The sequence below is a fragment of the Brevundimonas vesicularis genome (assembly GCF_027886425.1).
GTDB lineage: Bacteria > Pseudomonadota > Alphaproteobacteria > Caulobacterales > Caulobacteraceae > Brevundimonas > Brevundimonas vesicularis_C.
Genome location: NZ_CP115671.1, coordinates 2,219,007 through 2,276,677 on the forward strand (window position 1 = coordinate 2,219,007; position 57,671 = coordinate 2,276,677).

The 57,671-nt window shown below is 65.6% G+C and carries 51 protein-coding genes and 2 tRNA genes (2 of these 53 cut by a window edge); 25 read left to right on the forward strand and 28 right to left on the reverse strand.

What is annotated here, in order from left to right; genetic code table 11:
* The 3 genes from PFY01_RS11490 to PFY01_RS11500 form a co-directional block, all read left to right on the forward strand.
* Positions 1–667, forward strand: the 3' portion of a protein-coding gene (locus PFY01_RS11490; RefSeq protein WP_271041366.1) for an NUDIX hydrolase. It extends 266 nt beyond the left edge of the window; only the last 667 of its 933 coding nucleotides appear in the window; the start codon falls outside the window, past its left edge; the stop codon is at positions 665–667.
* Between the two features lie 87 nt (positions 668–754).
* Positions 755–844: transfer RNA gene (locus tag PFY01_RS11495), tRNA-Ser, on the forward strand.
* A gap of 168 nt (positions 845–1,012) precedes the next feature.
* Positions 1,013–2,575: a carboxylesterase/lipase family protein gene (locus PFY01_RS11500; protein ID WP_271041367.1), complete on the forward strand. Its 1,563-nt coding sequence runs from the start codon at positions 1,013–1,015 to the stop codon at positions 2,573–2,575.
* On the opposite strand, the gene PFY01_RS11505 is transcribed toward PFY01_RS11500, so the two are convergent.
* The 3 genes from PFY01_RS11505 to PFY01_RS11515 form a co-directional block, all read right to left on the reverse strand.
* Complete coding sequence (locus tag PFY01_RS11505; protein ID WP_271041368.1) at positions 2,572–3,522, reverse strand: alpha/beta hydrolase; 951 nt, start codon at positions 3,520–3,522, stop codon at positions 2,572–2,574. The two genes, PFY01_RS11500 and PFY01_RS11505, sit on opposite strands and share 4 nt — an antisense overlap.
* A 132-nt stretch (positions 3,523–3,654) precedes the next feature.
* Complete coding sequence (locus PFY01_RS11510; RefSeq protein ID WP_271041369.1) at positions 3,655–4,941, reverse strand: MFS transporter; 1,287 nt, start codon at positions 4,939–4,941, stop codon at positions 3,655–3,657.
* An 88-nt stretch (positions 4,942–5,029) separates the two neighbouring features.
* Positions 5,030–5,866 carry a 2-keto-4-pentenoate hydratase gene (locus PFY01_RS11515; protein WP_271041370.1) on the reverse strand — a complete coding sequence of 279 codons (837 nt, stop codon included), beginning with the start codon at positions 5,864–5,866 and terminating at the stop codon, positions 5,030–5,032.
* Between the two features lie 135 nt (positions 5,867–6,001).
* Here PFY01_RS11515 and PFY01_RS11520 point away from each other — a divergent pair, with 135 nt between their 5' ends.
* Positions 6,002–7,051, forward strand: a complete 1,050-nt coding sequence (locus tag PFY01_RS11520; RefSeq protein WP_199059310.1) for a LacI family DNA-binding transcriptional regulator — start codon at positions 6,002–6,004, stop codon at positions 7,049–7,051.
* A gap of 36 nt (positions 7,052–7,087) precedes the next feature.
* Here PFY01_RS11520 and PFY01_RS11525 read toward each other — a convergent pair whose 3' ends face one another.
* On the reverse strand, positions 7,088–7,750 hold the full coding sequence (locus PFY01_RS11525; RefSeq protein ID WP_271041371.1) for an RpiB/LacA/LacB family sugar-phosphate isomerase: 663 nt from the start codon (positions 7,748–7,750) through the stop codon (positions 7,088–7,090).
* A 172-nt stretch (positions 7,751–7,922) separates the two neighbouring features.
* Between PFY01_RS11525 and kduI the strand changes: the two genes are divergently transcribed.
* From kduI to PFY01_RS11545, 4 genes are all read left to right on the forward strand, one after another.
* Positions 7,923–8,768, forward strand: a complete 846-nt coding sequence (gene kduI, locus PFY01_RS11530; protein ID WP_271043056.1) for a 5-dehydro-4-deoxy-D-glucuronate isomerase — start codon at positions 7,923–7,925, stop codon at positions 8,766–8,768.
* Positions 8,769–8,790: 22 nt separating this feature from the next.
* Positions 8,791–9,549, forward strand: a complete 759-nt coding sequence (gene kduD, locus PFY01_RS11535) for a 2-dehydro-3-deoxy-D-gluconate 5-dehydrogenase KduD (protein WP_271041372.1) — start codon at positions 8,791–8,793, stop codon at positions 9,547–9,549.
* A 21-nt stretch (positions 9,550–9,570) separates the two neighbouring features.
* Positions 9,571–10,614 carry a sugar kinase gene (locus tag PFY01_RS11540; RefSeq protein ID WP_271041373.1) on the forward strand — a complete coding sequence of 348 codons (1,044 nt, stop codon included), beginning with the start codon at positions 9,571–9,573 and terminating at the stop codon, positions 10,612–10,614.
* Positions 10,615–10,773: 159 nt separating this feature from the next.
* Positions 10,774–12,417, forward strand: a complete 1,644-nt coding sequence (locus tag PFY01_RS11545) for a pectate lyase (protein ID WP_271041374.1) — start codon at positions 10,774–10,776, stop codon at positions 12,415–12,417.
* Between the two features lie 60 nt (positions 12,418–12,477).
* On the opposite strand, the gene lldD is transcribed toward PFY01_RS11545, so the two are convergent.
* From lldD to PFY01_RS11560, 3 genes are read right to left on the reverse strand one after another with little or no spacing between them, the layout of a single operon-like run.
* Positions 12,478–13,611, reverse strand: a complete 1,134-nt coding sequence (lldD, locus tag PFY01_RS11550) for an FMN-dependent L-lactate dehydrogenase LldD (RefSeq protein ID WP_271041375.1) — start codon at positions 13,609–13,611, stop codon at positions 12,478–12,480.
* Positions 13,612–13,620: 9 nt separating this feature from the next.
* Positions 13,621–14,382 (reverse strand): SDR family NAD(P)-dependent oxidoreductase, encoded by a 762-nt coding sequence (locus PFY01_RS11555; RefSeq protein ID WP_271041376.1) that lies wholly within the window; start codon positions 14,380–14,382, stop codon positions 13,621–13,623.
* Between the two features lie 24 nt (positions 14,383–14,406).
* On the reverse strand, positions 14,407–15,213 hold the full coding sequence (locus tag PFY01_RS11560) for an IclR family transcriptional regulator (RefSeq protein WP_091747421.1): 807 nt from the start codon (positions 15,211–15,213) through the stop codon (positions 14,407–14,409).
* A gap of 140 nt (positions 15,214–15,353) precedes the next feature.
* On the opposite strand from PFY01_RS11560, the gene rhmD reads away from it, so the two are divergent.
* The 8 genes from rhmD (at position 15,354) to PFY01_RS11600 (ending at position 27,130) form a co-directional block, all read left to right on the forward strand.
* Positions 15,354–16,559, forward strand: coding sequence for an L-rhamnonate dehydratase (rhmD, locus tag PFY01_RS11565; protein ID WP_271041377.1), 1,206 nt, complete (start codon positions 15,354–15,356; stop codon positions 16,557–16,559).
* Between the two features lie 21 nt (positions 16,560–16,580).
* Positions 16,581–17,429: a fumarylacetoacetate hydrolase family protein gene (locus PFY01_RS11570; protein ID WP_271041378.1), complete on the forward strand. Its 849-nt coding sequence runs from the start codon at positions 16,581–16,583 to the stop codon at positions 17,427–17,429.
* Complete coding sequence (locus PFY01_RS11575; protein ID WP_271041379.1) at positions 17,426–18,175, forward strand: SDR family NAD(P)-dependent oxidoreductase; 750 nt, start codon at positions 17,426–17,428, stop codon at positions 18,173–18,175. Before PFY01_RS11570 ends, PFY01_RS11575 begins: the two co-directional genes overlap by 4 nt.
* Before the next feature lie 9 nt (positions 18,176–18,184).
* The gene (locus tag PFY01_RS11580; protein ID WP_271041380.1) at positions 18,185–19,087 is read left to right on the forward strand and encodes an amidohydrolase family protein; all 903 of its coding nucleotides are present in this window, start codon (positions 18,185–18,187) and stop codon (positions 19,085–19,087) included.
* Between the two features lie 66 nt (positions 19,088–19,153).
* The gene (locus PFY01_RS11585) at positions 19,154–20,410 is read left to right on the forward strand and encodes an MFS transporter (RefSeq protein ID WP_271041381.1); all 1,257 of its coding nucleotides are present in this window, start codon (positions 19,154–19,156) and stop codon (positions 20,408–20,410) included.
* Entirely contained in the window at positions 20,410–22,689 is a 2,280-nt protein-coding gene (locus PFY01_RS11590; protein WP_271041382.1) for a hypothetical protein, read from the forward strand. The genes PFY01_RS11585 and PFY01_RS11590 overlap by 1 nt, the downstream gene beginning before the upstream one ends.
* A 26-nt stretch (positions 22,690–22,715) precedes the next feature.
* On the forward strand, positions 22,716–24,167 hold the full coding sequence (locus PFY01_RS11595) for an oligogalacturonate lyase family protein (protein WP_271041383.1): 1,452 nt from the start codon (positions 22,716–22,718) through the stop codon (positions 24,165–24,167).
* Between the two features lie 206 nt (positions 24,168–24,373).
* Positions 24,374–27,130, forward strand: coding sequence for a TonB-dependent receptor (locus PFY01_RS11600; RefSeq protein WP_271041384.1), 2,757 nt, complete (start codon positions 24,374–24,376; stop codon positions 27,128–27,130).
* A gap of 119 nt (positions 27,131–27,249) precedes the next feature.
* Here the strand turns inward: PFY01_RS11600 and PFY01_RS11605 are convergent, their stop codons facing one another.
* The 3 genes from PFY01_RS11605 to uxaC are packed head-to-tail and all read right to left on the reverse strand — an operon-like array spanning position 27,250 to position 31,634.
* Complete coding sequence (locus tag PFY01_RS11605) at positions 27,250–28,749, reverse strand: UxaA family hydrolase (protein WP_271041385.1); 1,500 nt, start codon at positions 28,747–28,749, stop codon at positions 27,250–27,252.
* A 3-nt stretch (positions 28,750–28,752) separates the two neighbouring features.
* Entirely contained in the window at positions 28,753–30,222 is a 1,470-nt protein-coding gene (locus tag PFY01_RS11610; RefSeq protein WP_271041386.1) for a mannitol dehydrogenase family protein, read from the reverse strand.
* Positions 30,219–31,634: a glucuronate isomerase gene (uxaC, locus tag PFY01_RS11615; protein WP_271041387.1), complete on the reverse strand. Its 1,416-nt coding sequence runs from the start codon at positions 31,632–31,634 to the stop codon at positions 30,219–30,221. Before uxaC ends, PFY01_RS11610 begins: the two co-directional genes overlap by 4 nt.
* Before the next feature lie 210 nt (positions 31,635–31,844).
* On the opposite strand from uxaC, the gene PFY01_RS11620 reads away from it, so the two are divergent.
* A tRNA-Thr gene (locus PFY01_RS11620) sits at positions 31,845–31,920 on the forward strand.
* Between the two features lie 21 nt (positions 31,921–31,941).
* Positions 31,942–32,568, forward strand: coding sequence for a TetR/AcrR family transcriptional regulator (locus PFY01_RS11625; protein WP_271041388.1), 627 nt, complete (start codon positions 31,942–31,944; stop codon positions 32,566–32,568).
* Here PFY01_RS11625 and PFY01_RS11630 read toward each other — a convergent pair.
* The 3 genes from PFY01_RS11630 to PFY01_RS11640 are packed head-to-tail and all read right to left on the reverse strand — an operon-like array spanning position 32,565 to position 35,497.
* Positions 32,565–33,329, reverse strand: coding sequence for a prepilin peptidase (locus PFY01_RS11630; RefSeq protein WP_271041389.1), 765 nt, complete (start codon positions 33,327–33,329; stop codon positions 32,565–32,567). The genes PFY01_RS11625 and PFY01_RS11630 overlap by 4 nt on opposite strands.
* Before the next feature lie 33 nt (positions 33,330–33,362).
* Positions 33,363–35,231 carry a ferrous iron transporter B gene (gene feoB, locus PFY01_RS11635; protein ID WP_055808546.1) on the reverse strand — a complete coding sequence of 623 codons (1,869 nt, stop codon included), beginning with the start codon at positions 35,229–35,231 and terminating at the stop codon, positions 33,363–33,365.
* A complete protein-coding gene (locus PFY01_RS11640; RefSeq protein ID WP_055754847.1) occupies positions 35,231–35,497 on the reverse strand; it encodes a FeoA family protein in 267 nt (88 codons plus the stop codon). The genes feoB and PFY01_RS11640 overlap by 1 nt, the downstream gene beginning before the upstream one ends.
* Positions 35,498–35,648: 151 nt before the next feature.
* Here PFY01_RS11640 and PFY01_RS11645 point away from each other — a divergent pair, with 151 nt between their 5' ends.
* A complete protein-coding gene (locus PFY01_RS11645; RefSeq protein ID WP_271041390.1) occupies positions 35,649–36,152 on the forward strand; it encodes a c-type cytochrome in 504 nt (167 codons plus the stop codon).
* 4 nt (positions 36,153–36,156) lie between these two features.
* On the opposite strand, the gene PFY01_RS11650 is transcribed toward PFY01_RS11645, so the two are convergent.
* The 4 genes from PFY01_RS11650 to PFY01_RS11665 all read right to left on the reverse strand — a co-directional run bounded on the left by PFY01_RS11650 (position 36,157) and on the right by PFY01_RS11665 (position 42,113).
* Complete coding sequence (locus tag PFY01_RS11650; protein WP_271043057.1) at positions 36,157–39,363, reverse strand: efflux RND transporter permease subunit; 3,207 nt, start codon at positions 39,361–39,363, stop codon at positions 36,157–36,159.
* Complete coding sequence (locus PFY01_RS11655; RefSeq protein ID WP_271041391.1) at positions 39,363–40,466, reverse strand: efflux RND transporter periplasmic adaptor subunit; 1,104 nt, start codon at positions 40,464–40,466, stop codon at positions 39,363–39,365. The genes PFY01_RS11650 and PFY01_RS11655 overlap by 1 nt, the downstream gene beginning before the upstream one ends.
* A 112-nt stretch (positions 40,467–40,578) precedes the next feature.
* Complete coding sequence (locus PFY01_RS11660) at positions 40,579–41,163, reverse strand: hypothetical protein (RefSeq protein WP_333780216.1); 585 nt, start codon at positions 41,161–41,163, stop codon at positions 40,579–40,581.
* 185 nt (positions 41,164–41,348) lie between these two features.
* A complete protein-coding gene (locus PFY01_RS11665) occupies positions 41,349–42,113 on the reverse strand; it encodes a class II aldolase/adducin family protein (protein ID WP_055754843.1) in 765 nt (254 codons plus the stop codon).
* Positions 42,114–42,286: 173 nt separating this feature from the next.
* Here PFY01_RS11665 and PFY01_RS11670 point away from each other — a divergent pair, with 173 nt between their 5' ends.
* From PFY01_RS11670 to PFY01_RS11680, 3 genes are all read left to right on the forward strand, one after another.
* Complete coding sequence (locus PFY01_RS11670) at positions 42,287–43,411, forward strand: DUF2336 domain-containing protein (RefSeq protein ID WP_271041392.1); 1,125 nt, start codon at positions 42,287–42,289, stop codon at positions 43,409–43,411.
* A 73-nt stretch (positions 43,412–43,484) separates the two neighbouring features.
* Positions 43,485–44,237, forward strand: coding sequence for an NAD kinase (locus PFY01_RS11675; protein ID WP_271041393.1), 753 nt, complete (start codon positions 43,485–43,487; stop codon positions 44,235–44,237).
* A gap of 61 nt (positions 44,238–44,298) precedes the next feature.
* Positions 44,299–44,775, forward strand: a complete 477-nt coding sequence (locus tag PFY01_RS11680) for an Hpt domain-containing protein (RefSeq protein ID WP_271041394.1) — start codon at positions 44,299–44,301, stop codon at positions 44,773–44,775.
* Positions 44,776–44,895: 120 nt separating this feature from the next.
* On the opposite strand, the gene PFY01_RS11685 is transcribed toward PFY01_RS11680, so the two are convergent.
* Both PFY01_RS11685 and PFY01_RS11690 read right to left on the reverse strand, forming a co-directional pair.
* Positions 44,896–46,035 carry a DUF2336 domain-containing protein gene (locus tag PFY01_RS11685; protein ID WP_271041395.1) on the reverse strand — a complete coding sequence of 380 codons (1,140 nt, stop codon included), beginning with the start codon at positions 46,033–46,035 and terminating at the stop codon, positions 44,896–44,898.
* Positions 46,036–46,123: 88 nt separating this feature from the next.
* Positions 46,124–46,921, reverse strand: a complete 798-nt coding sequence (locus PFY01_RS11690; protein WP_271041396.1) for a transglycosylase SLT domain-containing protein — start codon at positions 46,919–46,921, stop codon at positions 46,124–46,126.
* A gap of 166 nt (positions 46,922–47,087) precedes the next feature.
* Here PFY01_RS11690 and PFY01_RS11695 point away from each other — a divergent pair, with 166 nt between their 5' ends.
* Positions 47,088–47,819: a TonB family protein gene (locus PFY01_RS11695; protein ID WP_271041397.1), complete on the forward strand. Its 732-nt coding sequence runs from the start codon at positions 47,088–47,090 to the stop codon at positions 47,817–47,819.
* Here the strand turns inward: PFY01_RS11695 and PFY01_RS11700 are convergent.
* Together PFY01_RS11700 and PFY01_RS11705 are read right to left on the reverse strand one after the other, a co-directional pair.
* Entirely contained in the window at positions 47,816–48,829 is a 1,014-nt protein-coding gene (locus PFY01_RS11700; RefSeq protein WP_271041398.1) for an NAD(P)/FAD-dependent oxidoreductase, read from the reverse strand. The two genes, PFY01_RS11695 and PFY01_RS11700, sit on opposite strands and share 4 nt — an antisense overlap.
* A 48-nt stretch (positions 48,830–48,877) precedes the next feature.
* Positions 48,878–50,725: a phosphoenolpyruvate carboxykinase (GTP) gene (locus PFY01_RS11705; protein WP_271041399.1), complete on the reverse strand. Its 1,848-nt coding sequence runs from the start codon at positions 50,723–50,725 to the stop codon at positions 48,878–48,880.
* Positions 50,726–50,920: 195 nt separating this feature from the next.
* On the opposite strand from PFY01_RS11705, the gene PFY01_RS11710 reads away from it, so the two are divergent.
* Complete coding sequence (locus PFY01_RS11710) at positions 50,921–51,556, forward strand: DUF938 domain-containing protein (RefSeq protein WP_271041400.1); 636 nt, start codon at positions 50,921–50,923, stop codon at positions 51,554–51,556.
* On the opposite strand, the gene PFY01_RS11715 is transcribed toward PFY01_RS11710, so the two are convergent.
* Complete coding sequence (locus PFY01_RS11715) at positions 51,557–52,048, reverse strand: hypothetical protein (RefSeq protein WP_271041401.1); 492 nt, start codon at positions 52,046–52,048, stop codon at positions 51,557–51,559.
* Between the two features lie 279 nt (positions 52,049–52,327).
* Between PFY01_RS11715 and PFY01_RS11720 the strand changes: the two genes are divergently transcribed.
* Complete coding sequence (locus PFY01_RS11720; RefSeq protein ID WP_271041402.1) at positions 52,328–53,107, forward strand: pseudouridine synthase; 780 nt, start codon at positions 52,328–52,330, stop codon at positions 53,105–53,107.
* Here PFY01_RS11720 and PFY01_RS11725 read toward each other — a convergent pair.
* The 6 genes from PFY01_RS11725 to PFY01_RS11750 all read right to left on the reverse strand — a co-directional run.
* Positions 53,104–53,856 carry an ATP12 family chaperone protein gene (locus PFY01_RS11725; protein ID WP_271041403.1) on the reverse strand — a complete coding sequence of 251 codons (753 nt, stop codon included), beginning with the start codon at positions 53,854–53,856 and terminating at the stop codon, positions 53,104–53,106. The two genes, PFY01_RS11720 and PFY01_RS11725, sit on opposite strands and share 4 nt — an antisense overlap.
* A gap of 17 nt (positions 53,857–53,873) precedes the next feature.
* On the reverse strand, positions 53,874–55,358 hold the full coding sequence (locus tag PFY01_RS11730) for a putative 2OG-Fe(II) oxygenase (protein WP_271041404.1): 1,485 nt from the start codon (positions 55,356–55,358) through the stop codon (positions 53,874–53,876).
* Positions 55,355–56,380 carry an RluA family pseudouridine synthase gene (locus PFY01_RS11735; RefSeq protein ID WP_271041405.1) on the reverse strand — a complete coding sequence of 342 codons (1,026 nt, stop codon included), beginning with the start codon at positions 56,378–56,380 and terminating at the stop codon, positions 55,355–55,357. Before PFY01_RS11735 ends, PFY01_RS11730 begins: the two co-directional genes overlap by 4 nt.
* Positions 56,377–56,772 (reverse strand): fluoride efflux transporter CrcB, encoded by a 396-nt coding sequence (crcB, locus tag PFY01_RS11740; protein WP_271041406.1) that lies wholly within the window; start codon positions 56,770–56,772, stop codon positions 56,377–56,379. Before crcB ends, PFY01_RS11735 begins: the two co-directional genes overlap by 4 nt.
* 40 nt (positions 56,773–56,812) lie before the next feature.
* Positions 56,813–57,301 (reverse strand): CC0125/CC1285 family lipoprotein, encoded by a 489-nt coding sequence (locus PFY01_RS11745; RefSeq protein WP_271041407.1) that lies wholly within the window; start codon positions 57,299–57,301, stop codon positions 56,813–56,815.
* A 64-nt stretch (positions 57,302–57,365) separates the two neighbouring features.
* Positions 57,366–57,671: the 3' portion of an RluA family pseudouridine synthase gene (locus PFY01_RS11750; protein ID WP_271041408.1), read on the reverse strand. The gene runs 417 nt beyond the window's last position; only the last 306 of its 723 coding nucleotides appear in the window; its start codon lies beyond the right edge, outside the window — the gene reads right to left on this strand; the stop codon is at positions 57,366–57,368.

Consider the following 57,671-nt stretch of genomic DNA (forward strand, 5'->3'; position numbering starts at 1 on the left):
CGGCCCCGGCCGTCACAGAGAGGTGTCCGTCGGCTATCTGGCCCTGACGCCCGACGCCGCCGAAGGCCAGACACACGACGCCCGCTGGGACGCCGTGTTCGAGTTCTTTCCATGGGAGGATCGGCGCGGCGGTCATGACGCGCGAATCACGGAAGGCCTGCACGCCTGGGCCGATGGCGACGAGCACCGTCTGGCCCGGGCCCGCGCCCTTTTCGCCCTGACGCGGGATCACCGCTGGAACGAGGAGCGGGTCCTGGAGCGCTATGAACTGCTCTACGAAGCGCGTCTGGTCGCTGAGGCGTGGCGCGACGCCGACCTGTCGTCCACGCAGCCCATGCCGGGCCGCATCATGTCTTCCGATCACCGGCGCATCTTGGCGACCGCGCTCGGCCGCCTGAGGAGCAAGCTGAAATACCGCCCGGTTCTGTTCGATCTGACGCCTGGCGTCTTCACCCTGTCCCAACTCCAGACGGGCGCCGAGGCCGTGTCGGGCCTCAGCCTGCACAAACAGAATTTCCGGCGCGGCGTTGAGCGGACAGGGCTGGTCGAACCCACCGGACAGCTATCTTCCACCACGGGCGGCCGACCCGCCGAACTGTTTCGATTCAAGGGCGTGGACGCCCAGACCGGCGCCGCGCCGGGCATGTCTTTGCCCGCGCAAAGATAGCGTCGGATTTCTTTCACAGACGGGTTGCGAAGCGCTGCGGCTCCGACTAGAGAAGCCCCTCGCTCGACCAAGCGATATCGGCGCCGCGGAGAGGTGGCAGAGTGGTCGAATGTACCGCACTCGAAATGCGGCGTGCCTGGAAGGGTACCGTGGGTTCGAATCCCACCCTCTCCGCCACCGGCCTGACGAAGGCCTAGGCCAAGTTCCAACATTATCGAAACGAGGCTTCGGCCTTTGCCGTCGGGTTTCTGCGCCTGCATCTTGGACTCTCAAGCATTGCGCATTGAATGATCATGATACCGGTGTCAGAGTCGCTCTCGTTGGATATCAGATGGGCGACGATCGATGATCACGCGACGTAAGGCGCTACTGAGCAGCATGGCGACCGCGGGTCTGCTTTCGGCGCCCTCCGGCGTTCTTGCGGCAACGGCGCCAAATCGCGTGATGACAACCGCCGGACCGGTCATCGGTCTGCGACAGGAGGGGATCAGCGTCTTCAAGGGCGTGCGATATGGAGCGCCGACGCGGCGGTTCCAACCGCCAGAAAAGCCGACGCCTTGGCGCGACCCGGTTCGTGCAACACGTTACGGCGCGGCCAGTCCGCAGCGCGGCGATGAGCCGAGTCAAAGCGAAGATTGTCTGTTCCTGAACGTCTGGACGCCAGGCACCGACGCGGGTCGGCGACCGGTGATGGTCTATATCCACGGCGGCGCCTATTCGAGCGGTTCGGGATCGGACCCGCTGTATGACGGCACGCGTCTGGCGGCGCGCGGCGATGTCGTGGTGGTGACGCTGAACCACCGGCTGAATGTCTTCGGCTATGCCTATCTGGCGCGACTGGCGCCGGGGTTCGAAGATTCGGGCAACGTCGGCCAGCTGGATCTGGTCCTGGCGCTGCAGTGGGTACGAGACAACATTGCGGCGTTCGGCGGCGATCCGTCGAGGGTGATGCTGTTCGGTCAGTCCGGCGGGGGCGCCAAGATCGCCACCCTGATGGCGACGCCGGCGGCGCAAGGTCTGTTCCATCGCGCCGCGACCATGAGTGGTCAGCAGGTGACGGCGTCCGGGCCAATCAACGCCACGACGCGAGCCACGACATGGCTGAAGGCTCTGGGCCTGACGCCGGATCGGGCGGCCGAAGCGGCGACGATGCCGGTCGAGCGGCTGCTCGAAGCGCAGAGCGCCGAGGACCCGATTCTGGGCTTCGGCGGCCTGTATTTCGGGCCGGTGCTGGATTTCCGCACCCTTCCCCGCCACCCCTTCTATCCCGACGCGGCGCCGCTGGGCCGGTCGATCCCCATGATCATCGGCAACACGCGCGAAGAGACCCTGGGCTTCATGGGCAACGATCCCAAGAATGTCGGGCTGACGTGGGAGACCCTGGCGGCGCGGCTGTCGCCCGGCGTCATGCGTATCGACATCACGCCCGAAGCTGTGATCGCCGGCTATCGCGCCATGCATCCTGAGTGGTCGCCCGACCAGGTGCTGATCGCCGCGACGACAGCGGGGCGGTCCTGGCGCGGCGCGGTGATCGAGGCCGAAGAACGGGCCAAGGCTGGCGCACCCGCCTGGGTCTATCAACTCAACTTCCCTGGAGAGTTGGCCTCGGGTCGCAAGGGCGCCTTCCATACCGCCGACATCCCGCTGGTGTTCGACAATGTCGAGGCGCCCGGCTCGCGGACGCGCGGGCCGGGCGCGCAAATCATGTCGGACCGGATGAGCGACGCCTTCATCGCCCTAGCTCGCGACGGCGATCCCAACCATGCCGGACTGCCGCGCTGGGACCGCTATGAGCTGCCTCGCCGACAGACGATGTTGATGGATATCCAGCCGCGCATGGTCGACGATCCGCGCGGGGACGAGCGGGCCTTCTTCTCGGCCATTCCCTATATCCAGCCGGGAACCTAGAGCGGAAAATCCAGCCGGGCGGCCCAAGCGCGCACCAGATCGGGCCAGACCTGCGCGGGCTTGCCCTGGATCAGACGGACGCCGAAACCGTGGCCGCCTTCCTGGAACAGATGCGCCTCGGTCCGGACAGAGGCGGCTTTGAGCGCGGTCAGCAGTTGCAGGCTGTTCTCCACCGGCACGGACGCGTCGTCCATGGCGTGCAGCAGGAAGACGGGCGACGCATTCCGCCACTCCATCTGCTCCAGAGAATAGGCTGCGATCCGCTCGGCCGACGGCGTCTCGCCCAGCAGGTGCGTCCGCGATCCGGCGTGGACGTACGGGTCCGCCATGGTCGCGACCGGATACATCAGAACGGTCAGATCGAGTCGCAGGGGTGCGCTATCGGCGGCATCGACCGGTTCATAGGTCGCGTCCGTCCGGGCGCTGGCCAGCCCCGCCAGATGGCCGCCAGCCGAGGCACCCAGCACGGCGATCTTTTGCGGATCGAAGCCAAAGTCGGCGGCGCGGCTGCGGATCAGCCGGATCGCACGCTGGGCGTCCTGCAGGGGTGCGTCGGCTCCGGCCGCCCAGCCGTCAGCCGGCAGGCGATAGCGCAGGACGAAACAGGTCGTGCCGCTGGCGGCGAAGACGCGCGCGACGTCATACCCTTCCTTGTCCAGCACAGCCCAGCGATAGCCGCCGCCGGGGATAAGAAGCATCGCCGAACCGTTCGGCCGCTCGGGGCGAAAGACGGTCAGGATCGGATCGGTCGTATACTGGGCGTAACGGTCGTGGAAGGCGGGATCGGTCGACCGCTCTGGCACGACCGGCGTGACGGTCACGCCCTGCCCGCCCGGGGCGCCGTCGGGCCATAGGCGGATGATCTCGGTTGGGTCGGCCGGACCGGCGCGGCCGCCATCCGCCACTGTCTGCGCCCTCGCCCCGGATGCGCCGACTACGGCCCCCATCGCCAGACCTAAAAGCGTCCTGCGTTCCACATCCATCACAGTTCTCTCTTCCTGAAAAGACGACGGCCGGACGATCGCTCGCCCGGCCGCAATCCTTGATGACGTCGCGGCGCTGAGCCACTCAGTCGTTCGTCAGACCTTGGCCAGTTCGTATTTCGGCGTGATCAGGTGAATGACCAGAAGCGCGATCAGATAGGCCGAGGCCGCCACGATGAAGATGGGCGTATAGGTGCCGATCTTCTCCAGGACGTAGCCGGCGTATTTGGCCATGGCCATGCCGCCGATGGCGCCCAGCATGCCGCCGATGCCGACGACCGACCCCACCGCCGAGCGGGGGAAGACATCGCCCGGCAGCGCATAGAGATTGGCCGAAAAGCCCTGGTGCGCGGCCGTCGCCAGTCCGATGATGCCGACCGCGAGCCAAAGGTTTGACGCCTCGGCCGCGAAGGCCACCGGCACGGCGCACAGGGCGCAGATCAACATGGTGATCTTGCGGGCATTGTTGATGCTCATGCCCCTGTGCATGAAGCGCGACGACAGCCAGCCCCCGCCAACCGAGCCGATGTCGGACAGGAGATAGATGGCGACCAGCGGCGGGCCGAAGGTCTTCAGATCCAGCCCATAGGTCTTGCCCAGGAAGTCCGGCAGCCAGAACAGGAACATCCACCAGATCGGATCGATCAGGAACTTGCCCAGAGCATAGGCCCAGGTTTCCTTGACCGTCAGCAGTTTGGTCCATTTGACCTTTTCGACAACGTCGGCCGGGTCCTGCTCGATATAGGCCAGCTCAGCCGCGGACAGCTTCTTCTGCTCGCGCGGCTTGCGATAGACCAAGAGCCAGATCGGCAGCCAGATCAGGCCCAAGGCCCCGGTGATAACGAAGGCCATCTGCCAGCCGAAGGCCAGCACGAGGCCCGGAACGATCAGAGGGGTGACAATGGCGCCGATATTGGTGCCGGCGTTGAACAGGCCCGTCGCGAAGGCGCGTTCCTTCTTGGGAAACCACTCTGCGACCGCCTTGATCCCGCCAGGGAAACCGCCGGCCTCACCGACGCCAAGGACCATCCGCGCCATCATGAAGTGTGACAGATCTCGCGCCGCACCGTGCATGATATGGCCGATCTGCCAAATGCCGAAGGCGATCCCCAGCCCCCAGCGCGCGCCGATCCGGTCCATGATCCGGCCCCACAATAAGTAGGCCACGGCATAGGACGCCTGGAACCAGAAGACGATGTCGGCATAGTCCGTTTCGGACCAGCCGAACTCGGCTGACAGCGTCGGCTTGAGGAAGCCGATCATCTGACGATCGACGTAGTTGATGACCATGGCCGCGAACAGCAGCCACATGATGATCCAGCGATACTTGCCGGGGGATGGCGCCTTGATCTGGATCGGCGGCGCGACGGAGGCGTCTGACATGGTTATGAAAACCCGTTCCTGAATATTCCTCGACACGTCCCTGCTCTTTTCCGTCCCTGAACGGCGGCGGGGTAGGCGTCCGATGATGTTACTGGGCTTCGGCCCTAACGACCGAACAGTGAAGTTCTGTGATACCCTTGAAGATGCACACGGCCTCGTCGCCCGCGTGAACACGGTGGACGCCGGTGACCGCGCCGGTCGAAACCAGCGTGCCCGCCTTCAGCGGGCGGCCCCAGCGCGCGCAATGTTCCAGCAAAAACCGCACAGACTCCATCGCGCCGCCCGCGAGGGACTGCGACCCTCCGGTGCCGACGCTGGCGCCATTGATCACCGTTTCGACCTCGATGCCGTCCAGACGCTCGCGCCAGTTCTCGACCTCGGGACCGATCATCAGTCCGCCATTGTTGCCGAAATCGGAGGCGACCACGGCGGAGCCCAGGTCGTTGATCGTCGAAAGCGGACTACCGGCCAGCTCGACGCCGATGAAGACCTTGTCCACGGCGCCCATCGCGTCTTCGATGCTCCAGTCGGTCTTGGCGGGATCGGCGTCGGCGCCGATACGAGCAATGAACTCAGCTTCAACCGCTGCGAACCCGCCCTCGATTTCAGGCAAAGGAACGACCGTATCGCCGGGCGCCGGCCAGACGTTGCGCGCGAAAATGGCGCCGGCCAGACGGTGGATCCCCAGCTTCGGCTGCTGTTCCGACGGGACGCCGCCCACCTTCCAGCCCACGACTTCATCGGGAAACAGACCGATGGCGACGTCCTGAATGGCGTAGGATTCCGCCATGCTCTGGGGAATCACGCCCGGATACTCGGGCGTGTTGCGCGCCGCCAGACGCGCGGCGACGAACTGCTCTGCGATCGCCGCCGGATCGGCCGACAGCGCGTCGTTCTGGCTCGCAAGTGAGGGGGTCGAAGTCAAAGGTGTCGCCTCGTGAATAGGCTGCGATAAGAGCGACGAAGGAAACCGGTGTCAATGCGCTTTAACGGAGCCCCATGGCGTCGGCCGCGAGTCGCGGCTATGCCTTCAAGCTGCACATAGGGAAGGAGCCGAGCCTTGGCTCAAGACGATCCGCGATCCGGCAAGCCGGGCAAGCGGGCAACCATCAACGATGTCGCCCGTGAGGCGCAGGTCTCCAAGAAGACCGTCTCGCGGGTCATCAATCAGTCGCCGTTCGTCAAGGAAGACACGCGCGAAAAGGTCAACGCCGTCATCAAGGCTCTGGGGTTCACGCCTGATCCACAGGCGCGCGGCCTGGCCTTTCGACGCTCGTTCCTCGTCGGTCTGATCTACGACAACCCCAGCCCGACCTACGTCGTGAACATGCAGCAGGGCGTGCTGGATGCGCTAAAGGGGTCCGGCCTGGAACTGGTCGTTCATCCTTGTAATCGCAACTCCCCTACACTGCTGGAAGACATCAGGGGCTTCGTCGAGCGCCAACGTCTGTATGGCGTCATCATGCCGCCGTCGGTGTCCGAGGACGAACAGGTCATCGACCTGCTGCGTGATCTCGACTGCCCCTATGTTCGCATCGCCTCGGTGGCGTTGGATGAACCTCAGGCGATGGTGGTCACCAATGACTGGATCGGCGCGGCTGAGGCGGCGGCGCATCTGGCCGACCTGGGACACAAGCGAATCGGTCTCGTGCGCGGGCCGGACCTGTTCCGGTCGTCGGCCGTGCGGGGCAAGGGGTTCCTCGACGCTCTGGCCGAGCGCGGAATCCCGCTGGACCCGGCTTACGATTTCAAAGGCGCCTATACGTTCGAATCAGGTGTGGAGGCGGGCCACGCCCTCTTGGCGCTGGAAACGCCGCCGACCGCGATCTTTACCCTCAACGACGACATGGCCATCGGGGTTATGCAGGCGGCGCGAGATCGCGGCCTTGAGTTGCCGCGCGACCTGTCCGTCGTCGGCTTCGATGATCTGCCGATGGCGGCGCGGGTTTGGCCCAACCTGACTTCGGTGCGCCTGCCGATCCGCGACATGGGACGGATGGCGGCTGAAAAACTGCTGGCGCCGATGCGCGGCGTCGATCCAGCCAAGATGCAGCAGCCGGAAGTTCGACCGGCCCTGGTGGTGCGCAAGTCGGCAATCCCGGCAAGCTGAGTCGGGTCGGCGCGCGTGATCGCGCGCCGACCCGACTCAGGCCGTTTCGAGCGCAGGCTTGGCGGCGAGAACGCCCTTCAGATAGTCGCGAATGCCTTCGTCGGTGGCGTTGGCGAAGAAGTAGTCCTGGAATTTCTCGCCGGCGATGGCGGCCTTCAGCAAGTCCTGGTCCATCGTCTTCAGAACCGTCAGCATGTCGTGGCAGGTCACCGACTTCAGGTCGCTGAGCACGCCGCGATTCTTGCGCATGATCTCGGCGCGTTCCTTGGGATAGCCCAGGCCCCGCTCGCCCTCGAACAGCTTGCGATACACGTCCTGCAGATTCAGTTCAGCAGCCCAGCCGAAGCCCTTGGCATAGGGCATCGAGATGGCGTTGCCATCGTTGATCTGGCCGAACAGGAAGGCGTCGGTCGGGTCGATCACCAAACCGCAGAAGACGCCCGGCATGCTGTTGCAGGCCAGCATCGAGCCCATGCCGGTTCCGCAGCCGGTGACGACGAAATCGGCTGCGCCGGAGTTCAGCAGGATGCCGGTCAGCACGCCGTTCATGACGTAGGTCAGCGAGGCCTTGTCCTCGGCCGCATACATTCCATAGTGGAAGACTTCATGGCCCAGTGGTTCGGCGACGGCCGTTAGCGCCGCATGCACCGTTTCGCTTTTGGCGGCCTGGCTGTTTTCGATGATGAGAGCGATCTTCATGGGGAAATCCTCAAGACGGTGGCGAAGCGATGCCGACATATGTGGCCGGCATTGTTCTAATCGATTGCATCATTATATGACACCGGTTACCTAGTCTACAGAAGGACGGGCGCAAGATCCGTTTCGGTGGCTCGCGCTGCGAGTTCGCAGGGAGACCGGCATGTACGACCCCATGTACGACAAAGTCTATCAGGCCACCCATCCCGACATGATGGACGGGGCCTCGAACCAGCAGCTGCGCGATCGCTATCTGATCCAGGGCCTGTTCGTTCCGGGCAAAATCAGCCTGAACTACTCCCACCACGAGCGCATGATCATCGGCGGCGCGACCCCGGCTGAGACCGCCCTGAACCTGCCCACGCAGTCGGAGCCACCCTCCTTGGCCGGCGCGCCCTTCCTGCAGGCCCGTGAACTGGGCGTGGTCAATATCGGCGGCCCCGGTTCGATCACGGTGGATGGTGAAACTATCGAACTGGGCTTCCGTGACGGCCTGTATGTGCCGATGGGATCGAGCGAAGTCAGCTTCGCCTCGAACAACCCCGCCGAGCCGGCGAAATTCTATCTGGTCGCCACACCCGCCCACGCCCGCTACGACCTGACAAAGATATCGATCGACGAGGCCGTGCCGCTGGACATGGGCGCGCTGGAGACGTCGAACGAACGGACCATCTACCAGTATGTCGTGCCGGCGAAGGTGAAGTCCTGCCAGTTACTGCTGGGCGTGACGGTGCTGAAGCCCGGCTCGGTGTGGAACACCATGCCGCCTCACATTCATGACCGCCGCTCGGAAGCCTATCTGTATTTCGGTCTAGGCGGAGACGACCGAGTCTTTCACTTCATGGGCGAACCGGACAAGTCGCGCCACATCGTCATTGCCGAAGGGGAGGCCGTGATCTGCCCGCCGTGGTCGATCCATACCGGCGCAGGCACTTCGAACTACACCTTCATCTGGGGCATGGGCGGCGAGAACCTCGACTACACCGACATGTACAAACTCGACATCTGCCAGCTGAAGTAATCAGGACAAGAGGAAGAAAAGCATGAGCAATCCATTCGACCTGACCGGCAAGGTCGCGCTGGTGACCGGCGGCAATGTGGGCCTGGGCCAAGGCATCGCCCTGGCTTTGGCTGAGGCGGGCGCCGACATCGTCTCGGTCGCCCTGTCGGAGTCTGACGACACGGTCGCCAAGGTGCAGGCGATGGGCCGTCGCGCCCACGCCATCAGCGCCGACCTGACCTCGATCGAGCCGGTCGATCGCGTGGTACAGGAAGCTCTGGCCGCCATGGGCCGGATCGATATCCTGGTGAACAACGCCGGCCTGATCCGCCGCGCCGACGCCGTGGACTTCACCGAGGCCGACTGGGACCTGGTGATGAACATCAACCTGAAGACCGTCTTCTTCATGAGCCAGGCGGTGGCGCGCCTGTTCATCAAACAGGGCGACGGGGGCAAGATCATCAACATCGCCTCCATGCTGTCCTTCCAGGGCGGGATCCGCGTGCCGTCTTATACCGCGTCAAAGTCGGGCGTCGCCGGCCTGACCAAGCTGATGGCCAACGAATGGGCGCCGCACCGCATCACCGCCAACGCCATCGCCCCCGGCTATTTCGCCACCGCCAACACCCAGGCCCTGCGCGAGGACCCGGTCCGTTCGTCCGAGATCCTGGGCCGTATCCCGGCCGGGCGCTGGGGCGAGCCGTCGGACCTGGGCGGCGCGGCCGTCTTCCTGGCCAGCCGGGCCTCCGACTATGTCCAGGGCGCCATCCTGCCGGTCGACGGCGGCTGGCAGGCGCGCTGATCCGAGGCTAGCGTTGCGATCATGACCCAGGCTGCATCTTCCCGCCGCATCCTCTGCTTCGGCGAGATGCTGCTGCGGTTTTCGCCCAACGCCAACGAACTGCTGATGCAGTCGCCTGCCCTGACCGTGCGTCCCGCCGGCGCCGAGGCCAATGTCGCCGTGTCGCTGGCTCGCTTCGGCGCGCCGGTGACGATGGCCACGGTCCTGGCCGACAACGCACTGGGCCGCGGCGTGCGCGACGAAGTGCGCAAGCACGGGGTCGACGCCTCTCAGGTCGTCTTCAAACCCGGCCGCATGGGTCTGTATTTCCTGACGCCGGGCGCTGTGCGTCGTCCGTCGGAAGTCCTTTATGACCGCGCCGGATCGGCCTTCGTCGAACATGTCGATACGGCCTTCGACTGGGACCAACTTCTGGACGGCGTCGAATGGCTGCACGCCTCGGGCGTGACGCCGGCGACGGGACCCAACGGCTCGGCCGCCGCCGTCGCTATAATCGAGGCCGCCGCCCGCAAGGGCGTCAAAGTCAGCTATGACGGCAACTTCCGCGGCAAGTTGTGGGAACAATGGGATGGCGATCCCCCGGCCACGCTCGGCAAGATGCTGGCCGGCGCCACGGTCGCCTTCGCCGACGACCGCGATTTCGCCCTGGTTCTGAAGACGACGTTCGACAGCCCCGACCCGGCTGTGCGTCGTCGTGAGGCCGCCAAGGCCGCCTTCGCCACCTTCCCGCGCCTGCAACGCATCGGCTGCACCCTGCGCGTTCAGGATAGCGTCGCCGATCAGGCCTTGTCGGCGGTCATGCTGACGCGCAATGGGGTAGAAGTGATCGAAACCAGAGCCGAGGCCATTCACATGGCTGGCGTCGTGGACCGGGTCGGCGGCGGCGACGCCTTCGCCTCCGGCGTGCTGTTCGGCCTGTGGAGCGGCTGGTCGGATCAGGAGGCCCTCGACTTTGGCCTCGCCGCCGCCGGCTTGAAACACTCGGTCCCTGGCGACTTCAACCTGTTCTCCGCCGACGATGTGCGCGCCGCTATGGGCGACGGCGGGTTCGATATCCGCCGCTGAGACTGCTAACATTGAGATTGTGTGGAGGCCGCGTGGGGAAGTCCATGCGGCCTTTTTCAATGGCGCCATAGGGCTAGGAAACCGGTGTCAATCATGCTTCAGTGATGGTTCGAAACGGTCAGAAGAAACCGTGCGAGAGAGGTCACACCAGGAGTTTCCATGTCCGTCACGTCCATGAACCGCCGCGCCTTGCTGGCCGCCGGCGCCGCCGCCACCTTCGTCGCCGCTTCAGGGCCCGTCCTGGCCCAGGCGTCGCCAGAGCGCGCCGCCATTCTGGACACCATGAAGCGCGCCGCTCGGTTCATGAGCGAAGAGGCCGCCGTCGAGGGCGGATACGTTTGGCAATATCTGCCTGACTTTTCGCGCCGTTGGGGCGAGCTTGAGGCCAACCCGACCATGATCTGGGTCCAACCGCCGGGCACCGCGACCGTGGGCCATCTGTTCCTTGACGCCTATCATGCCACCGGTGACGAGTTTTACTATGAAGCGGCCAAGAAGGCTGCAGACGCCCTGATCAGGGGTCAGCACCCGCTGGGCGGTTGGAACTATGTGATCGACACCGCCGGCGAAGAGTCCCTGAAGCAGTGGTACGGTACGGTCGCCGCCAACGCGTGGCGATTGGAGGAATTCCATCACTACTACGGCAACGCGACATTCGACGACGCGGGAACAGCCGAGGCGTCGCAACTGTTGCTGCGGATCTACCTTGAGAAGAAGGATCGCAAATATCTGGCGCCGCTGAACAAGGCGATCAGCTTCGTGCTGGAGAGCCAGTACGAGAACGGCGGCTGGCCCCAGCGCTATCCGTTCGTCGAGAACGGCGGCCTGCACGGCCATGCGGACTATACGCCCTACATCACCTTCAACGACGACGTGGCCGGCGAGAACCTGGAGTTCCTGATTTACGCCTATCACGGCCTGGCGCGGAACGGTCGGGGCGATGCGAGGATTCTGGACGCCATCAATCGCGGCATGGACATCTTCGTAAAGACCCAGCAGCCGCAGCCGCAACCGGCCTGGGGCCTGCAACATTTCCCCGACACGCTGAAGCCGGCGGGCGCCCGGACGATCGAGCCGCAAGCCTTTGTCACCCACACGACCGGCACCAACATCAAGTCGATGATGGGCTTCTATCGCCTGACCGGGGACCGGAAATATCTGGCCCGCCTGCCCGAGGCGATGGACTGGCTGGATCAGGTCGCGGCCAAGCCGCCGCTGAACACGCCGGGCCGCACGCACCCGACCTTCATCCTGGAAGGCGCCAACACCCCGATCTACATCCACCGGCGCGGGTCCAACATCGCCAACGGCCAGTACTACGCCGACAACAACCCCACCAATCTGATCGTCCACTATGGCTCGTTCCGCAATGTGGACACCCCGGCCCTGCGCGCCGAATACGCGCGTCTGTCGGCCATGCCGGTCGATGACGCCACGCGCGGTTCGCCGCTGAAGGCTCGCCCCGGCTCGCTGAACCTGCCCAAGTACTTCACGCTTCAGGATGTGGACGTGTGGGACATGTCCAGCGACGCTCGTCGCCCGACCGCGCCTCACGCCGGTCGCGCGGCCGAAGTCATGGCCGGGCTGAATGCGCGCGGCTATTGGCCCACGCCGCTGACAACGACGTCGAACCCGTACAAGGGCCCTTCCCCCACCGCCATCACCGGCGGTGAATATCAGATGACCCGCGTCGGCGACCTGTGGGATACCTCGCCGTACAATACTGACTTCCCGGTCGAGGGCGTCTCCACCTCAGTCTTCATCCGCAACATGGGCGACCTGATCGAGTCGTTGGGGGCTTAGGACTTTCGAAGATGTGCTTTATCCCCGCTTTCGTGGCGGGGATAACGCACTGATCCTGTGTCAAATCGCCAGCATCTCTCGGGTGATGCCCGTTACCGATTTGGCGCCGGTCAGGGTCATGGCGACGCGTATTTCCTTTTCGAACAGATCCAGCAGGTTTTCGACCCCCGCTTGGCCCTTCGCCGCCAGGGCGTAGATGAAGGCCCGGCCCAGCAGGACAGCGTCGGCGCCCAGGGCGATGGCGCGGACCACGTCCAGACCGTTGCGGATGCCGGAATCCACCAGAATCTTCAGCTCGCCCTGCACCGCGTTGGCGATGGCGGGCAGAGCGCAGGCAGACGACAGCACTCCATCCAACTGACGCCCGCCGTGGTTCGACACCACGATGCCGTCTGCGCCGAAGCTGACGGCGTCGCGGGCGTCCTGCGGATCCAGGATGCCCTTGATGATCATCGGCCCGTCCCAGAAATCGCGGATCCATTGCAGATCCTTCCACGAAATCGACGGATCGAAGTTGTTCGCCAGCCAACCGATGTAGTCGGCCAGGCCCGTCGGCTTGCCCAGATAGGCCGAGACATTGCCGAGGTCGTGCGGCGTGCCGCGCACCCCGACGTCCCAGGCCCAGGCCGGATGGGTCATGGCCTGGACCATGCGGCGAATCTCAGCATTGGGCCCGCTCATGCCCGAATGGGCGTCACGGTAGCGAGCGCCCGGCGTCGGCATATCGACGGTGAAGACCAGGGTCTTCACCCCCTCCGCCTTGGCCCGTTCCAGCGCATTCCTCATGAAGCCGCGATCGCGCAGCACATAGAGCTGGAACCACATGGGCCGGTCGATGGCCGGCGCGACCTCCTCAATCGGGCAGACAGACACGGTCGACATCGTGAACGGCACGCCGCGCAAGGCCGCCGCCTTGGCCGCCTGGACCTCGCCCCTGCGCGCATACATGCCGGTCAGCCCTACGGGCCCCAGGATGATCGGCAGGCGCAGGGTCTCGTCGAACAGCTTCGTCTCAAGGCTGAGACTGGTCATGTCCTGTAGCACGCGCTGGCGAAGCGCGATGGCCTGCCAGTCCTCGACGTTGCGACGCAGGGTTTGTTCGGCATAGGCGCCGCCGTCGATGTAATGAAACAAGAAGGGCGGCAGCTTGCGCCGCGCCGCTTCCCGATAATCGCTCGGCGACGAAATGATCACGGCTTGGCCTTACTGAAAGTTGGCGAAAGCGCCGCCGTCCACCAGCAGCGCCGCACCGGACATATAACCCGCCATGTCCGAGGCCAAAAAGGCGACGACGGACGCGATGTCCTCGGGCCGGCCCAGACGCCCCAGCGGAATGCGGCCCTCCATATATTCGCGCTTCTTCGGATCGGCGAGGTCATCCTTGTTGATGTCGGTGGCGATGGTGCCCGGCAGGACCGAGTTGCACCGGATGCTGTGGCGGCCCAGGGCGACGGCGCAGGACTGCATCAGGCTGTGCACTCCTGCTTTGGTCGGGGTGTAATGGGTCTGCATCTCGCCGCCGACCAGGGCCGAGATCGAGCTGATGGCGACGATAGCGCCACCCTCCCCCTGTTTGACCATCTGATTGGCCGCCGCCTGCACCATGTAATAGGCGCCGTGAAGATTGACCTCCATCGTCCGGCGCAGGGTCTCGACCGGCATATCGAGGAAGGCGTGGAACGGACAGATGCCAGCGTTCGAGACGAATATATCAACCCGGCCCAGCGCCTGAACGGCGGCGGCGACGAAGGCTGCGGCGCTCTCGGGCTGGGCCACGTCGCCGTTGACGGCGATGGCCCGGCGGCCCAGCGCCTCGATCTCGGCGACCACCTCGGCGGCGGCCGTCTCGTCTCGGAAGGTATTCAAGGCGACATCCGCCCCCTGGCGTGCAGCTTCGATCGCCGTCGCCCGTCCGATACCCCGCGATGCGCCCGTGATCAGGACGACCTTGTTCTCTAGCAGCATGCGGGCTCCGGCGGTGGCACGGTTTCAGGATTTGGGCGACCAGCCCAGGTCGGCGCTGATCGCGTCGGCGGCCTCGGTCACGGTCTTGGTCAGTTCGGTCATCCGAGCGTCGGACATATATTGGGCAGCGGAAGACACGCTGAGCGCGGCGACGATCTGGCCGTTCACCGAACGGATCGGCGCGGCGACGCAACGGATCTGGTCTTCGTTCTCTTCCAGGTCGAAGGCATAGCCCTTCTGGGCATAGCCATGCATCCGCTCCAGCCAGACGGCGCGGGCCGACGAGTCGTAGGTGGCGCCCGGCTCGGCGTAGAAGTCGATCCAATCCGCCTCGGTCTTGTCCAGGATCAGCGCCTTGCCCAGGCCGGTCGAGGCGATCGGATGACGTTCGCCCAGGCGCGAGCCGATGTTGATCCGCCTGCGCCCCGCCACCTTGTCCAGATAAAGCGCATGACGGCCGTCCAGCACGCCCAGGTGGACCGTATCGTCGGTCTGGGCCGACAGCTGTTCCAACCAGGGCCGTGCGACGCGCGGCAAATGCATCTGTTGGCTGGCGGCATGGCCAAGCTCCAGCAGCTTGGGGCCGAGAGAATAGCCCTCGCGCGGGCGGAAGGACAGCAACCGCCGCTCGACCAGGGCCGAGGCCAGACGATGGGTCGTGCTGCGCGTCAGCTCCAGCTTTTCGGACAATTCGGCCAGCGGCAGTGAGCCGTCGATCAGGGCGTCGATAACGTCCAGACCCCGCAAAAGGGTCTGGCTGCCGGACGCCTTCGCGCCGACCTCTTCATCCCCATCGACCTGTGCGGTCTTGATTGACGGCGTTCGTCCCATTTCGTAATCCTCATTCTCAGAATGTAGCAAAACGCGCAAGTCTATCCGCTACACGGACCTGACTTTGACGCTGTGCACGGAGGAACGCCAGTGAAATCCCGCATTATGGGAGCGAATCGCCAATCACTGGTGATGAGGCGATGAGCCGCCTCCCCCGCATCAAGCACGTTCGCGCCTTCGTCGTGAAGAACGACGGCACGGGCGGCGGCGCCGACTACCACGATCAGGGCGATGGCCACTGGATCGACGACCACATCGCCACGCCCATGGCGAAATACCCTGAGTACCGCCAGAGCCGCCGCAGCTTCGGCATCAATGTGCTGGGCACCCTGGTCGTCGAGATCGAGGCCGAGAACGGCGTGGTCGGGTTTGCGGTCACGACCGGCGGCGAACCCGCCGCCTATATCGTCGAGAAACACCTCGCCCGCTTCCTGGAAGGCCGCGATCCGTCCGAGGTCGAAAAGATCTGGGACCAGATGTATTTCTCGACGCAGTATTATGGCCGCAAGGGTCTGGTGGTGAACGCCATCTCCGGCGTCGATCTGGCGCTGTGGGACCTGCTGGGCCGTCTGCGTCAGGAGCCGGTCTTCGCCATGCTGGGCGGGGCGGTGCGCGACGAACTGACCTTCTACGCCACCGGCGCGCGCCCGGACAAAGCCAAGGAACTGGGCTTCATCGGCGGCAAGATGCCCCTGCACCACGGCCCGGCCGAGGGCGAGGAAGGCCTGCACAAGAACATCGCTGAACTCGCAGCCATGCGGAACGCCTGCGGCGATGACTTCTGGCTGATGTTCGACTGCTGGATGGCGCTGGATCTGAACTACGCCACGCGTCTGGCCCACGAGGCCCACAAGCTGGGTCTGAAGTGGATCGAGGAGGCGCTCAGCCCCGATGACTACTGGGGCTATCAGGCGCTGAAGAAGAACGCCCCCAAGGGGATGTTGGTCACGACCGGCGAGCATGAGGCCACCCGCTGGGGCTTCCGCATGCTCTTGGAGATGGAATGCTGCGACATCATTCAGCCGGACGTGGGCTGGTGCGGCGGCGTGACCGAACTGATCAAGATTTCCGCCATGGCCGACGCCAAGGGCGTGCTGATGATCCCGCACGGCTCATCGGTCTATTCCTACCACTTCGTGGTGACCCGCCATAACAGCCCGTTCGCTGAGTTCCTGATGATGGCCCCCGGTGCCGACGAGGTCGTGCCCATGTTCCATCCGCAGCTGATCGGCGAACCCGTTCCCGTGGACGGCCGCCTGAAGGTGCCGGACACGCCCGGCTTCGGCGTCGAGCTGAACCGAGACATCGCCCTGCACCGCCCCTACGCGCGCCCCCAAATTCGCTAAGACGAAAGCCCTTCCCTCACCATGAAACTGCTGCGTTACGGCCCCAAGGGTCAGGAAAAGCCGGGCACGCTGGATGCCGAGGGGCGCATCCGCGACCTGTCGGGCCACATCGCCGACATCACACCGGACCAACTGTATGGCCCCGCACTTGAGGCGCTGAAGGCCATCGATCCGACCGCCCTGCCCTTGGTCGAGGGTCAGCCCCGCTATGGCGTGCCGATCCATGGCGTGCGCAAATTCCTGGCCATCGGCCTGAACTTCGCCGACCACGCAGCCGAATCCAATCTGCCGATCCCCGAAGAGCCGGTTCTGTTCACCAAGGCCATTACCTGTCTGAATGGGCCGAACGACGACGTGGTCATTCCGCGCGGCTCGGAGAAGACCGACTGGGAGGTCGAGCTGGGCATCGTCATCGGCAAGCCCGCCTCCTACGTCACCCAGGCCGAGGCGCTGGATCACGTTGCCGGCTATGTGCTGATCAACGATGTGTCCGAGCGCGCCTATCAGACCGAGCGCGGCGGCACTTGGGACAAGGGCAAGGGCTGCGACACCTTCGGCCCCGTCGGCCCCTGGCTGGTCACGACCGACGAGGTCGGCGACGTTCAGGATCTGGACATGTGGCTGGACGTGAACGGCAAGCGCATGCAGACCGGCAACACCCGGACGATGATCTTCGGCGTCGCCGAGATCGTGTCCTATCTGTCGGAGTTCATGACGCTGGAGCCGGGCGATCTGATCACCACCGGCACCCCGCCCGGCGTGGGTCTGGGCCAGAAGCCGCCGCTTTACCTGAAGGCGGGCGACACGGTGCGTCTGGGCATCCAGAAGCTGGGTGAACAGGGTCAGACCTTCGTGGAGTGGACCCGATGAGCGCCTACCAGGATCGGTTCGCGGGCCGCACCGCCGTCGTCACCGGCGGCGCCTCGGGACTGGGCAAGGCCTCGGCCGCCCGGATCGTCTCCGAGGGCGGCAAAGTCGTACTGTGGGATCTGAACGCCGGCGCGCTGAAGGCGGCGGCCGAAGAGGTCGGCGCGACCCACGTCGCGGCCCTGGACGTCTCTGACGCAGACGCCGTCGCTGCGGCGGCCGAGGAATCCAACAAGGCGCTGGACAAGATCGACATCCTGATCGCCTCGGCCGGCATCACCGGCGCCACCGTGCCGGTGCACGAGTTCCCGATCGACAGCTGGAAACGCGTCGTCGACATCAATCTGAACGGCGTCTTCTACTGCTGCCGCGCCATCGTGCCCTTCATGCTGACCAACGGCTATGGCCGCATCGTCAACGTGGCCTCGGTCGCGGGCAAGGAAGGCAACCCCAACGCCAGCGCCTATTCGGCGTCCAAGGCCGGCGTCATCGGCTTCACCAAGTCGCTGGGCAAGGAACTGGCTGGCAAGGGCGTCATCGCCAACAGCCTGACCCCGGCCACCTTCGAAAGCCCGATTTTGGCCCAGATGCCGCAAAGCCAGGTCGACTACATGCGCTCCAAAATCCCCATGGGTCGCCTGGGCGAGGTCGATGAGAGCGCCGCCATGGTCTGTTTCATGGCCTCGGAAGAATGCAGCTTCACCACCGCCTCGACGTTCGACACGTCGGGCGGACGCACCACCTACTAGGCGCGAAAGGTGGGTTCGGATCTTCGCATCGTCGACAGCCACGTCCACCTGTGGGACCTGTCGCGTGCGCGCTATGGCTGGCTTCAGGACGATCCCCTGCCGAACAATCCGGCGGGGGACATGAGCCCCATCGCCAACGCGAACTACCTGCTGGACGACTACCTCGACGACACGACCGGCTGGCGCGTGGACAAGATCGTCCACGTCGAGGCCGGCCAGCCGGTGGGCCAGCAGTTGGCCGAGACCGACTGGCTCCAGTCCCTGGCCGATAACCGTGGCTACCCGCACGCCATCGTCGCCGGCGCCGATATGCTGGATCCCGACCTCGACGCCCTGCTGGAGGCCCACGCGGCACGCCCGAACGTGCGCGGCGTGCGCCAGATCGTCTGCTGGTACGAGGATCCGCTGAAGACCTATACCGACCGCGACCTGTTGCGGGATCCTCAGTGGGTCGAGGGTTTCGCCAAGCTGGCGCGCCACGGTCTGTCGTTCGACCTTCAGCTCTATCCGTCGCAGATGGCGACCGCCGCCATCATCGCCTCGCGCCACCCCGACATCCCCATGATCGTCAATCACGCCGGCCTGCCGACGGATCGGGACGAGGCGGGGATGGAGCGCTGGCGCAACGGCCTGCGCCTGCTGGCCGCACAGCCCCAAGTCTCGATCAAGATCTCGGGCCTGGGCATCACCGACCGCGCGTGGACACCCGACAGCATCCGCCCCGTCGTTCTGGAATGCATCGACGCCTTTGGGACCGAGCGGGCCATGTTCGCCTCCGACTTCCCCGTCGAAAGCGTCCACGGGACCTTCGACGCCTTCTACTCCGCCTTCGAAGCGATCACGGCCGACTTCTCGGCCGATGAACGCGACCGCCTGTTCGCCGCCAACGCCGAGGCGATCTACCGTATCTGACCCATCCGCCGAAGCCGCATCAAGACGGCGAGGGCCGAGGAACACCAGGAGAGTATCCCCATCATCATGACCGACGCCGCCCACACCCCCGGGGGCTTGGCCAAGCCCGCCGGGTCGCTGAAGGGCCCGCTGGCCTTCGCCATCGCCTGCTTCCTGATCTGGGGCCTGGCCTACGGCCTGCTGGACGTGCTGAACAAGCATTTCCAGGAGACGCTGAGCATCAGCCAGGCTGACAGCGCCTGGCTGCAGATCGCCTATTTTGGAGCCTATCTGCTGCTGTCGATTCCGGCAGGCATGCTGCTGCATGCGCGGGGCTACAAGTTCGGCATCGTGTCGGGCCTGGCGGTCACCGCCGTCGGCGCCCTTTTGTTCATCCCGGCGGCGGGCGCCGGCGCCTTCCTGCCCTTCGTCGGCTCGATGTTCGTTCTTGCCGCCGGTCTGTGCATCCTCGAGACCAGCGCGGACACCTACGTCAACGTCCTAGGCGATCCGGCCAAGGCCTCACAGCGGCTGAACCTGGCCCAGTCGTTCAACGCCCTGGGCGTCTTCTTCGGCCCCCTGATCGGCGGCGCGGTCTTCTTTAGCCCCACTACGACCGAGGCTCTGGGCGGCGCGACCCGTTCGATCCAGATCGTGTACGGGCTGATCGCCGTCGGCGTGGTCCTGTTCGCCCTTGCCGTCTGGCGCGCCCGGCTGCCGGAGACCGGCCTGTCCGACCACGGCGGCGCGATGCAAGGCGACGCCCCTGCCCTGCCCCTGTCCAAACAGCCGCACTTCATCGCCGGCGTGATCACTCAAGCCCTCTACATCGGTGCCCAGGTCGGTATCGGCGCCTATTTCATCAACCTAGTGACGCACAACTGGGAGGGCCTGACCTCGCAGCAAGGCGCCTTCATGCTGTCGCTGGCGGCTATCGGCTATCTGGTCGGCCGCTTCTTCGCCACCGCCCTACTGCTGAAGATCAAGCCACGCGTGCTTCTGACGGCCTACGGCGTCATCAATGTCGTGCTGACGCTGATTGTCGCCGCCGGGATCGACAAGGTCTCGCCCATCGCCCTGCTAGCCGTCTTCTTCTTCATGTCCACCATGTTCGCGACCATCTTCGCCCTGGGCACTGCCGGCCTAGGCGCCGGCACCAAGAAGGCCTCGTCCCTCATGGTCATGGCCATTGGCGGCGGCGTTCTGCTGCCTTGGCCCATGGGCAAGATCGCCGATCTCTACGGTGCCAATGTCGCCTTCCTCCTGCCCGCCGCCTGCTTCGCCGTCGTCGCCTGGTACGGCTGGAAAGGTGCGGGGCTGGGGCTGAAGGCGGAGGCGAAGTGATGCGCCTTCGCACCGCCCTCCTCGCCTTCACGCTGTTGGCCGGTTCCACGGCCGCCTGCGCCCAAACGGTCGCGCCCACCGCCGCCTTGGCGCCGGCGTCTCCCATCGACCGCTACGCCTTGGTCACGCGCCATAACGTGACCCTGACCGCCATCGATCGCCATGCCCCGATCATGCTGGGCAACGGCGACCTGGGCTTCACCGCCGACATCACCGGGCTTCAAACCTTCCCGGAGCAGTATTCGGAATTGGCGCCTCTGCTGACCATGGCCCAATGGGCCTGGCACAGCTTTCCGAACCCGCACGGCTATACGGAACAGGACGGCCTGGTCGATGTGCCCGTGCCGGGCCGGGGCGAACAGCCCTACGCCTGGATGAAGTCGTGGTCCGTGGCCGAGACGCAACCCGCCTACACCTGGCTGCGGGCCAATCCGCACCGGTTCTCGCTTAGTCGCATCGGCCTGACCTTCGCCGACGGCGAAGCGCTGGACTTCACCAAGATCGCAGACACGCACCAGACGCTGGACTTGTGGTCCGGCGCCTTGACTAGCCGCTTCACCTACGATGGCCAGTCGGTCGAGATCGTGACCCGCGTCCACCCGACCTTAGACATGGTCATGATCGAGATCGCCTCGCCCCTCGTCTCATCTCAGGGCCTGGGCGTCCAGGTCCGCTATCCGGGCGTGAACCCCGCCATCAATCCCGACCCGACGACGTTCGAGCGTGATGGCCAAAGCCTGAATATCGTCGCCTCCGACACAGGCGACGTCCACATTCGCCGCACCCTGGACGACACCACCTATTATTCCGGCATCACCGCATCCGGTAAGATCGAACAAAGCGGCCCCGACGCCTTCCGCGTGGCCGCTGCTGGTCGCGACCGCCTGACCGTCATGGTCCGCTTCGATCAGCAGGAGCCCGTTGAGAAGACGCCTGCTTACTCCGCCAGCGTCCAGGCAACGACGGCACACTGGAACAGTTTCTGGACCCAGGGCGGCGCCGTTGATTTCACCGGCTCTACCGATCCGCGAGCGCCAGAGTTGGAACGTCGCGTCGTCCTCTCGCAATACCTGTCGGCCGTGAACGGCGCCGGCGAATTGCCGCCGCAGGAAGAAGGCCTGTTCTCCAACAGCTGGTACGGCAAGTTCCACCTGGAAATGCATCCCTGGCACGCCGGCTGGCAGGCGATGTGGGGTCACGCCGACATGCTGGAGCGCAGTCTGCCCTGGTACGTTGGCAATCTGGACAATGCGCGCGCCGAGGCCGCCCGTCACCACGTTAAGGGCGCTTGGTGGCCCAAGATGGTGGGGCCAGAGGGTCGCAATAGCCCCAGCTTGGTTTCGCCCTTCATCATGTGGCAGCAGCCGCATCCGATCCTTTTGGCCGAACTGGTCTGGCGGGCCGAGAAGGATCCGGCCGTGCTGGATCGATACGGCGAGGTGGTGGAAGCGACCGCCGACCTGTTGGCCTCCTGGCCCATCGAACACGACGGCCGGCTGAACCTGGGCACGCCGATGATCCCGGCCCAGGAGAACTACGATCCCTTGACCACGGTGAACCCGACCTTCGAAGTCGAGTATTTCCGGTGGGCGCTGGAAACCGCCCAAAAGTGGCGCGAACGCAAGGGTCAGGCCCGCCGCGCCGATTGGGATCAGGCCCTGGCCAAGATCGCGCCGCCGCCGATGAGGGACGGCCTGTATCTGCCTGTCGAGAGCGTGCCGGACTTTTGGGAGACGGCCATGTCCGACGCCTGTCGCCGACACGCAGCGGCGGCTCAGTGCAAGAACCGCGACCATCCCTCCTTCCTGATGGCCTATGGCTTCATTCCCGGCACGCGGATCGATCCAGCCGCCATGCGCCGCACGTTTGAAGCTGTGGAGCAGAACTGGGACGTGCGCCAGACCTGGGGCTGGGACTTCCCGATGATGGCGATGACGGCGGCTCGCCTTGGCGAACCGGAGAAGGCGGTGAACTGGCTGTTCGCCGACATGAAGAATAATCAGTGGGGCGTCACCGGCATGACGCCTCGCGTTCACCTGGATGAACACGCCGACGAACTGGTGCCCGTCTCGGCCGGTGCCGGCGGCGTGACGATGGCGGTCAATCCGGATGGTCCGGGCTATCGCCGCGCAGCCGAGACTTATTTCCCGTCCAACGGATCCCTGCTTATGGCCGTCGGTCTGATGGCGGCGGGTTGGGACGGGTCCAGCGGCCACGCGCCCGGCTTCCCAAAGGAAGGCTGGACCGTCCGTGTCGAAGGCCTGACCCCCGCGCCGTAACCAAGAAAACCGAGAGGACCGCCCCAATGACGACCTCGAGACGCACCGCCCTGAAAGCTCTGCTCAGCGCCCCCGCCGTCGGCGCCTTCACCACGACGACCGCTCAGGCGCGGACCACGCCGGCCGTCCCGCCAGCGCCGGGACAGACCCCCGTCTGGCCCGCGCCCAACACCGCCCCGCCCTCGACTCAAGAGACGCCGGTCGAGCGGCCGCGCTGGGACGGCCCGGTGCCGACCGAGTGGGTCGATCCGAAGACCGGCCATCGCATCCGCCGCGTCTCGCCCGATGGCGGGGGCGGAAAGCCTTATTTCTACAAGAACATGTTCTTGCCCAAGAAGGTCGGGGCGCCCGACCTGATGGTCATCTCGACGCCTCAGGGCATCTCAACCGTCGATCTGGCGACCTGGGCCGTCAAAGTCTTGGTTCCCGACCATGACGCCGACCTGATGTTCACGGGCCGCAAGGGGCGCAACGTCTATTATTCGGTGACCACACCTGGCGAAGTTCAGTTGATGGACCGCGCCAAGACCCTGTTCGTCATCGACGTTGACACCAAACAGCGTCGCGAGATCGGCCGCATTCCGAACGGCCAGATCAATTCGGTCAATGCCGATGAGACGCTGCTCTTGGGCTTCGTGGCCTATGACAGCCAACCGCTCCAGCCGACCGTGCCCGACCCGCGCAACCGCCGCTTCGACCAGGCCGAGTACGAAGCTGATGGGCCGGACGGAAAGCCGCTGAACTTCGCCCGCGCCAAGGGCGTGCGGATGCTTCAACGCTGGGCCGCGCGCTATCCGATGGAAATCTTCGTCATCGACCTGACCACGGGCGAGCGACGCGTGATCCACAAGACCAACGAATGGATCGGCCACACGCAGTTCTCCCCCACCGATCCCCAGCAGATCATCTTTTGCCATGAAGGGCCTTGGCACCGCGTGGATCGAATGTGGGCTATCCGCGCAGATGGCACGGGCCTGAGAAAGACCCATCAGCGGACGATGAACTTCGAGATCTTCGGCCACGAATGGTTCAGCCCGGACGGCAAACAGGTGCTCTATGACCTGCAAACCCCGCGCGGCCAGGTCTTCTGGGTCGCCTCGGTCGATCTGGAGACGGGCCGCCGGGTCTATCGCAAAGTCGAGCAGAATGACTGGTCGGTCCATTACAACGTCTCGCCGGACGGCAGCCTGTTCGCTGGCGACGGCGGCGACGGCGACATGGTCGCTCATGCGCCAGACGGTAAGTGGCTCGTCCTGTTGCGCCCCGAACCGATCGTCGATGAAGATCCGTCAAGCGACAAGGACGACCAGATCTTCGTCGAATATCTGCGCTCTGAGCGGCTCGTGGATCTGTCCAACCACGACTATCGGCTTGAGCCGAATCTGACTTTCACGCCGGACGCAAAATGGATCGTCTTCGTGTCGAACATGCACGGCGCAAACCACGTCTATGCTGTCGAAATCGATCGTGGCGCTTAGAAACATCGCCAGTTTCTCGAGCCCTTACGCCTGAGATATCGAGGATTTATCGACGTTCTCAGCGGATCTCGCGGTGCTGACATCACCTTGTTGCAAAATGCGGGAAGCTGTTGCAATAAGCGACACGTCGCCAATCCGAATATACGCGACAGCATACCACAAAATGACACCGGTGCCAGATGGACGCCGGGATGGGGAGAGAACGAATGCGACGGACCAACACCCGGACTCTGTGCGCGGTTGGCGTATCCCTGGCGGCCCTGATGGGTGCGTCGGCGGCTGTGGCTCAGGCCCTTCCTGCCTCAGAACCCGTCACGCTAGACGCCGCCCAAGACGCAACCGTGGTCGATGAAATCGTCGTCACCGGCTTTCGGTCCAGCCTGCAACAGGCGCTGAACATCAAGCGCCGCGAAGCCGGAGCGGTGGACGCCATCTTGGCCGAAGACATGGCCGACTTCCCCGATCAGAACCTGGCCGAAGCGATCCAGCGCCTGCCGGGCGTGACCATCGACCGCGTGAACGGCCAGGGCACCACCATCTCGGTGCGTGGTTTGGGTTCAGATTTCACCCGCACTCGCATCAACGGCCTGGAAGCCCAGGCCGCGTCTGGCGGCAACCGCAACCGCAGCTTCGACTTCTCAATGTTCGCGTCCGAACTGTTCAACAGCATCAAGGTTCGCAAGACGCAATCGGCCGAGATCGAAGAGGGCTCGCTGGGCGCCACAGTCGATCTGCAGACGGGTCGCCCCCTGGACTTCGGCGGCAGCGGCCTGAACTCCGCCCTGTCTGTCCAGGGCTCGTACAATGATCTGTCTGAGAAGACGGTACCGCGGCTTGCGGGTCTGCTCAGCTGGTCGAACGAGGACCGAACTTTCGGCGCCCTGGTGTCAATCGCCTATTCCGAGCGCTCGCCAATCTTGGGCAGCTTCAACACGACGCGTTGGCAAAAGGGCGACCCGTCAAACGTCAACGCCGCTGGCAACCCCTATGGGCGCGGCCAGAACTTCGGCGGCTGCATTCCCTGCACCACGACGGCGCAACGTGACGCCGTCCTGAACGCCTTCTATCCCCGCATACCGCGCTACACCTTGGGCAATACTCAGGAAGACCGCCTGGGCATGACGGGCGCGCTGCAATGGCGGCCGAGCGACCGCACCGAGGCGGTGCTGGACGTCCTGTGGTCGCGGTTCAACTCGGAACTGGAAAGCCCGAACATCGAAGCCTGGTCGTTCAGTCGCGCCAACGTCAACAGCGTCGTCGTGCGCGATTATGCGATCGACGCCGACAAGAACATCCTGTCCTACGGCGTCTTCGACAACATGCTGGTGCGCGCCGAGAACGGCTTCACCCGCAACGAAAGCAACTTCTACCAGGCCTCTCTGAACGTCCGCCATGATTTCAGCGACCGGCTGCATGGCAATCTGAAGGTCGGCGCCAACCGATCCGAAGCCCGCACGCCGCTCAATGTCGCCTATGCCTTCGAGGCCGCGGGCGTGAACGGCTACACCTTCGACTTCCGTGAGGACGATCGCCGGCCGCGCATCAACTACGGCTTTGACGTCACTTCGGGTCAACGCTTCACCCTGGTCAATGCGACGCGCAGCAACGCCGGCGGCAACTTTGACAACAAGGTCGGCGCCGGCTCATTGGCCTACGACTGGTCCGACTCCCTGACCTTCAAGATCGGCGGCGAGTATCGCACCTATGGGTTCGAGACCTTTGGCCTGACACGGACCAAAACGTCTCCGACCGGCGCCGATCGACTGACCGGGGTCGACAGCATCGGACGCGTCGTCAGCATCGGGGATGGAGTAAGCGCCGGCGCAGGCTCGGACCTCAGCTTCATCGTTCCCGACATTTCCAAGATTGCTGACTTCCTCAGCTTCTACGACGATCCCTTGGTGCCTAATCGCAGCGAGCGTGAAGTGGACGAAACGGATAAAGGCGTCTTCCTCCAAGCCGACTTCAACACGACTGTCGGAGGTATGGTCCTGCGCGGCAATGCCGGCATCCGCTACGCCCAGACCGAGGTCACGGCCAAAGGCTGGCAAACCATCGCAGTGGGGACGCCGCCGATCACGACCTATGACTACGTGACAACCGACAACGATTATGACGACGTCTTGCCGTCCTTCAACCTGGCGCTGGAGCCGCGTGACGACGTCGTGATTCGCCTGGGCGCCGCCAAGGTGATGTCCCGTCCGACCCTCGGCGATCTGACCCCGGGCGGCAGCGTCTCACCGACCACCCGCACAGTCTCCTACGGAAATCCGCTTCTCGACCCGTTCCGCGCCACCAACTACGATTTCTCGGTCGAGTGGTATTTCCAGAATGAGGGCCTTTTGGCCGCCGCCGTCTTCTACAAAGACATCGACAGCTTCATCACATCCGAAACAGTCGGCATCCCCTACAACCAGCTGGGCCTGCCCAACGAATTGCTTCAGGGCGCTGCCAGCCCGACTGACATCTTCCAGGTCACGCGCCGCCTGAACGGCGAAGGCGGCGCGCTGAAAGGGATCGAAATCCAGTATCAGCAACCCTTCACCTTCCTGCCCGGTCTTTGGTCCAACTTCGGCTTCACCGGGAATGTCACGTGGGTTGATTCCGAAGTCAGCTACGGCACGGCCGGCAAAAACCGCCTGACGGGCCAGTCGAAGAACACCGCCAACGCGACCCTGTATTATGAGGATGGCCCGTTCCAGGCCCGCGTCTCGATCGCACACCGCAGCCAGTATCTGCTGTCCTTCCCCGGCGCGAACGGCAACTCCGAAGAAGGCGTCAACGACACCACCAATGTCGATGCCTCCATGTCCTACGAGTTCACGCCGAACCTGACCTTCTCGCTCGAAGGCATCAATCTGACGGACGCCTACACCGACCGTTACGTCGACGTGACCAACCGCGTGTCCGACTACCGTCATACCGGCCGAGAGATCGCCGTGGGATTGCGCTGGAAGTATTGAGCTTCCCTCCCTGACGCCTCCAGCGTGACAAACTAAAGGCCCGGAGCGGACAGCTCCGGGCTTTCTTTTTTACCACCCGCAAGAGAGGGTGATTGAGGTTTTCGGATCCCTCATCGCCTCTACAGATAGGCTCCTACCTGCCAGGGCACGAACTCGTTGTCGCCTATGCCGAGCGCCTCGGATTTGGAGGGCTCGCCTGAAGCCACATCTAGCATCTTTTGGAAGATGACGGCGCCCACGTCTGCCAGGCTGGTCCCGGTCAGGACCGGCGAGGCGTCGATGTCCATGTCCTCGTCCATCCAGTTCGCCAGCCTGGCGTTGGAGGCGACCTTGATCGACGGGGCGGGCTTGGCGCCGAAGACCGAGCCCCGGCCGGTCGTGAAGACGATCAGATTGGCGCCCGAGGCGATCTGGCCCGTCGCCGAGCACGGATCGTAACCGGGGCTGTCCATGAAACTGAGGCCCTTGGTCTGAAGCGGTTCGGCGTATCCGATCACGTCGTTCAGCGGGATCGAACCGGACTTGGCCACCGCACCCAGCGACTTTTCCAGGATGGTGGTCAAACCGCCCTTCAGATTGCCGGGCGACGGATTGTTGTTCAGCTCCATCTGATGGCGATCCGCATAGTCGCGCCACCATTCCAGGCGCGCGTTCAGCTTGTCCGCCACATCCTGAGACGCCGCACGGCGCAGGAGCAGATGTTCGGCGCCCCAGATTTCCGGCGTCTCGGACAACATGGCCGAGCCGCCGTGCGCGACCAGCAAATCGACAGCTGCGCCCAAGGCCGGATTGGCGGTGACGCCGGACCAGCCGTCCGAACCCCCGCATTGCAAGCCGACGGTCAGGTGAGAAGCGGAGACAGGTTGGCGCTGGACCTTGGCGGCTTCCACGACCAGTTCGCGGACGATCTCGATACCGGCCTCGATCGCACGGGCCGTGCCGCCGGCCTCCTGGATCGTCAGGGCGCGAATGTGCGGACCGGCTTCCAGGCCTTCGTTGGCCAGCCAGGCGGGAATCTGATTGGCCTCGCAGCCCAGGCCTACGATCAGCGTGGAGTGGAAGTTCGGGTGCCGAGCATAGCCGGCCAGGGTCCGCTGCAGCAGGGTCACGTCGCTGCTGAGCGACGAGCCGCCGCAACCGCCTTGGTGAGTGAAAGCGACCACGCCGTCGACGCCCTTCGGCAGGATGGAATCCGGGAAGGCGTCGGCGATGCGGCGCGCTACGGTGGCCGAACAGTTCACGCTGGTCAGGACGCCGATATAGTTGCGCGTGCCTACCCGACCGTCCGGGCGAACGATGCCGCTGAACGTCGCGCCAGACAGCAACGAGGGCGTACGCAGGTCGGCCCCGACCTCGGCCTCGCGGCCGTCTTCCGCCATAGCCAGATTGTGAATATGGACATGATCGCCGGCGGCGATAGCGGCTTTGGCGCGTCCAATGACCTGGCCATATCGGCGGACCAGACCGCCTTCGTCCACCGCGTGACGGGCGATCTTGTGGCCGGTGGCGATGTCCGCGCGCGCCGGGGCGTTCAGGCCAACGGGCGTATCGCCGCTGGCGATGTCGTCCAGGGCGATGGCGACGTCATCGGCGGGGTTCAGGATCAGGACGCGAGACATGGACTACTCCGCGACCAGGCGCGCGGCCTCGACGGCGCCGTTCTGGCTGAGCGACAGATAGGCGGACGTGACCGCTTCGGCGAACCGGTCGTCAGCGGCCAGCGCGGGCGGGAAGACGGCGGACAGGCTCAGCAAGGCCGAAACGCGCGCCTGATCAGTGTGGGCGTCGGCCAATAGTTCGCAGGTCTTGGCGGCCAGAGGATCGTCGACGACGAAAATCTCGCCGCTTTCGATCACGCCCGACTGCCATTTCATCCAAGCGGCGACGCCCAAGGCCATGGCATCGATACCCGGCGCCGCCGCAAGACGTTCGGCGGCCCCGGCCAGCAGGCGCTGGGGCAGTTTCTGCGAGCCGTCCATGGCGATCTGGCGCGTACGGTGCATCAGGGCCGCATTGGAGAACCGGGCCATCAGCGCCTTACGATAGGCGGGGATGTCCAGACCTGGCGGGGGATTTAGCGTCGTTTCGGCCTCGTCCCACAGGGCCTCGACATAGTCGCGGAAGCCGGGAACGGCCACGACTTCGTGGACATGTTCATAACCCGACAAGGCGCCCAGATAGGCGATGGCCGAGTGGGCGCCGTTCAGCAGCCGCAGCTTGGCGTCTTCCCACGGCTCGACCGCGTCGGTCAGCTGCACGCCGAGAGACGCAAAGTCAGGCCGTTCGCCGGCGAACCAGTCCTCAATCACCCACTGGGTGAAGGGTTCGGCCTTGACCATGCCCTGATCCTCGACGCCGAGACGAGCGGTCAGGCGGACAATGTCTTGGGGGATGGTCGCCGGGACGATCCGGTCGATCATCGTCTGGGGAAAGGCGCCCTCGGCCTCGATCCAGTCCGCCAGCGCCGGGTCGATCTGGCGCGCCATCGCCAGCACCCCGTCCCGGATGCGCTTGCCGTTATGGGGAAGGTTGTCGCAACTGATGACGGTGAAGGGCTTCAGTTCCGCCGCCTTGCGGGCCTGAAGCGCGGCGACGATGAAGCCCGGCGCCGTGCGGGGCGAGCCGATGTCGGCCAAGTCCGCCGCCACCTCCGGGTCGTCCAGCAGCAGGTCGCCGGTCGCCGGATCGAGGCGATAGCCCTTTTCGGTCACAGTCAGGGTGACGATGTGGACGTTGGCATCGGCCATGGCGGCGACCAGGGCGGCGGGATCTTCCGGCCCGACCATCACGCCCGCGCAGGCGCCGATCACCCGCAGATGCTCGTCCGATCCGTCACGCACGACCAGGGTGTACAGCCCGTCCTGCGGATTCAGCTGATCGCGTACGCCGGGCGACCGAAGCGAAGCGCCCAGCACACCCCAGCGCGGATCCCCCGACTTGATTGCATCGTCGAACACGACCGCCTGGTGGGCGCGGTGGAAGGCGCCGATGCCCAGATGGACGACACCCGTCTTCACCTGGGCGCGGTCGTAGCCGGGGACGGCGACGTCGGCGGACAGACCCTTGAGCTCGGCTTCGTTCAGTCTGCTCACAGCTTGTAGGCCGCCTTGACCAAGCCATAGGTCAGGGCGTGGGCCAGTTCGTGCGCCTCGTCCTCCTCCATCCGGTGCTCGACGACCAGTTTGGCCAGGAAGCCGCAGTCCATGCGCCGCGCCACATCGTGGCGGGCGGGTATGGACAAGAAGGCGCGGGTGTCGTCGTTGAAGCCGACCGTATTGTAGAAGCCAGCCGTCTCGGTGACCTGCTCGCGGAAGCGACGCATCCCCTCGGGACTGTCGTGGAACCACCAGCTGGGCCCCAGTTTCAGCGCTGGATAGTGGCCGGCGAGCGGCGCCAATTCGCGGCTGTATGTGGTCTCGTCCAGGGTGAACAGGATCAGAGACAGACGGCTGTCCGACCCGAACCGATCCAGCAGCGGCTTCAGCGCGCGGACGTAGTCGGTCTGGGTCGGGATATCGCAGCCCTTGTCACGGCCGAAACGGTTGAAGACGGTGGCGGAATGGTTGCGGAAACTGCCGGGGTGCAACTGCAAGACCAGACCGTCCTCGACCGACATGGCGGCCATTTCAGTCAGCATCTGGCCGCGGAACAACTCGGCATCGGCGGCGCTGGCAGGGGCGGTCGAGACACGCCGGAACAGGGCCTCGGCTTCGGCCCTGGGCAGATCGGCAGTGAAGGCTGTCGGGTGGCCGTGATCGGTCGAGGTGGCGCCCATTTCGATGAAGAAGGCACGCCGATCGCGTAGGGCCTGCAGGTATCCGTCCCAGCTTAGCGTGTCGCGGCCGGTCTGTTCGGCCAGGATTTTCAGATTGTCGCGGAAGCCTTCATAGTCGGGATCCAGAACCGGATCCGGACGATAGGCGGTCAGCACCCGTCCCTTCCAGTCCGAGGCTGCGATGGTCTTGTGATGCTCCAGCGTGTCCAGCGGGCTCTCGGTCGTGGTTAGGACCTCGATATTGTAGCGATCGAACAGGGCGCGCGGCCTGAAGGCGTCGGTCTTCAGGGCCGCATCGATCACGTCATAATAAAGATCGGCCGTCTCGGCCGACAGGCGCACGTCGATGCCGAAGGCCTCAGCATAGACCCAGTCGTGCCACATTCGCGAAGGCGTCCCCCGGAACAGGTGATAGTTCTCGGCGAAGCGCCGCCAGATCTTGCGCGGATCGGTCTCGACCGGCCCGCCATCGGCGCGCGGCACGCCCAGATCCTCCATCGCCATGCCCTGCGAGTGCAGCATGCGGAAGACGTAGTGGTCGGGCGTGATCAGAAGTTCGGCCGGATTGGCGAAGGGTTCGTTCAACGCAAACCAGCTCGGGTCCGTATGACCATGCGGGCTGATGATCGGCAGCCCCTTGATCTCGCCATATAGACGACGCGCGATCGCGCGGGTGTCGGCGTCCGCCGAAAACAGGCGATCGGGGTTCAGTTTGAGCGGATGAACCATAGCGTTCCTCATTGCCTCGTGGCGGAGGCTTGGGTCGCCTCTCGATCTTGATCCAACAAACCTACAACATGGACCGCAAAAAGACACCGGTTACCATCATGGAACCTCAGCTTGTTTTCGGCTTCGGACGTCGGATTTTAGGCAAGGCTGCGCTGACGCCTTGCGTCCGGGCGTGAGGCTGGACATAAGGGCCGCTCACCGCCCGTTCGGGCCGGCTTAGCTCAGTTGGTAGAGCGCCAGTTTTGTAAACTGGATGTCGCGGGTTCGATTCCTGCAGCCGGCACCACGCCTTTCGACCATCGGGGACATGGCCGACACCACCAACAAGCTGGGCCACAAGATCGGTGCGCGAGGGGGCAGAACCCGCCAGGCGATCCTCGACGCGACCCAACGCCTGTTGAACGAGCGGCATTACGGTGAAATCCGCGTCGCCGATCTGGCCTCGGCCGCCGGTGTATCGCCTTCCAACTTCTACACCTATTTCAAGACGGTCGAAGAACCTGTGCTGGCGCTATGCGAGGTCGCCGCGACGGATTTTCAGGGGCTGGCGGCGCATTTCCAGGCCGACTGGCCGGGCGACAAGGCCTTCGTCATCGCGCGCGCCTTCATTCTAGACGTGATGGCCATCTGGCGCAGCCACGGTCAGGTGCTGCGCGTCGAACATATGCTTGCGGACAATGGCGACGCCGCCTTCGTCGAAAGCCGGGTGCGCCGTTTGCGCCGGCTGCACCTGTCGATCGAACGGCGCGTGGCTCAGGCCCACGCCAGCGGCCTGCATCCCAAGGATTACAATCCACGGCTGGCGTCCTACCAGATCGCCTCCATCGCCGAATCGACGGCGGCCAGTTTCGATCTGTTGCGGCGGGCCGATACGCCCGAAGCCATCCTGGATACGGCGGCCATCATCATCGTGAAGCTGACGACCGGACGTTAGAGCCCCAACGGCCCATACAGCCAGGTCATCCAGATCCCGACGGCCAGGAAGACGCCGAACGGCAGCTTTTCCGATCCGCCGACGCTGCGCCGAACCACCAGAATGCCGAAGACTAGGCTGAGCCCGACCGCGCAGGCCCACAGCAGCACGCTGGGCAGGCCCATCCAGCCGACCCACGCCCCTGCCCCCGCGAACAGGAAGGGGTCGCCTCCCCCGAGCCCCTGGCGCTTGCGGACGAGTTGGTACAGCCAGCCGACCAGCCAAAGTCCGCCAAAACCGACCACCGCGCCAATCAGATGGGAAAAGCCGAGGCCCCAGTCCAGAATCAGGGCGACCGTGACGCCGGTCGCGATCAACGGCAGCGTCAGACTGTCCGGCAGCCAGAAGTGTTCACCGTCGACGATGGCGATCAGCAACAGCTGCCAACCCAGAACGGCCGTGGCGGCGATCATGAATGTCGAGGCGCCGCCCGTCACACCCCACACGCCGGCCCAGATGCCGACGCCGGCCGAAGCTAACTCGATCAGCGGATAACGCGGCGAAATCCGCGTGTGGCATCGCGCACACCGCCCGCGCAAACCAAGCCAGCTGAAGACCGGCACAAGCTCCCAGGGACGTAGCGTCTGATCACAGCCCCGGCAGCGCGAGCGGGCGACGACGATGTCCTCGTCGCGCGGCAGGCGAACGCTGACGGCGGCGATGAAACTGCCGACGATCAGGCCCAGCCCGCCCATGACGGCGGCGGCGAGTACAGGATTCATCAGGACGTCCCGAAGGCGGCGAACCCTTCTGGCTTAGCCGCCTCCGAGCGCCACCGCCACATGATAGGTCACCAGCGACGCCAGATAGGCCAGACCGAACATGTAGCCGATCATGATCCAGGTCCATTTCAGCGAGTTGGTCTCGCGCCGCACGACGCCCAATGTCGCCACGCACTGGGGCGCGAAGATGTACCAGGCCAGGAAGGACAAGGCTGTCGCCAGCGACCAGTGCGACGCCAGGGTCGAGGCTAGAAGGCCCGTCGCATTCTCGGCGTCAGCGATGGCGTAGGTCGTGCCAAGCGCCGCCACTGCAACCTCACGCGCCGCCATGCCGGGGATCAGGGCGATCACCATCTGCCAGTTGAAGCCGATGGGCGCGAAGATCGGCTCCAGAGCGCGGCCGATCATGCCCGCGAACGAATAGTCGATGGCCGGCAGGGTCGCGTTCTCGGGCGGATAGGGGAAGGTCGCCAGCACCCACAAGATGATCACCAACGGCAGGATGATGCGGCCCGCGCGGTTCAGGAAGATCTTGGCCCGGAGCCACAGATTGAAGCCGACGCTGCGCAGGTCCGGCGTCTTGTAGGCCGGAAGCTCCATCATGAAGGGCTCGACCGCCCCTCGCCAGAACACTTTGCGGATCAGCAGGGAGACGATCAGGGCGCTGACGATGCCGGCGGCGTAGAGGCCGAACATCACAAGGCCCTGCAGATTGGCGAAGCCCCAGACCGTCTCATTCGGAATGAAGGCGGCGATGATCAGCGTATAGACCGGGATGCGCGCTGAGCAGGTCATCAGCGGGGCGACCAGGATGGTGGTCAGGCGGTCGCGTCGCGAATCGATCACCCGCGCCGCCATGACGCCGGGAATGGCGCAGGCGAAACTGGACAGCAGCGGGATGAAGGCCCGGCCGTGCAGCCCCGCCCCGCCCATGATCTTGTCCATCAGGAAGGCCGCGCGCGCCATATAGCCGAAGTCTTCCAGCGCGATGATGAACAGGAAGAGGATCAGAATCTGCGGCAGGAACACTAGCACGCTGCCGACGCCGGAAATGATCCCGTCAACGATCAGGCTTTGCAGCAGACCGTCAGGCAAGACGTTGGCGACCAAGCCGCCCAACCAGGCGATGCTGGCCTCGATCCCGTCCATTACGGGCGCGGCCCAGCTGAACACGGCCTGGAACATCACGAACAGCAGGGCGAACAGGATCAGCAGCCCGCCGACCGGATGCAGCAGCACTGAGTCGATCTTGCCGGTAAGGGTATCGGGCCGCTCCGGCGGGCGGACGCAGGCCTTCATGATCCGCTCGGCTTCGCGGGCCGCGGCTCGTAGCTCGGCGGCGTCCGGACTGCGCCATTGGCTTTCGGTCACGGCCGCGACGGCCGCCTGGTCCTCAATGGCGGCGACCAGATCGTCGATGCCGCGCTTGCGCGTGGCCACGGTGGTGATGATCGGCACGCCCAGTTCGGCGCGCAGTCGCTCCAGATCGATGCGCAGGCCCTGGCGCTGGGCGATGTCATACATGTTCAGCGCCAGAACCATGGGCCGCCCGACGGCCTTCAGCTCCAGGATCAGCCGCAGGACCAGACGCAGGTTGGTGGCGTCGGCGACGCAGACCACGACGTCGGGCGGCGTCTCGCCGGCCAGTCGCCCCAGAACGGCGTCGCGCGTGACCTCCTCGTCCGGACTGCGGGCGCGCAGGGAATAGGTGCCGGGCAGGTCCAGCACCGACATCGTGCGGCCGGAGGCGGCGCGGATCAGGCCTTCCTTACGCTCCACCGTCACGCCGGCGTAGTTGGCGACCTTCTGATGAGCGCCGGTCAGGGCGTTGAACAGAGCGGTCTTGCCGCTATTGGGATTGCCGACCAGCGCGACGCGGGCCGTCTTCAGCGCGATGTCCATCAGGCGGCGCCCAGCCGGATCGAGAGGCTTTCCGCCTCGTGGCGACGCAGGGCCACGCGCATATCGTCCACCTTCATGGCGATGGGGTCGCGTCCGAACAGACCTTCGTGCAGCAGTTCGATTTGCGCGCCTTCGACAAAGCCCAGTTCCAGCAGACGGCGTTCCAGCTCGACCGCCTCGCCCTGATGGTGACAATGGGCGCCGACCTGAACGATGACGCCGCGATCGCCGCGTCGGGCCTGGCTCAACTTGATGGTGTCGGTCAATTCTACGCTCGCACGGGCGAGGCCGCTCCCCGACGGCTCCGCGTTTCTTTGACACTGATTATCAGGTGCGAGGGGTCTACGTCCAGCAGGACAGCTTGACCAATTGCCGCGCCGGTGCGTTGCGGTATCACAAGGCAAACAGGAAGCCGCCATGACACGCCACGCCCTCGTCGCCCCCCTTCTTCTGGCCCCGCTTTTGACCCTTGCCGCCTGTGGCCAGGGCGAGCCGTCCGCGACCACGCCTGCCGCGCCAGTTCACGTGCTGACGGATGTGGAAAAGGCGACACTGCTGGCCTCCCTTCCCGCCCCCTACAATGCGGGCGATCTCGAGAACGGGCGTCGGGCGTTTGCGCGCTGTCGCGCTTGCCACACCATCGGCGAAGGCGGCCCGGACATGGCGGGGCCAAACCTGTACGGTGTGTTCGGCCGCAAGGCGGGCGATCGCCCGCGCTACAACTATTCCAACGCCATGCGTACGGCGAACTTCACATGGGACGCCGAGAAGCTGGATCACTGGCTGGAAAACCCACGCACCTTCCTGCCCGGCAACAAGATGACCTTCCCCGGTCTGCCCGACGCCACGGATCGCCGCGACGTCATCGCCTTCCTGAAGGTGGAGACGGGCTACAAGCCGGAGCCTGCGCCCGCCGCTTGATCCGTCAGGCCTCGGGCAGTTCCTTGGGGCCGCCTTCGCGCAGTTCCTGGGCTTCCCACTCCTCGATCTTGCGGGCGGTCCATTCCGGCGACTTGGTGAAGCGCGCCAGGACGCCATAGATCACCGGCACCACGAACAGGGTCAGGACGGTGGCGAAGATGGCGCCGGTGAAGATCACCACGCCGATGGTCTGACGGCTGCCGGCGCCGGCGCCTTGCCACAGCACCAGCGGCAGAGCGCCGAAGGCGGTTGCGATCGAGGTCATGATGATCGGACGTAGCCGCAAGGACGACGACTCGATGATCGCCTCCCGGATCGACCGCCCCTGGTCGCGCAGTTGGTTGGCGAACTCCACGATCAGAATGCCGTTCTTGGCCGCCACGCCGATCAAAATGATCAGGCCGATCTGGCTGTAGATGTTCAGGCTGGAGCCCGCCATCAGCAGGCCGAAAAGCCCGCCCGCCGCCGCCAGCGGCACCGTTAACATGATGACCGCAGGCGTGATCCAGCTTTCGAACTGGGCCGCCAGAACCAGGAAAACTAGCAACAACGCCAAACCGAAGGCTGCAAACACCGCCCCGCCCGCCTCCTGTTGGTCGCGCGCCGCCCCGCCCCACTGGGTGACGACGGCCCCTTGCGGCTGCTTGGCCGCCTCGGCGTTCAAGAACTGGACCGCGTCGTCGATCGTGGTGCCGGGATTGAGGTCGGCCTGCAGGGAGATCGCGCGCTGTCGGTCCAGTCGGCGACGGTCCGGCGTGTCGCCGCTGGTCTTGGTCGTGACCACGGCCGAAAGCGGCACCAATTGGCCGCCCCCGGTCGCGACATACAGGGCTTCCAGATCGGCGACCTCACGACGATTGTCGCGCTCGGTCTGCAGGATGACATCATATTCCTGACCGCCCTTGATGTAGGTCGTGGCGCGGCGAGAGCCGAACATGGTCTCCAGCGTGCGGCCGATCGACTGGGACGAAACGCCCAGCGCGGCGGCTTTCTGCGGATCGACATCGACCAGCAGACGCGGCGAGTTCGGCTCATAGTTCAGGCGCGGACGCGAGAAGCCGGGATTGGCCTGGGCTGCGGCCAGCATAGGCTGAAGCCAGGCGTAGATCTGCTGATAGTCGCTGCCGGTCGCGATCAGTTCGATGGAGTTTGAGTTGCCGCCGCCGCGCTGGAAGGCGCCGGGGGTCGAGGCGTTGACCTGGGCGCCCGTCTGGCCGCGCAGCTTGCCGTTCAATTCCTGAGCGATCTCGGCCGCCGAGCGGTCGCGCTTGGACCAGTCGGCGAGCGTAAGGACCGCATTGCCCGAGTTGAAGCTGCCGCCGCCGAAGCCGGGCGCGGACACCAGATAGCTGTCGGCCTCGCCGCTGGTCTTGTATTCGGCCAGCAGAGGCTCCAGCCCCAGCATGATCTTGCGGGTATAGTCGAAGCCCGCGCCCTCGGGACCGGCGACGCGCACCGTGACCCGGCCGCGATCCTCGTCCGGCACCAGTTCGTTGGGCAGGGTCAGGAAGATGCCGCCCGCCCCCGCTGCGACCAGCAGGATCAGGGCGCCGACGCCGATCACCGCGATGCGACGGCCCAACAGCATATCAAGCGACCGGCCATAGGACGACTTCAGCCGGTCCATGCCCCAGTCGACCTTGCGCGCCACCCAGCCGCCGCCATGGGCGGGTCGCAAAATCTTGGAGGCCAGCATCGGCGACAGGCTGAGCGCCAGGAAGGCGGAGAAGGCCACGGCCGCCGCGATCGCCGCCGCCAGCTCTACGAACAGACGCCCGACATATCCGGGCAAGAACAGCAGGGGCGCGAAGACCGATAGCAGCACGATGGTCGTGGCCACGACCGCGAAGAAGACCTGGCGCGCGCCGCGTTCGGCCGCGACCAGAGGCGGTTCGCCCAGGTCCAGGCGACGCTGAATATTCTCGACCACGACGATGGCGTCATCCACAACCAGGCCGATCGCCAGCACCAGAGCCAGCAGCGTCAGCAGATTCAGCGAAAAGCCCAGCGGCGCCAAGACGATGAAGGTCGCCAGCAGACAGATCGGCGCCACGATGGACGGGATCAGCGCCGCCCGCAGGCTGCCCAGGAAGATGAAGTTCACCAGGGCCACCAAGGCCATCGAGATGCCGATGGTGATCCAGACCTCGTCGATGGCGTGAGAGGTGAAGACCGAGTTGTCGGATCCGACCTCGATGGTCACGCCCGGCGGCAAGGTCGGCCGGATTTCCTCGATCATCTTGTGGACACCGTCCGAGATGGCGAGGTCGTTGGATTGCGCCTGACGGGTCACGGCCAAGCCGATCTGGTCCATGCCGTTGCCGCGGAACAGACGACGATCTTCTTCCGGCGCCTCCTCGACGCGGGCGATGTCGCCCAGGCGCGTCACATAGGTGGGCTGCCCCTGGATGATGGCCGACGATCCGCTGCCCGTTCCTGTGGCGACTGTCGCCGAGGTCGAGGCCGAGCCGCGCGTGCCGATGGGCAGTTGGCGGAAGTCCTCCGGCAGGGCGTAGGTGCGCGCCACGCGGACGGTGTAGTCCTTGTCCGTCGATTCCAGCGACCCGGCGGGCAGTTCGACGTTCTGGTTCGTCAGGGCCGTCTCGACGTCGTTGACCGTCAGGCCTCGCGCCGCCATGGCGGCGGAATCCAGCCAGATGCGCATCGAGTAGCGCTGCTCGCCATAGATGTTGACCTGGGCCACGCCGGGCACCGTCGCCATCCGGTCGATCAGATATCGGTCAGCGTAATCGGTCAGCTGAAGCCGGTTCATGCTGGTCGAGCGAAGGAAGACGATGATGATCGGCTGGCTGTCGGAATCGGCCTTGGCGACCTCCGGCGGATCGGCCTGATCCGGCAGGCGGCCGACTACGCGGCTGACGCGGTCGCGCACGTCGTTGGCGGCGTCGTCGATATTGCGGTCCAGCGAGAACTCGATGTTCACATTGGAGCGTCCGTCGCGGCTGGTCGAGTTGATTCGTTCGACGCCCTGGATGCCGGCGATCTGCTGCTCCACCGGCTCGGTGATGCGGCTCTCGATGACCTCGGCCGAGGCGCCGGCGTAGCTGGTGTTGACCGAGACGATGGGCGGATCGACGTCCGGCAGTTCGCGCACGGGCAGGAAGAAGAAGGCTGCGGCGCCGATGACGCACAGCACAATGGCCGCGACGGCCGCGAAGACGGGCCGCCGGACCGAAACGTCGGACAGCATCATTTGGCGGCGCTCGACTTGCGACCCTGGCCGCCCACGCTGACCGGCGCGCCCGGCTGAATACGGTTCAGGCCCGATCCGACGATGCGGTCGCCCGCCTCGATGCCGGACAGGATCTCAACAAAGCCGCTCTCGACGGCCCCGGTCTCGACCTCGACCCGCTGAGCGGTGGAGCCGTTCTGCCCGGGCGCGATACGATAGACGAAGGCGCCGGCGCCTTCGTATTGCACGGCCGACTCGGGCACGGCGGCGCTATGACGATGGCCCTGCTGGACCGCGACACGCATCAGCATGCCGGGACGGATGCGACCGCCGGGGTTGGGGAACTCCGCGCGCGCGGTTGCGGCGCGGGTCATTTCGTTGACGCGCGTGTCGATCAAGGCGATCCGGCCCGTGAACGGCTCGTCGCCATAGGCGTCTGCCGTCGCGGTCAACTGTGCGCCAGGACGCAGCAGGTTCAGATAGCGCTCAGGCAAGGGGAAATCGACGCGGATCGTCGAGGTGTCGTCCAGCGTCGTGATCACCGCGCCTGGGTTGATCAGCGTGCCGGGCGTCACCGTGGTCAGACCGACACGGCCGGAGAAGGGAGCCCGGATCACCCGGTCGCCGCGACGCGCCTGGGCCGCCTGCAGCGACGCCTGGGCGGTTTCGAGCGCGGTCTCGGCCTGTTCCAGCATGACCTGGGGCGCGACGCCCCGGTCGGCCAAGGCCTTGTAACGATCGTATTCACGCTGGGCCTGATTGACGTTGGCGCGGGCCTCGATGATGGCCGCGTCTTCCTCGCGCGCCTGAAGCTCGACCAGCGGCGCACCGGCCGAGACATACTGGCCGTCCGCGAACAGGACGCGGGTGATCAGTTCGGTGGTCGAGGAGGTGACGTTCACCGACCGCTCGCCGCGCGCCACGCCCAAAACGCGAACCTGATCGGAGAAGGGTCGCTGCGCCACGACGGCCTCGGACACCTGCTGCGCTCCGCGTCCGCGACCGCCGCCCGGCCCTGCCGCCTTCTTTTCATCTCCCGCGGAGAATTTGACGATGGCGGCGACGACCATCAGGGCAAGCAAGACAGCGGCGGCGACGAGGAAGAAGTGACGTTTGATCACGCGGGGGTCTCTCGGTCAGGGGGACGCCGCATGCATTACCGGGTAATGAAGTGCGCGCAATGTTACGTATCAGTAACGTGCCGGATCACATTTTCCGTCGCAGAAATCTTCCCTAAAATCTTCGCCAGATCGCAAGAACGGGCCCGCGGCTGATGGGAATCTCCTGGCCTGCGACGGTTTGTCTCCATCCGGCCTGCATGCTCCACGCACCGAAATCGCGCACGACTGAGGCTTCCAGCGACAGCCAGCGTGCGCCGCCGTCGGCCGCGCCGCCGAACGCCTGACCCAGCACCATCCAATCCTCGCCGATCCGGGCGCCCGCCGTGGCGTCGATGCGGGTTTCATCCGGCAGGCCGTCGCGAAGACGGCGTGCGGCCTGAAGCTCGACGAATGCGCCGTCCATTCCCCAGCGCTCGCCCATAGGGCCGAGGGACCGGCCAACCGAGACTCGCGCTTCCCAATCGTGATCGCCGACGCCCGGCGCGGCATAGCCGGCATTGCGCCCCTCCCCGGCCTGGGTATAGCCGCCGTAAAGGCTGACGGCGTTGCGGTCGTCGCGCCAGACCTGCCAGGTTGCGCCGATCTCGATGGGGCCGCGCCCGCTGTAATCAACGAAGGCGTCCTCGCCGTCCTGCCAGTCTGCCTTCAGCTGGAGCGTCAGGCGATCCGCCACGCCGTATTCGGCGAACAGTCCCAAGGTCGCGTCGCGCCGCCGGCCAGGCAGGTCGCGTTCCTCGCCAGCAGCGTCGAAGCCTGTGTCGGCGCTCAGCCGCTCGTATTTGACGATGGCCTGGCCCTTGCCCTTCGGCTGCGTCCAGGCGCCGGCGAGAGCTTGGGTCGGCGTCAGCGCCGCGAGGATCAGCGCCCCCGCGACGAAGGGATTTAGGCGTCGTAGCCCGGCGACTTGCGATCCAGCTGACGCAGCGCGCCCGGCCAGGCCAGAGACGAGATGAAGCCGATGCCGCGCCCCTGCTCCTTGGTTTCGGCCTGCGCCTCGTCCGGCGCCAACAAGATGTGCTCGCGTCCGCCGGACAGAGCCGCAACCTGCTGCGCGCAGGCCCGCTCCAGGAAGAAGATGCCGATCCATGCTTGAGCCGCCGTTTCCCCGACCGCCAGCGTGCCGTGGTTTCGCAGCAGCATCAGCGGTTTGTCCCCCAGGTCGGCGACCAGACGTTCGCGTTCGTCATGGTTCAGGGCCAACCCCTCATATCCATGATACGCAACCTGATGCTGTAGTAAACACGCGTTCTGACTGACGGGGAGCAACCCTTCGGCCTGAGCGGCGACGCCCACGCCGTTCACTGTATGTAGATGGATGACGAACTTGGCGTCTTCGCGCGCGGCATGGACGGCCGAGTGGATGGTGAAGCCCGCCGGATTGATGAAATAGGGCGTGTCCTGGACGATGTTCCCTTCCAGATCGACCTTCACCAGCGACGAGGCCGTAATCTCGTCGAAGTAGAAGCCGTAGGGATTGATCAGAAAATGATGCTCCGGCCCGGGCACGCGCGCCGAGATATGGGTGAAGATCATGTCGTCCCAACCGTTCAAGGCGACCAGCCGATAGAGGGCCGCCAGCTCGACACGGACCTGCCATTCGGCTTCGGACACGCGCGACTTGATCGAGGGACTGGTTCCGTCCGCCATGATTTCCTCCTGCCTCTGGATGGGCTTTTACAAACCGTCACCCCGCGCGGTCGCGTCGTCAAGCCGACAAGGCCGCCGTTGACGTGACGTCACCCCCTGCGGCGGCCTTGCTTAACCCGGTCTTCATCACGCAAGCATATGGTTAAGCATCGTCGCCGGTTCGGGGAGCCGCCTTGTCTGTCGTTCAACTGGAGCCGCCCCGCGACGCCTGGGACGACCGGACTGTGTCTGAGCTTCTGGCGCTGGCCAGCAGCCGTTCGGCCGACGACCGTCAGCGCCTGCTGCTGAAGGTCACCGCGCTCTGTGAATCCAATCCGCCGCCGCCCAAGGTCGCGCCGCTGCTCAGCGACATTTTCCTCGCTCTGACAGCCCAGGCCGAGCAGGATATTCGCCTAGCCCTGTCCGAACGGATCGCGGGCGTCGATTGGGCGCCGCCTGCCCTGGTCAATATGCTGGCGCTGGATGAGATCGAGATCGCCCGCCCGGTAATCACCTCCAGCCCGCTTCTACAAAACGCCGACCTGATACGCCTGCTGATCGAGGCGACGCTGGAGCATCAGATCGCCGTCGCCCGTCGTCCGCAGCTGGCGCGACCGGTCGTGGACACAATCGTCGATCGCGCCGAACCCGTCACCATGACGGCGCTGGCGTCCAATCGCACGGCGGACATTAGCGAAGACGCCATGCGCAAGCTGGTCGATCACTCGCGCCGCATCGCGGGCCTGCGGGCGCCGTTGACGCGTCACCCCAGGCTGAACGAACAACTGGCGCAGCAGCTTTATCAATGGGTCGGCCAGGCTCTGCGCCAGTCGATCGGCGAACGCTTCCGCATCGACGACGCCCAGTTGAACGCGGCGGTTCAGGACGCGGCGGCGAAGGCCGTCGGCAGCCCGGAGTGGCGCGCCATGTCCGCCCGGATGACCGAAGATCGCACACGCACCTATGCGGAACGACGACTGGTGGAAAAACTTCAATCCGCCGGTCAACTGCGTCCTGGTCTGCTGGTCCGCGCGCTGCGGGAACAGCGTTTCGAACTGTTCGAACAGACCCTGGCGGTCCTGGGCGGCTTCAGCGAGGCTCAAGTACATCACGCCATCCGCGCGCCGACCGCCGAGCCGCTTTACCTGGCCTGCATCGCTGTGGGCGTGGACAAGGCCGTCTTCGCTTCCCTTTTGGTCGAGGTGCGCAAACTGTCGGGCGGAATGCCAGCCGACGGCGGCTGGAAGGCGGCGCCGATGAGCGCGCACGCCGCCTCTCGCGCCTTCCATCAGATGATGCACAAGCCCGCGACCGTTTGACTCTGCGCCCAAGCTCGGGCCACGTCGCCAAGTGACTCAGTCAAGCCCCTCTCCCCTGCCGTCGTCGCCCCGATTGGCCTTCGTCGCCAGCGACCGGCCCGAAGCCCAGGCGGCGCGTAAGACCTTGATCGCCCGCTATGGCGCCGTGTCTGAAGACGAGGCCGATGTGATCGTCGCATTGGGCGGGGATGGACAGATGCTGGAAACCCTGCACGGCAACCTGCGGCAGCGCACGCCCGTGTATGGGATGAACCGGGGATCGGTCGGCTTTCTGATGAACGACTACGACGACAACGGTCTGCTGGAGCGGATCGCGACGGCCGAAAAGACCGTCATCCACCCGCTGCAGATGGATGCCTGGACCGAAAGCGGCGAGGTCCACACCGGCTTGGCCATCAACGAGGTGTCGCTGCTGCGCCAGACGCGCCAGTCGGCCAAGCTGCGCATCACCGTCGATGAGCGCGTGCGGCTGGAAGAACTGTCCTGCGACGGCTGCCTCGTCGCGACGCCTGCGGGATCGACCGCCTATAACCTGTCGGCGCACGGCCCGATCATCCCATTGGACGCCCGCATCCTGGCCCTGACGCCGATCAGCGCCTTCCGACCTCGTCGCTGGCGCGGCGCCCTGTTGTCGCACGGCGCCAAGGTGCGGTTCGAGGTTTTGGAGTCCGACAAACGCCCGGTCTCGGCGACCGCCGACAACTTCGAGGTCCGACGCGTCGCCCGCGTCGAGGTGCGCGAGCGTCGTGACGTCACCCTGACCATGCTCTTCGATGCGGGCCGGTCATTCGACGAACGCGTGATGGCCGAACAGTTCGCCAACTGATCGGTCACGGCTTCTTAAGCCCGCTATCGTATCTTGGCGTGAACGTCCTATGGAGCCCGCCATGAGCAATCCGGCGCAGATCACCCCTCCGACCAACTCGCTGCGGCTCAAGGTCGGCGGCGGCTTCGGCATCAACGCCGACGCCATCGCTCGTGCAGAGGAGGCGCTGAAAGCCATGTCGGCCCAGTTCGGCCAGTGGCTGAACGACGAGATCGTCAAGCTCGACAAGGCGCAGGCCGACATCCGTGAGCAGGGCTACACCCCCGTCACCGCAGAGGCTCTATATTTCCGCGCTCATGATCTGAAGGGCTTGGGCACGACCTATGAATTTCCGCTGGTGACGCGCATCGCTGGTTCGCTGTGCAAGATGCTGGACGACGCCGATCGCCGCATGACCGCGCCCATCGCCATTCTGGACGCCCACATCGACGCCATCCGCGCCGTGGTCCGCGACCAGATCAAGACCGACGAACATCCGACCGGCCGCGCCCTCGCCGAGACCCTGGAAGCCCGCGTCGCAGATCACCTCGCAGGCTGACCGTCCCTCCAGCCATTTGCGAAAGGCCCGTCGCGTCCGGCGGGCCTTTTTCTTTGAGCCTGATCGGTTGAGACGAATCGCTTCGCGATCTCGTCGATGCCGTGAGCCAGGCTCTCAGGATCAGGCCGCGTTGGCGGCGGTCAGGCTGAGCGACGGCGACTGGTCCAGCCGCTCCATCAGATAGGCCAGATCGTCGCGCAGCACGGCCGGACGCTGGGTCAGGAACCGCTCAAGCATCTGATCGCGGAAATAGGCGCTCGACGTATCGATCCCCTCCGCCGCCAGCGCACGCCAGGTGTCGACGCCCGCGCGGAAGGCCTGGAACAGGCGCGGCGGCAAACCCGCGCGATCATAGATGGCCTTCAGCCCCAACGGGCCGGCGTCATGCACCATTAGCCAGGCGCGGTGATGAGGCGTGTTGGCCAGTTCGGCCAACCCATATTCGAACATCGCCATCTGACCCCGCGCCAGTCCGCGCAGCAGCAGCGATGCGTTCAGGACGCGACGGGCGTTTAGCTGGGCCATAAAGGCCGCCAGATCGGCGCTGGCGCTGGCCTGATCGACCAGATCGACCGTCATCCGCTCACGAGAGTATTGGGCCAGACGGATCGCCGTTTCCGGCGCCAAAGCGTGATGGCTGATCAAATGTTCGCGCACCGCCTCGCTGGCCAACTGGATCAACCGTTCGGTCACATGCAGCGGCAGGACCTGGCGATAGGCTACGGCGGCCAGGACTTCAGGCGCTTCGGCGAAACGCTCGACAACGGTCGCCAGCGCGCCTTCGGACAGATCGGCGTTGTCATTCGCCGCCAAGGTGCGAACCGACTGCTCACATCCTTCGGCCGCCAACACGGTTGCGACATCGCGCGACACCCGCGCCCGCCCCGCCACGGCGACCTGACGCACGACCGATCCGGCGCGCACGATCTCGATCAGATCCTCGTCGCTGAACGCCGGCGACGAGGCGATAATCGGCAGGGCGATGCTGTCCAGATCGCCGGCCAGTTTGCGCGCCACGTCGTTGGGAATCAGATCGGACGCCTTCAGCGTCACGGCCATAGCGCGACGCACCAGTTCGGCGGCGTCATTGGCTAGCAGACGCAGGATTTTCTGCGCCGCCGCCCTGTCGTCCTCATTCAGTTCCGCGCGCTCCATGTTGCGGCACAGCTTGTGCGCCGCTTCGGCCCGCTCATCGTCGTCCGTCGCCTTGATCAGGCGTCGAATGTCCACTTCTGTCAGGCGGGCGCGGAAGGCGGTCATGGACGGCTCGTGATGGAATCGGACGTTGATCCCAGAATGAGACTGCCATGCTTAACGGGCAGTTTACCATCGGTTGCAATGCAACGACTCAGGTCGATTCCTTGCCATTTGGCGAGAAAGCGCCGCCGAAGCCGCTGCTGGATGATCCATCCTGACCGAGCAATAGCGCCAGAAGGCCTTGATCCTGCTTCAGTCGATCCAGACGTGCGGCCAGCATCTGGTCCTTGTCGCTCAGGTTCGGCACGGCGTATTTCGTCTCGCCGGCTCCGGCGGCGGGTGCGCCCTCGCCTGCCGTGCGCTGCAGATTGGCGTGGACCTCGGCGACCGTGGCGGCGCGTCCATTACGATAGAAGATGCTGCGGTTGGCCCGCGCAGCGTCGGGGAACAGCGCTGCGGCGCTGCCGCCCGGATTACGATCCATCGCCTCCATAAGCCCTGCCGCCCCTGCCGGGCCGAGGAAGTGAGCCGCGTACAGATCCCCTGCGCCCGGTTCCTTGCCCGTGCGTCCGCGCAGATAGGCGGCGTTGGACGCCGTCAACTCAGCCGCCATGGCCGAGGCCGCATGGGGATCGAACCGGAGGTCCAGCACCACGTTGCGCGCCGAACCCTCGACGCGCCAACGTCCGTCCGACCCGCGATGGATCAGGTCGGCGTATTGGCCGTAGCCGTGCTGGGCCCCGTGCTGCTTGACCGTGCCCAGCCAAGTCTGCTCGATGAATTGAAACAGGCCGGCGGCCGACGAGGTCGGGGCCTTGGCCGACGGGTTCATCGCGCTCTCGCGCCGCGCGGTCTTGACCAGGAAGTCATAGTCCACGCCAACGGCGTTCGACGCGCGCCGGATGGCCGCCTCTACTCCGCCTGTCGATGGAATCGCTCCGATACCCATGTGCGAAGGGTCGGCGAACGTAGTTAACCAACTCTTAATTCTTAACGGCCGCGTTAACGCCTCGACCTTCGTCGAACGGGAAAACTTCGCCGTAAAGCCGCCACAACCTGCGCGCTCAACTTGCAGTTACGGGCGCTGCGGGGGCGGTGAACGAGGGAGTGACGTTATGATGATCCGTGCTGCCGGTGGTCCCGGCTTGATCAGCCCGATCGACTTCGGGGAACGCAGGAAGCCTATCCCGCGCTGGATGCTGGGCGCCATCGGCGTCTCGGTGGTTCTGCATGTTGCGGCAGGGGTGGCGCTTTATAATCAACGGTTCGAGTTGAGTGCGGGGCCCATCGAAGACATCCTCGACCCGCCGGTCTCGGTGATGATGGCGCCGCCCAAACCCAAGCCCTTGCCCACGCCTGAAAAGGCGGCGCCGCCAACGCCCATTCACAAGTCGGCGATCCCCGTGCCCTGGACAGTGCAGACCATCCCGCTGACGCCGCCCGAGCCCGGCGTCGTGACCGCTCAACCCGGTCTGCCGACCATCAGCGTCGCTCCCACCGGCGTCGAGGGCGGCACGGCAACCGTCGAGACGCCGCCGCGCCCGCCGTCGGTGATCAACAATCCGTCTTGGGCCAGCCGGCCTTCGGCGGCGCAAATGGCGCGCGCCTATCCGACCCGCGCCGCAGAGAACGGCACGCCGGGTTCGGCCACGCTCAGTTGCGTGGTCAATGCGGACGGCGGCCTGAACGGCTGCCGAGTCGTGGGCGAGACACCGAGCAGCCAGGGCTTCGGCCGCGCCGCGCAGAGCCTGACGCGGTCGTTCCACATGAACCCGCGCACCGTGGACGGCCGACCTGTCGACGGCGCGACCGTCAACTTCACCGTCCGGTTCGCGATGGAGGGCTAGAACCGACCAGGGTCGAGGGCGCGGGCGTGCGGCGACGCCGTCCGCCCCTCGATCGCATCGGCGACCACGGCGCCGACCAAGGGCCCCAGCAACCAGCCGTTTCGACGCGGCGCCAAGGCCAAGAACAGACCCTCTGCACCGGGCCCCGCGCCCGCGAGCGGCAGACCATCCGCCGTCGCGCCCCGGATGCCGACGCGCCATTCGATAGACAGCGGCTCAGGCGACCGACCCAGCGTAGCCCAAGCCGCCTGGGTCAGGCGTTCGGACGCCTCGGCATCCGGCGCCGTATCCCGCCGCCTCGGCTCCATCGTCGCTCCGATGGCCGCGCCAGACGCCATTGGCGCGACATAGGCGCCCGGCCCGCGCACGACATGATCGACAAGATGTCCGGCTGCCACGCCGATCTGTCCGCGGATCGGCTGGATTTCCTCGATCAATCGGCGCGCGGTCTCGGGCAGACCCGCAATGGCGTCACCGGCGCCGGTGGCCAGCACGACCGCGTCTGCATCCAACCACCGATCACAGACTTCGAGCCGCCAGCCGCCATCGGCGCGGGCGATCGTCGTCACCGTCCCCGCGATGACAGCCTCGCCCAGCGCCTGCCTTAGCGCCGCCAGAGCCTTGGTCGGCTCGACCTGATAATCGTCATCGGTCGTGACGCCGGCGCCATCGCGCCGCGCGTCGAAGCCCAGCGCGCGCAACCGCGCCTCCATCGCCTCCACGTCGCCGCCTCGCCACTCAGCGGGTCGATGCGCCAGAGCGATGCCGGCGGCGCTCGCGAACGTGGGCCACAAATCACGGCCTTCTCTAAACAGCCGCGCGCGATCAACCGACACGTCGTCGATGGCCGATTCCATCGCCGGGGCGATCATCCCCGCAGCCACGAGGGAGGCGTTCACCCCGCCCGGATCGACCACCAACACCGCCCGGCCGCGCCGATGCAGCTCGTACGCGGTGCAAAGGCCCAGCACGCCGGCGCCGACGATCACGATGGGAGAGGAAGACGTCACGGGCCGTCTGATCGACCCGCAACGCCCCTATTGCAAGATGACTTTCGCCTATTCCGCCGCCATCGAGGCCGCGCCGGCGTCGTCCAGGCGCGCGACCAGGGCCGCGTGCTGGTCCCACAGGGCGGTCGGCAGACGCTCGCCGAACTGGCGATAGAAGTCCGGGATCAGCGCCGCCTCTTCGGCCCAGACGCCCGCATCCACGTCCAGCAGGATCGACAGTTGCGCCGACGTCAAGTCCAGGCCTGACAGGTCCAACGCGGAGACGGACGGCACGCGCCCGACCGCCGTATCGACCGCCTCGGCCTCGCCGTCGATCCGCTCGCTGATCCACTTCAGCACGCGCGCGTTGTCGCCGAAACCGGGCCAGACGAACCGGCCGTCCTGATCCTTTCTGAACCAGTTGACGAAGAAGATGCGCGGCAGTCTCGAGGCGTCCTGCCCCTGCCCCATCTTCAGCCAGTGGGCGAAATAATCGCCCATGTTGTAGCCGCAGAACGGCAGCATGGCGAAGGGATCGCGGCGCAGTTCGCCGACCTTGTTCTCGGCCGCCGCGGTGCCTTCGGACGCCACGGTCGAGCCCATGAAGACGCCGTGCTCCCAATCGAAGGCTTCGGTCACCAGCGGCACTGCGCTGGCGCGGCGGCCGCCGAACAGGATCGCGTCGATCGGCACGCCCTTGGGATCTTCCCATTCCGGGGCGATGGCCGGGCATTGGCTGGCGGGCGCCGCGAAACGGGCGTTGGGGTGCGCGGCGGGTTCGCCGGACGCCGGATCGTGCGGCTGCCCCTTCCAGTTCGTCAGGCCCTCAGGCGCCTGTTTCGTCAGACCTTCCCACCACACGTCGCCATCGTTGGTCAGGGCGGTGTTGGTGAAGATGGTGTTGGAGGCCAAGGTCTCCAGCGCATTGTGATTGGTGTTGCGGCTGGTGCCCGGCGCGACGCCGAAGAAGCCGGCCTCGGGATTGACCGCATACAGCCGCCCGTCGTCGCCGAACCGCATCCAGGCGATGTCGTCGCCGATGGTCTCGGCCTTCCAGCCCGGCAGGCTGGGCTGCAACATGGCTAGGTTCGTCTTGCCGCACGCGCTGGGGAAGGCGGCGGCGACGTATTTCGCCCGGCCCTTCGGATCCGTCAGCTTCAGGATCAGCATGTGCTCGGCCAGCCATCCCTCATCGCGAGCCATGATCGAGGCGATGCGCAGGGCGTAGCATTTCTTGCCCAACAGGGCGTTGCCGCCATAGCCCGAACCATAAGACCAGATTTCCCGCGTCTCCGGGAAATGCACGATCCATTTGTCGTCGTTGCAAGGCCAGGCCACGTCCGCCTGACCATCGGCCAGCGGCGCGCCCAACGTATGGACGGCCGGCACGAAGACGCCCTTATCGCTCAACTGAGCCAGCGCCGGTTTACCCATGCGGGTCATCACACCCATCGACAGTGCGACATAGCCGCTGTCGGTGATCTCCACGCCCAGGGCGCTGATCTCGGACCCCAGCGGGCCCATGCAGAACGGGACGACATACATTGTCCGCCCGGCCATGCAGCCGTCGAACAGACCGTCCAGACGCCCACGCATCTCAATCGGATCGGCCCAATTGTTGGTCGGGCCGGCGTCAGCCTCGTCGTCCGAGCAGATGAAGGTGCGGCTCTCGACCCGCGCCACGTCGCGGGGATCGGAGGCGGCGTAGTAGCAGCCCGGCCGTTTGGTCTGATCCAGCGCCTTCAGCGTACCCTTGGCCAGCAAGTCGGCGGTGATGGCCTCCTTCTCGGCCTCGGAGCCGTCGCACCAATGGACCTTGGCGGGCTTGGTCAGAGCGGCGATCTGCTCGACCCAGGCGATCAGCCCGGCATGAGCGGTGGGCGCCGGGCGCAAGCCGGGCGTGGAAGGATTGGACAAGGACGTCTCCTGAGCAAAAAGAGCCCGGCGATCTGACGCCGCCATGACCCGACACATAACGATCACGCACTGTTACATGCGGAATGCGCCGTCGTCTCCGCCGCGTCAAACCGCGCACGAAAACGCCGATGTCTACCGGTGTCGTCGGCAAAAGATCGCAGATGCGGTTTCGGCTTCAGAGCGGTAGAAGAGCCTGTGCAAACACTGGATTTACTCACAGTCCTGCCTGACGGCGCGCTCACTTCGCCTGCCGCGCGTCGAAACGCCGAGGCGATTCTTCGCGTGCTCCGCGCCCATCTTCCGGCGTGTGGATCTGTACTCGAGATCGCGTCCGGATCGGGCGAACACGCCGCCGCTTTCGCCGCCGCTCTGCCGGATCTGGATTGGACGCCCAGCGACCCCAGCGACCAGGCCCGCAACAGCATCGCCACCTGGAGCCGCCAGCTCGCCTTGTCGAACCTGAAGCCGCCGGTGGCGATCGACGCAAGCGACCTCGCGACATGGCCGACCGACACGTTCGACACCCTGTATTGTGCGAATATGACGCACATCAGCCCCTGGTCGGCGACCGAGGGGTTGATGGATCTGGCCGGTCGGGTCCTGCGACGCCCCGGCGGCCTGCTGGCGCTTTACGGTCCATACCGCGAGGCCGACGTTCCGCTGGCGGCGTCGAACGCGGCCTTCGACGCCAGCTTAAAGGCGCGAAACGTGGACTGGGGTTTGCGTGATCGCGAAATGGTCGAGGCCCTGGCCCGCTCACATGGCCTTGCGGCCACGCTGCGGGTTCAGATGCCGGCGAACAACCTGATCCTGCTGTTTCGCGCCGTCTGATCAGACGATCGCGCCGACCAGCTTGGACAGTTCAGCCCGCTCGTTCAGCAGGGTCACCGCCCCGTCCTTGAACACTGCCCCATCCGCCTGGGCTGACACGCCGAAGCTATCGGCCGCCAGCGCGACGCCGTCCGCGAAGGCGATGACCGTCAGGCCGTTGGCGCGCGCCAGGTCGATCAGCGACCGCACGGCCGCCAGCGACGCCTCGTCCGTCGAACCGCCTGGCACGACCAGACCCTTCAGACGCCCCTCGGCGATGTCCTTGGCCGTTGCGGTGGCCAGCACGGTCACGCCGCCGGCGATCAGGCTGGCGTCGCCCGTTGAGATCGGGGCCAAGCCGACGCCCTCGGCCCGCAACGCGCCCTCCACGTCGCCCAGTTCGCCGAACGCCATGTAACGCCGCATCACCAGCCCCATGCGCAGACGGGTGGGAACAGGACGGTTGTAACCGGTGCGACGGGGGCCTGAGGAAGATTTGTTTTGAGCGAACAAGACGTCTCCTTGAGATGTTTCAATACTGATCCAGATCCGACAAGCGACGCTGTCGAACCACCCACGCCGATGACCAGAAAAATGAGAATCGACGGGTCCGACGCGTGTCGTCCCGCACTCTGGCTCATTTGTGGAATGCCGTCAGATATAGTGACGATCCCGGCCGGATCAACCTACCAGTTCAAACGGACCGGCCCTACTAATCCTGAAAGCGGCGGCCCGCTTGCTCGCGATCCCGCCCGGCTCTAGACAGCCGCATCGACTGGACGACGGAATCGCATGGCCTTCACCCGCACCTATGACGGCGACGAACCCGTTCGCGTGAACAAGTGGCTGGGCCAGACCGGCGTCTGTTCGCGGCGCGAGGCCGATACCCTGATCGCCAATGGTCTGGTCTCCATCGATGGCGAGACGATCAGCGACGCCGGCCGAAAGATTCAACCGGGCGAAACCCTGAGCCTGAACGACACCGCCCAGGCGGCCTTGGCGACGGGCATGACCCTGGTGCTGCACAAGCCGGTCGGTTACGTCTCGGGTCAGCCCGATCCCGGCAAGATCCCGGCCGTGCGACTGCTGAAGACGCCCAATCGTGTCGGCGAAGGCGAGACGCCTGCCCGCGACGCTTCCCTGCCCCCCATCGGTCGGCTGGACGAAGATTCGCGCGGCCTGCTGCTGCTGTCGTCCGACGGCGTCGTCGCCAAGGCGGTGATCGGCCCGGCGTCCGAGTTGGACAAGGAATATCTGGTCGTTGTCGAAGGCCAGATCACCGAAGGCAAGCTAAGCAAGCTGCGCCACGGCCTGTCTCTGAACGACAAGCCGCTAAAGCCCGCCCGCGTCACCCAGATCGAGCCGCAGCGCCTTCGCTTCGTCCTGACCGAGGGCAAGTATCGCCAGATCCGCCGCATGTGCGAACTGGTCGGGCTGGAGGTCGTAGACCTCTATCGCACCCGCATCGGGCCGCTGGTATTGGGCGACCTGCCCGAGGGTCGCTGGCGCCACCTGACCGATCAGGAACGTGCGATGCTGATCTCAGCCTCGACGACGCCTCCAGCGCCCTAACCGAGCGCTCTGAACCACCGGTCCAGCAGCTGGGCCTCCGCGCGGCGCGACTCGGTGCGTTCGGCGGCCTCGGCGTCCACGCCCCACTGCTCTTCCTGGAACAGCTCGTCGATCCGCGACAGGTCGAACGCCGCCCCGCCATCCAACGCCCCCTGCTCCACCGCCAAGGCCAACACGGCCGACCCCAGCAGAGGCACGGCCGTCGCCAGTCCGGTCAGGCGGAAGTCGTCCAGCGACAGGGCGTGCGCCTTGACCCGCGCGATGGCGTCCGGCGACTGCGGCCGATGCACGATGCCGGCGACCGGCTCCAGCGCCACGCCCATCTCGCGCGCAGCCCAGTCACGCCACGGCCCCCATTCCCGCGCCTGGCGCTCGACCAGCGGCGTCGGATGATCAGCCAGATAGCAGACCACGTCCGATCCGGCATAGGCGGCAATCTCGTCCGCGACAGGCTCGCGCGCCTGCCCGATCCGGTCGATCGCGGTCGAGGCCAAGCGCGTCGCCGGCATGGTCGACGGATCCAGAAACTGCCCTTGCGCCGCCCATTCGTCGGCGACCAACTGCGCCGCAGCCTGCGTCGGCAAAACCAGCGGCGCCTTGTCCGGTGTTTTCGGCGTGCGCCCGTCCAAAAGTACGGCCCAGCCCCCGTCCGCATGCGGCCCGACGCCCGCCTCGGTCCAGAAGCGGGAGATCCGATCCGGCGACTGTTCAACGAAACGCGGGCGATGCGGGGTGGCTTGATAGGTCATCAGAAGGTCCGTTGGAATCAGGCCGGCACGACGTCGAACGCCAGCGTCAGACGCGACGCCTCGCCGCCGAACGGCTGGGTGCCATGCCACATATAGGAAGGAAACAGCACCAACGTGCCGGGTCGGGGCTGCACACAGTGTTCTGCCGCCAAACTCGGCAGGCCGGGCGGCGCGCCGAACCGCAACCAGCCCTCGCGGCGCTCGCCCTGCACCGCCGGCGGCAATTCGATATGGCAGGCCGAGGACAGCCAGCCGTTCGAATGGATATGGTCGGCGTGAAATCCGTTCGGCCTCAACCGCACCGACCAACTGCCTTGGATGCGATAGTCACCTGTATTCCGGGCCCTCAGCGGATCGTCGCCCTGACCCAACGCGGCCATATAGTCACGGATCGGCTTGTTGATGGCCTGAAAGAAGGCGCGAATGGCCGGATTTTCGCTCTGCGCCAAGGACGCGCTGGTCTGCGATCCCCCGCGCAGCGACTGGCCCACCGGATGGGTCTTTAGCGTATGCAGGTCGTACAGCGCCTTCGCCAGATCGACCAGATAGGCCTCCAATGACGCCCACCCGTCAGGCGCCTGCAGCCGATACGGCCGCACGAAGGCGTCGTAGTCGTAAAGCCGGCCGTACCGCACATCGCCGAGCATCCGCCAGGCCGTCGCCTGAAAGGCCAGCACATGCTGGTTCAGCGGCTCGCGCGTCCGCAACGTCTCGATCGTGACCAGCGCCGCCTCGGCCTGACCCAGCGCCAGCAGGCATTCGGCCTGGGTCACCATGATCGCCGGAACCTCGCCGCCCGCCAGCGCCGCCGCCCGGTTCGCATGGTCCAGCGCCGCGAGGGGATCCCACGTCAGACACGCCTGCGCCGCCGCCAGTTCCCCGGGCCCATCCAGCGGTCCGGCGACCAGGGTGCGATAGGCCCGCTCGCCCTCACCTGCATATTCCAGCAGCTTCGCTTTGATCTGGCGCAGCAAAGGCGTCGCTGGCGATACGGCTATGGCGGCATCCAGCGGTGCGCAGGCGGTCTCCAGATCGGCATCCCGCATCCAGATCAGCTGGCTCAAATCACGCAACGCGTCGCCATAGCCGGGCCGCCGCAGCAGCGCCTGACGATAGGCGTCGTCGGCCTCGTCGAACCGGCTCTGCGCCTGCAACGCCCGCGCCAGCACCAGCCAGGTTTCGGGCGCATCGCCGCCGATCGACATGGCGGCGCGACACGCGACCTCCGCCTCGGCCGCCCGCCCGAGATCGCCGAGGGTGGACGCCAGATTATGCCACGCCGGAATGCTGTGCGGCCGAACCTCGACGAGGCGCTGCGACAGCGCCGCACTCTCTTCCAGACGCCCCACACGCTTCATCAGATCAGCCTGGACAGACAGCGCCTGCCACGGCGCATCGGCCTGCTGCGCCATCGGCGCCAGCATTTCCAAGGCCGCGTTCAGCTGGCCGGCGGCGGCCAGAGCCTTGGCCCCTTCGACCCTCGCCTGGACCTCAGCAGTCACCGGATTCGCTTCACGCCCAGGAAGGGATCGTCTTCGGCTTCGTCTTCGGAGAAGCCGAAGTGGGCGAAGCCAGCTTTCATCTCGGGGCTCAAAGGGGCGGTGACCTTTAGAACGCCGCCGCGTGGGTGATCCAGTTCGATGCTCCGAGCGTGCAGCTGAAGCTTCAGTGGCCCCGACAATTCGCGCGATTTCTCATCGCCGTATTTCGGGTCGCCCAAGATCGGATGGCCGATGCCGGCCATATGGGCGCGCAGTTGGTGCGTCCGTCCGGTGAAGGGGCGCAGCGCCATCCATGACGCCCGGTGCGAGGCGCGGCTGATGGTCGAGAAGGCCGTTTCGGCCGGTTCGGCGCGCGGGTCCTTGCGCTCGGCCGGTCGCATCATCTCGAAGTCGTTGATGCCCGTCTTCTTCAGCGGCATGTCGATCTGGCCCGAATAGGGTTTCGGATTGCCGATGACGATGGCCCAATAGGTCTTCTTGGCTTGTCTACGCGCAAAGGCGCCCGCCAGGCGCTTGGCCGCCTCTGGCCCCTTGCCCAGCAGCAGAACGCCCGAGGTGTCGCGGTCCAGCCGGTGGACCAGGCGCGGACGCTCCAATCCCTCGCCCCAGGCCGACAGCAGACGGTCGACGTGACGGCTCGTCTTGGTGCCGCCTTGCACCGCCAGGCCGTGCGGTTTGTTGATGGCGATGACCATGTCGTCTTCGTAAAGCACCAGCGACTTGGCGAAGGCGATGTCCCTTTCGGACAGGGTGTGGGCGTCCCCCGCCTGGCGAGAGGTGTCGTCGGGGATCGGCGGCACGCGCACAGCGGCGCCGGCAGTCAGTCGGCCTTCGGGCTTGATGCGGGCCCCGTCCACGCGGATCTGACCGCTGCGGGCCATCTTCTGCACCTGGATGTTGGACAGGTGCGGCCAGCGACGGCGGAACCAGCGGTCCAGCCGGATGCCGTCCTCATCCTCGGCGACATAGATCGTCAGGACTTCGCGCTTGGGCGCGTCGGCTGCGGGCGGCTGATCGGTCAAGCGGAAACTCCAAAGGCGCGGCGGGCGACCATCAGGCCGACGAACAGTGCCGCGATGGCCAGAACCACCGAGCCGATCACATAGGCGGCGGCCAGGCCGATCTGGCGGCGCTCGATCATCTGCACCGCTTCCAGCGAATAGGACGAAAAGGTCGTGAACCCGCCCAACACGCCGACGGCGGCGAACAGGCGCACTATCTCCTGCTGCGCCCCGCCCCGGAACGCCAGCCAGCCGACGAGCAGACCCATCAGCAGACCGCCGGCGACGTTGGCGGCGAAGGTGCCAACGGGCCACCCGGCATTGGGGGCAAGCCGCCCGGCGGCGAGGCCAAGGCCATAGCGCGCCATGGAGCCGATGGCCCCACCTGCTGCAACGAGAAGAAAACGTGTCATCGTGCGGCGATATATACGCCGCCCGCGCCGAAAGCGATGGTCAGCGCGGGATGGAGCCCTGCACCGAGCGCGCATCATAGGCGTTCGGACGATCCGGCTTCTGGCCGCGTCCCAAAACGACTTCCAGCGTCGTCGAGGTCGGCTGCGGTCCGCTGAAGTTCAGACCGACGCCCACGCCGACACCCGAGGCCGAATAGCCGCCATATCGACTGCTGCCGCCGCCGATGGAGACGCTCGGGCTGACGCCGCCTGCGCCACCCGGCCGACCATCGGTCCAGCTCTGCGTCACCTCGAACCAGTCGTAGCCTTGTTCGGTAGTCAGGTCGGCGGCGCGCACCAGCGCCCAATCGGCGACACGGCCCGCCGCGCCGACGCCGTTGTAGGTGACACGGTAGCGGTTGGATTCGATCCGCTGCTCGGAATACCCCTGCCCGTTCGGACCCATCTGGGCGCCATAGGGCGCCAAGCTGGCACAGGCGGTCAGGGCCAAAGCGGAAAGACCGGTCAGGGCGAGGGCGAGACGCTTCATCAGAGGTATCCTTTCAACGACATAGCGCCGAAACGCGCACGGCGTTCCCTGTAGCGCCCGCGCCCTAAAGACCCAGCGCTGTCCTCAGCGTCGCAAAATCCTCGGGCGGCGGCGCTTCGACCGTCGTCGTCCCGCCCTCGGGATGCGGAAAACTCAGTTTGGCGGCGTGCAGCATCAGGCGCGGCGCCGGCCCGACCGGCGTGGTCAGCGCGCCGCCGTAGCGCACATCCCCGATCAACGGCCGACCGATATGGGCCATGTGCACACGCAACTGATGCATCCGTCCGGTCAGAGGCTCCAGCTCGACCACGGCCCCTTCCGGCCCCGCAGCCAGGGTCCGATAGCGACTCTGCGACCCTTGCGCGCCCGG

What these genes read in the sequence shown, in the direction of transcription:
- PFY01_RS11500 (WP_271041367.1), top strand. Translation starts at nt 1,013, where the DNA reads ATGATCACGCGACGTAAGGCGCTACTGAGCAGCATGGCGACCGCGGGT.
- PFY01_RS11505 (WP_271041368.1), bottom strand. Translation starts at nt 3,522, where the DNA reads ATGGGGGCCGTAGTCGGCGCATCCGGGGCGAGGGCGCAGACAGTGGCG.
- PFY01_RS11510 (WP_271041369.1), bottom strand. Translation starts at nt 4,941, where the DNA reads ATGTCAGACGCCTCCGTCGCGCCGCCGATCCAGATCAAGGCGCCATCC.
- PFY01_RS11525 (WP_271041371.1), bottom strand. Translation starts at nt 7,750, where the DNA reads ATGAAGATCGCTCTCATCATCGAAAACAGCCAGGCCGCCAAAAGCGAA.
- kduI (WP_271043056.1), top strand. Translation starts at nt 7,923, where the DNA reads ATGTACGACAAAGTCTATCAGGCCACCCATCCCGACATGATGGACGGG.
- kduD (WP_271041372.1), top strand. Translation starts at nt 8,791, where the DNA reads ATGAGCAATCCATTCGACCTGACCGGCAAGGTCGCGCTGGTGACCGGC.
- PFY01_RS11540 (WP_271041373.1), top strand. Translation starts at nt 9,571, where the DNA reads ATGACCCAGGCTGCATCTTCCCGCCGCATCCTCTGCTTCGGCGAGATG.
- PFY01_RS11545 (WP_271041374.1), top strand. Translation starts at nt 10,774, where the DNA reads ATGTCCGTCACGTCCATGAACCGCCGCGCCTTGCTGGCCGCCGGCGCC.
- PFY01_RS11555 (WP_271041376.1), bottom strand. Translation starts at nt 14,382, where the DNA reads ATGCTGCTAGAGAACAAGGTCGTCCTGATCACGGGCGCATCGCGGGGT.
- PFY01_RS11560 (WP_091747421.1), bottom strand. Translation starts at nt 15,213, where the DNA reads ATGGGACGAACGCCGTCAATCAAGACCGCACAGGTCGATGGGGATGAA.
- rhmD (WP_271041377.1), top strand. Translation starts at nt 15,354, where the DNA reads ATGAGCCGCCTCCCCCGCATCAAGCACGTTCGCGCCTTCGTCGTGAAG.
- PFY01_RS11570 (WP_271041378.1), top strand. Translation starts at nt 16,581, where the DNA reads ATGAAACTGCTGCGTTACGGCCCCAAGGGTCAGGAAAAGCCGGGCACG.
- PFY01_RS11575 (WP_271041379.1), top strand. Translation starts at nt 17,426, where the DNA reads ATGAGCGCCTACCAGGATCGGTTCGCGGGCCGCACCGCCGTCGTCACC.
- PFY01_RS11585 (WP_271041381.1), top strand. Translation starts at nt 19,154, where the DNA reads ATGACCGACGCCGCCCACACCCCCGGGGGCTTGGCCAAGCCCGCCGGG.
- PFY01_RS11590 (WP_271041382.1), top strand. Translation starts at nt 20,410, where the DNA reads ATGCGCCTTCGCACCGCCCTCCTCGCCTTCACGCTGTTGGCCGGTTCC.
- PFY01_RS11595 (WP_271041383.1), top strand. Translation starts at nt 22,716, where the DNA reads ATGACGACCTCGAGACGCACCGCCCTGAAAGCTCTGCTCAGCGCCCCC.
- PFY01_RS11600 (WP_271041384.1), top strand. Translation starts at nt 24,374, where the DNA reads ATGCGACGGACCAACACCCGGACTCTGTGCGCGGTTGGCGTATCCCTG.
- PFY01_RS11605 (WP_271041385.1), bottom strand. Translation starts at nt 28,749, where the DNA reads ATGTCTCGCGTCCTGATCCTGAACCCCGCCGATGACGTCGCCATCGCC.
- uxaC (WP_271041387.1), bottom strand. Translation starts at nt 31,634, where the DNA reads ATGGTTCATCCGCTCAAACTGAACCCCGATCGCCTGTTTTCGGCGGAC.
- PFY01_RS11625 (WP_271041388.1), top strand. Translation starts at nt 31,942, where the DNA reads ATGGCCGACACCACCAACAAGCTGGGCCACAAGATCGGTGCGCGAGGG.
- PFY01_RS11630 (WP_271041389.1), bottom strand. Translation starts at nt 33,329, where the DNA reads ATGAATCCTGTACTCGCCGCCGCCGTCATGGGCGGGCTGGGCCTGATC.
- feoB (WP_055808546.1), bottom strand. Translation starts at nt 35,231, where the DNA reads ATGGACATCGCGCTGAAGACGGCCCGCGTCGCGCTGGTCGGCAATCCC.
- PFY01_RS11645 (WP_271041390.1), top strand. Translation starts at nt 35,649, where the DNA reads ATGACACGCCACGCCCTCGTCGCCCCCCTTCTTCTGGCCCCGCTTTTG.
- PFY01_RS11650 (WP_271043057.1), bottom strand. Translation starts at nt 39,363, where the DNA reads ATGCTGTCCGACGTTTCGGTCCGGCGGCCCGTCTTCGCGGCCGTCGCG.
- PFY01_RS11665 (WP_055754843.1), bottom strand. Translation starts at nt 42,113, where the DNA reads ATGGCGGACGGAACCAGTCCCTCGATCAAGTCGCGCGTGTCCGAAGCC.
- PFY01_RS11680 (WP_271041394.1), top strand. Translation starts at nt 44,299, where the DNA reads ATGAGCAATCCGGCGCAGATCACCCCTCCGACCAACTCGCTGCGGCTC.
- PFY01_RS11685 (WP_271041395.1), bottom strand. Translation starts at nt 46,035, where the DNA reads ATGACCGCCTTCCGCGCCCGCCTGACAGAAGTGGACATTCGACGCCTG.
- PFY01_RS11690 (WP_271041396.1), bottom strand. Translation starts at nt 46,921, where the DNA reads ATGGGTATCGGAGCGATTCCATCGACAGGCGGAGTAGAGGCGGCCATC.
- PFY01_RS11695 (WP_271041397.1), top strand. Translation starts at nt 47,088, where the DNA reads ATGATGATCCGTGCTGCCGGTGGTCCCGGCTTGATCAGCCCGATCGAC.
- PFY01_RS11720 (WP_271041402.1), top strand. Translation starts at nt 52,328, where the DNA reads ATGGCCTTCACCCGCACCTATGACGGCGACGAACCCGTTCGCGTGAAC.
- PFY01_RS11725 (WP_271041403.1), bottom strand. Translation starts at nt 53,856, where the DNA reads ATGACCTATCAAGCCACCCCGCATCGCCCGCGTTTCGTTGAACAGTCG.
- crcB (WP_271041406.1), bottom strand. Translation starts at nt 56,772, where the DNA reads ATGACACGTTTTCTTCTCGTTGCAGCAGGTGGGGCCATCGGCTCCATG.
- PFY01_RS11745 (WP_271041407.1), bottom strand. Translation starts at nt 57,301, where the DNA reads ATGAAGCGTCTCGCCCTCGCCCTGACCGGTCTTTCCGCTTTGGCCCTG.